This window comes from Paraburkholderia sp. J7 (genome assembly GCF_905220155.1).
Taxonomy (GTDB): Bacteria; Pseudomonadota; Gammaproteobacteria; order Burkholderiales; family Burkholderiaceae; genus Paraburkholderia.
In genome coordinates, this window is record NZ_CAJMYZ010000026.1 from 57,672 (window position 1) to 115,342 (window position 57,671).

The 57,671-nt window shown below is 62.5% G+C and carries 48 protein-coding genes and 1 pseudogene (2 of these 49 cut by a window edge); 20 read left to right on the forward strand and 29 right to left on the reverse strand.

The window, feature by feature from the left end; genetic code table 11:
• The 3 genes from U5A58_RS33320 to U5A58_RS33330 all read right to left on the reverse strand — a co-directional run.
• On the reverse strand, positions 1–233 hold the start of the coding sequence (locus U5A58_RS33320) for a TetR/AcrR family transcriptional regulator (protein WP_321964620.1). Its footprint begins 334 nt before the window's first position; the window shows 233 of its 567 coding nt (coding positions 1–233); it begins with the start codon at positions 231–233; the stop codon falls past the left edge of the window.
• 102 nt (positions 234–335) lie between these two features.
• Positions 336–971, reverse strand: a complete 636-nt coding sequence (locus U5A58_RS33325) for a LysE family translocator (RefSeq protein ID WP_321964621.1) — start codon at positions 969–971, stop codon at positions 336–338.
• A 112-nt stretch (positions 972–1,083) separates the two neighbouring features.
• Positions 1,084–1,806, reverse strand: a complete 723-nt coding sequence (locus U5A58_RS33330) for a CerR family C-terminal domain-containing protein (RefSeq protein ID WP_321964622.1) — start codon at positions 1,804–1,806, stop codon at positions 1,084–1,086.
• Between the two features lie 95 nt (positions 1,807–1,901).
• Here U5A58_RS33330 and U5A58_RS33335 point away from each other — a divergent pair, with 95 nt between their 5' ends.
• The 3 genes from U5A58_RS33335 to U5A58_RS33345 are packed head-to-tail and all read left to right on the forward strand — an operon-like array spanning position 1,902 to position 6,142.
• On the forward strand, positions 1,902–3,041 hold the full coding sequence (locus U5A58_RS33335; RefSeq protein WP_321933543.1) for an HlyD family secretion protein: 1,140 nt from the start codon (positions 1,902–1,904) through the stop codon (positions 3,039–3,041).
• Complete coding sequence (locus U5A58_RS33340) at positions 3,031–4,620, forward strand: MDR family MFS transporter (RefSeq protein ID WP_415774334.1); 1,590 nt, start codon at positions 3,031–3,033, stop codon at positions 4,618–4,620. Before U5A58_RS33335 ends, U5A58_RS33340 begins: the two co-directional genes overlap by 11 nt.
• A gap of 16 nt (positions 4,621–4,636) precedes the next feature.
• Positions 4,637–6,142 (forward strand): efflux transporter outer membrane subunit, encoded by a 1,506-nt coding sequence (locus U5A58_RS33345; protein WP_321964624.1) that lies wholly within the window; start codon positions 4,637–4,639, stop codon positions 6,140–6,142.
• Here the strand turns inward: U5A58_RS33345 and kdgR are convergent.
• The 3 genes from kdgR to kduI form a co-directional block, all read right to left on the reverse strand.
• Positions 6,139–6,960, reverse strand: coding sequence for a DNA-binding transcriptional regulator KdgR (gene kdgR, locus U5A58_RS33350; protein WP_321964625.1), 822 nt, complete (start codon positions 6,958–6,960; stop codon positions 6,139–6,141). The genes U5A58_RS33345 and kdgR overlap by 4 nt on opposite strands.
• 127 nt (positions 6,961–7,087) lie before the next feature.
• On the reverse strand, positions 7,088–7,858 hold the full coding sequence (kduD, locus tag U5A58_RS33355) for a 2-dehydro-3-deoxy-D-gluconate 5-dehydrogenase KduD (RefSeq protein ID WP_321909282.1): 771 nt from the start codon (positions 7,856–7,858) through the stop codon (positions 7,088–7,090).
• 43 nt (positions 7,859–7,901) lie between these two features.
• The gene (kduI, locus tag U5A58_RS33360) at positions 7,902–8,738 is read right to left on the reverse strand and encodes a 5-dehydro-4-deoxy-D-glucuronate isomerase (RefSeq protein ID WP_321964626.1); all 837 of its coding nucleotides are present in this window, start codon (positions 8,736–8,738) and stop codon (positions 7,902–7,904) included.
• Positions 8,739–9,027: 289 nt separating this feature from the next.
• On the opposite strand from kduI, the gene kdgT reads away from it, so the two are divergent.
• Entirely contained in the window at positions 9,028–10,044 is a 1,017-nt protein-coding gene (gene kdgT, locus U5A58_RS33365) for a 2-keto-3-deoxygluconate transporter (RefSeq protein ID WP_321946287.1), read from the forward strand.
• A gap of 51 nt (positions 10,045–10,095) precedes the next feature.
• Here kdgT and U5A58_RS33370 read toward each other — a convergent pair whose 3' ends face one another.
• Positions 10,096–10,638: a cytochrome b gene (locus tag U5A58_RS33370; RefSeq protein ID WP_321964627.1), complete on the reverse strand. Its 543-nt coding sequence runs from the start codon at positions 10,636–10,638 to the stop codon at positions 10,096–10,098.
• Positions 10,635–11,693: a catalase family peroxidase gene (locus U5A58_RS33375; protein ID WP_321964628.1), complete on the reverse strand. Its 1,059-nt coding sequence runs from the start codon at positions 11,691–11,693 to the stop codon at positions 10,635–10,637. The genes U5A58_RS33370 and U5A58_RS33375 overlap by 4 nt, the downstream gene beginning before the upstream one ends.
• A gap of 224 nt (positions 11,694–11,917) precedes the next feature.
• On the opposite strand from U5A58_RS33375, the gene U5A58_RS33380 reads away from it, so the two are divergent.
• Complete coding sequence (locus tag U5A58_RS33380; RefSeq protein WP_321964629.1) at positions 11,918–12,316, forward strand: GFA family protein; 399 nt, start codon at positions 11,918–11,920, stop codon at positions 12,314–12,316.
• A 32-nt stretch (positions 12,317–12,348) separates the two neighbouring features.
• Here U5A58_RS33380 and U5A58_RS33385 read toward each other — a convergent pair whose 3' ends face one another.
• Positions 12,349–13,791 (reverse strand): NAD-dependent succinate-semialdehyde dehydrogenase, encoded by a 1,443-nt coding sequence (locus U5A58_RS33385; protein ID WP_158760264.1) that lies wholly within the window; start codon positions 13,789–13,791, stop codon positions 12,349–12,351.
• Between the two features lie 200 nt (positions 13,792–13,991).
• A complete protein-coding gene (locus U5A58_RS33390) occupies positions 13,992–16,232 on the reverse strand; it encodes a TonB-dependent siderophore receptor (RefSeq protein WP_321964630.1) in 2,241 nt (746 codons plus the stop codon).
• An 89-nt stretch (positions 16,233–16,321) separates the two neighbouring features.
• Here U5A58_RS33390 and U5A58_RS33395 point away from each other — a divergent pair, with 89 nt between their 5' ends.
• The gene (locus U5A58_RS33395; protein ID WP_321964631.1) at positions 16,322–16,519 is read left to right on the forward strand and encodes a hypothetical protein; all 198 of its coding nucleotides are present in this window, start codon (positions 16,322–16,324) and stop codon (positions 16,517–16,519) included.
• Positions 16,520–16,539: 20 nt separating this feature from the next.
• Here U5A58_RS33395 and U5A58_RS33400 read toward each other — a convergent pair whose 3' ends face one another.
• The 3 genes from U5A58_RS33400 to U5A58_RS33410 all read right to left on the reverse strand — a co-directional run bounded on the left by U5A58_RS33400 (position 16,540) and on the right by U5A58_RS33410 (position 19,727).
• Entirely contained in the window at positions 16,540–18,669 is a 2,130-nt protein-coding gene (locus U5A58_RS33400) for a phosphocholine-specific phospholipase C (RefSeq protein WP_321964632.1), read from the reverse strand.
• A 79-nt stretch (positions 18,670–18,748) separates the two neighbouring features.
• The gene (locus tag U5A58_RS33405; RefSeq protein WP_321964633.1) at positions 18,749–19,222 is read right to left on the reverse strand and encodes a hypothetical protein; all 474 of its coding nucleotides are present in this window, start codon (positions 19,220–19,222) and stop codon (positions 18,749–18,751) included.
• A gap of 157 nt (positions 19,223–19,379) precedes the next feature.
• On the reverse strand, positions 19,380–19,727 hold the full coding sequence (locus U5A58_RS33410; RefSeq protein WP_321909264.1) for a DUF1330 domain-containing protein: 348 nt from the start codon (positions 19,725–19,727) through the stop codon (positions 19,380–19,382).
• Between the two features lie 164 nt (positions 19,728–19,891).
• On the opposite strand from U5A58_RS33410, the gene U5A58_RS33415 reads away from it, so the two are divergent.
• Positions 19,892–20,110, forward strand: a complete 219-nt coding sequence (locus U5A58_RS33415; protein WP_321909262.1) for a hypothetical protein — start codon at positions 19,892–19,894, stop codon at positions 20,108–20,110.
• A gap of 67 nt (positions 20,111–20,177) precedes the next feature.
• On the opposite strand, the gene U5A58_RS33420 is transcribed toward U5A58_RS33415, so the two are convergent.
• Together U5A58_RS33420 and U5A58_RS33425 are read right to left on the reverse strand one after the other, a co-directional pair.
• Positions 20,178–22,298: a tetratricopeptide repeat protein gene (locus tag U5A58_RS33420; RefSeq protein ID WP_321964634.1), complete on the reverse strand. Its 2,121-nt coding sequence runs from the start codon at positions 22,296–22,298 to the stop codon at positions 20,178–20,180.
• A gap of 70 nt (positions 22,299–22,368) precedes the next feature.
• Positions 22,369–22,617 carry a hypothetical protein gene (locus U5A58_RS33425; protein WP_321964635.1) on the reverse strand — a complete coding sequence of 83 codons (249 nt, stop codon included), beginning with the start codon at positions 22,615–22,617 and terminating at the stop codon, positions 22,369–22,371.
• On the opposite strand from U5A58_RS33425, the gene U5A58_RS33430 reads away from it, so the two are divergent.
• Positions 22,616–23,992, forward strand: a complete 1,377-nt coding sequence (locus U5A58_RS33430) for an LLM class flavin-dependent oxidoreductase (RefSeq protein WP_321964636.1) — start codon at positions 22,616–22,618, stop codon at positions 23,990–23,992. The genes U5A58_RS33425 and U5A58_RS33430 overlap by 2 nt on opposite strands.
• A gap of 123 nt (positions 23,993–24,115) precedes the next feature.
• Here the strand turns inward: U5A58_RS33430 and U5A58_RS33435 are convergent, their stop codons facing one another.
• Positions 24,116–25,180 (reverse strand): alcohol dehydrogenase, encoded by a 1,065-nt coding sequence (locus U5A58_RS33435; protein WP_321964664.1) that lies wholly within the window; start codon positions 25,178–25,180, stop codon positions 24,116–24,118.
• A 182-nt stretch (positions 25,181–25,362) separates the two neighbouring features.
• Between U5A58_RS33435 and U5A58_RS33440 the strand changes: the two genes are divergently transcribed.
• Positions 25,363–25,779 carry a MarR family winged helix-turn-helix transcriptional regulator gene (locus U5A58_RS33440; protein ID WP_321909255.1) on the forward strand — a complete coding sequence of 139 codons (417 nt, stop codon included), beginning with the start codon at positions 25,363–25,365 and terminating at the stop codon, positions 25,777–25,779.
• A 65-nt stretch (positions 25,780–25,844) separates the two neighbouring features.
• Positions 25,845–25,994, forward strand: coding sequence for a hypothetical protein (locus tag U5A58_RS33445; RefSeq protein ID WP_321964637.1), 150 nt, complete (start codon positions 25,845–25,847; stop codon positions 25,992–25,994).
• Between the two features lie 50 nt (positions 25,995–26,044).
• Here the strand turns inward: U5A58_RS33445 and zwf are convergent, their stop codons facing one another.
• Both zwf and U5A58_RS33455 read right to left on the reverse strand, forming a co-directional pair.
• Positions 26,045–27,520 carry a glucose-6-phosphate dehydrogenase gene (zwf, locus tag U5A58_RS33450; protein ID WP_321909251.1) on the reverse strand — a complete coding sequence of 492 codons (1,476 nt, stop codon included), beginning with the start codon at positions 27,518–27,520 and terminating at the stop codon, positions 26,045–26,047.
• Positions 27,521–27,755: 235 nt separating this feature from the next.
• A complete protein-coding gene (locus tag U5A58_RS33455; RefSeq protein ID WP_321964638.1) occupies positions 27,756–29,099 on the reverse strand; it encodes an Nramp family divalent metal transporter in 1,344 nt (447 codons plus the stop codon).
• Positions 29,100–29,357: 258 nt separating this feature from the next.
• Here U5A58_RS33455 and U5A58_RS33460 point away from each other — a divergent pair, with 258 nt between their 5' ends.
• From U5A58_RS33460 to U5A58_RS33470, 3 genes are all read left to right on the forward strand, one after another.
• Positions 29,358–30,344 carry a beta-propeller fold lactonase family protein gene (locus tag U5A58_RS33460; RefSeq protein WP_415774335.1) on the forward strand — a complete coding sequence of 329 codons (987 nt, stop codon included), beginning with the start codon at positions 29,358–29,360 and terminating at the stop codon, positions 30,342–30,344.
• Positions 30,345–30,357: 13 nt separating this feature from the next.
• Positions 30,358–31,365 (forward strand): sterol desaturase family protein, encoded by a 1,008-nt coding sequence (locus U5A58_RS33465; RefSeq protein ID WP_321964639.1) that lies wholly within the window; start codon positions 30,358–30,360, stop codon positions 31,363–31,365.
• Positions 31,366–31,532: 167 nt separating this feature from the next.
• Complete coding sequence (locus U5A58_RS33470; protein ID WP_321964640.1) at positions 31,533–32,654, forward strand: 3-deoxy-7-phosphoheptulonate synthase; 1,122 nt, start codon at positions 31,533–31,535, stop codon at positions 32,652–32,654.
• 14 nt (positions 32,655–32,668) lie between these two features.
• Here the strand turns inward: U5A58_RS33470 and U5A58_RS33475 are convergent, their stop codons facing one another.
• The 6 genes from U5A58_RS33475 to dbpA all read right to left on the reverse strand — a co-directional run bounded on the left by U5A58_RS33475 (position 32,669) and on the right by dbpA (position 39,851).
• Positions 32,669–33,301 (reverse strand): DUF2894 domain-containing protein, encoded by a 633-nt coding sequence (locus U5A58_RS33475; RefSeq protein WP_321964641.1) that lies wholly within the window; start codon positions 33,299–33,301, stop codon positions 32,669–32,671.
• Positions 33,291–33,938, reverse strand: a complete 648-nt coding sequence (locus U5A58_RS33480; protein WP_321964642.1) for an OmpA family protein — start codon at positions 33,936–33,938, stop codon at positions 33,291–33,293. The genes U5A58_RS33475 and U5A58_RS33480 overlap by 11 nt, the downstream gene beginning before the upstream one ends.
• Positions 33,935–36,814 (reverse strand): DUF802 domain-containing protein, encoded by a 2,880-nt coding sequence (locus tag U5A58_RS33485; protein ID WP_321964643.1) that lies wholly within the window; start codon positions 36,812–36,814, stop codon positions 33,935–33,937. The genes U5A58_RS33480 and U5A58_RS33485 overlap by 4 nt, the downstream gene beginning before the upstream one ends.
• Before the next feature lie 22 nt (positions 36,815–36,836).
• Positions 36,837–37,550 (reverse strand): DUF3348 domain-containing protein, encoded by a 714-nt coding sequence (locus U5A58_RS33490; protein ID WP_321964644.1) that lies wholly within the window; start codon positions 37,548–37,550, stop codon positions 36,837–36,839.
• Positions 37,551–37,695: 145 nt separating this feature from the next.
• Positions 37,696–38,346: a DsbA family oxidoreductase gene (locus U5A58_RS33495; protein ID WP_321964645.1), complete on the reverse strand. Its 651-nt coding sequence runs from the start codon at positions 38,344–38,346 to the stop codon at positions 37,696–37,698.
• A gap of 107 nt (positions 38,347–38,453) precedes the next feature.
• Positions 38,454–39,851, reverse strand: coding sequence for an ATP-dependent RNA helicase DbpA (gene dbpA / locus U5A58_RS33500; RefSeq protein WP_321909235.1), 1,398 nt, complete (start codon positions 39,849–39,851; stop codon positions 38,454–38,456).
• A 596-nt stretch (positions 39,852–40,447) separates the two neighbouring features.
• On the opposite strand from dbpA, the gene U5A58_RS33505 reads away from it, so the two are divergent.
• Positions 40,448–41,605, forward strand: coding sequence for a porin (locus tag U5A58_RS33505; protein WP_321964646.1), 1,158 nt, complete (start codon positions 40,448–40,450; stop codon positions 41,603–41,605).
• A 192-nt stretch (positions 41,606–41,797) separates the two neighbouring features.
• On the opposite strand, the pseudogene U5A58_RS33510 reads toward U5A58_RS33505, so the two are convergent.
• Positions 41,798–42,994, reverse strand: a pseudogene (locus U5A58_RS33510) (MFS transporter); the annotation flags it as partial.
• Positions 42,995–43,690: 696 nt separating this feature from the next.
• Here U5A58_RS33510 and U5A58_RS33515 point away from each other — a divergent pair.
• The 5 genes from U5A58_RS33515 to U5A58_RS33535 all read left to right on the forward strand — a co-directional run bounded on the left by U5A58_RS33515 (position 43,691) and on the right by U5A58_RS33535 (position 48,931).
• Positions 43,691–44,782: a site-specific integrase gene (locus U5A58_RS33515; RefSeq protein WP_321964647.1), complete on the forward strand. Its 1,092-nt coding sequence runs from the start codon at positions 43,691–43,693 to the stop codon at positions 44,780–44,782.
• Positions 44,783–44,785: 3 nt separating this feature from the next.
• Entirely contained in the window at positions 44,786–46,456 is a 1,671-nt protein-coding gene (locus U5A58_RS33520; protein ID WP_321964648.1) for a hypothetical protein, read from the forward strand.
• Positions 46,457–46,458: 2 nt separating this feature from the next.
• Complete coding sequence (locus U5A58_RS33525; protein ID WP_321964649.1) at positions 46,459–48,216, forward strand: hypothetical protein; 1,758 nt, start codon at positions 46,459–46,461, stop codon at positions 48,214–48,216.
• Entirely contained in the window at positions 48,213–48,581 is a 369-nt protein-coding gene (locus U5A58_RS33530) for a hypothetical protein (RefSeq protein ID WP_321964650.1), read from the forward strand. Before U5A58_RS33525 ends, U5A58_RS33530 begins: the two co-directional genes overlap by 4 nt.
• A 71-nt stretch (positions 48,582–48,652) precedes the next feature.
• Entirely contained in the window at positions 48,653–48,931 is a 279-nt protein-coding gene (locus tag U5A58_RS33535; RefSeq protein ID WP_321964651.1) for a cryptic plasmid protein A, read from the forward strand.
• A gap of 818 nt (positions 48,932–49,749) precedes the next feature.
• On the opposite strand, the gene U5A58_RS33540 is transcribed toward U5A58_RS33535, so the two are convergent.
• A complete protein-coding gene (locus U5A58_RS33540) occupies positions 49,750–51,111 on the reverse strand; it encodes an MFS transporter (protein WP_321964652.1) in 1,362 nt (453 codons plus the stop codon).
• A gap of 57 nt (positions 51,112–51,168) precedes the next feature.
• Positions 51,169–52,632: an aldehyde dehydrogenase family protein gene (locus U5A58_RS33545; protein WP_321964653.1), complete on the reverse strand. Its 1,464-nt coding sequence runs from the start codon at positions 52,630–52,632 to the stop codon at positions 51,169–51,171.
• A 233-nt stretch (positions 52,633–52,865) separates the two neighbouring features.
• Here U5A58_RS33545 and U5A58_RS33550 point away from each other — a divergent pair, with 233 nt between their 5' ends.
• Positions 52,866–54,035: a helix-turn-helix domain-containing protein gene (locus U5A58_RS33550; protein ID WP_321964654.1), complete on the forward strand. Its 1,170-nt coding sequence runs from the start codon at positions 52,866–52,868 to the stop codon at positions 54,033–54,035.
• Between the two features lie 213 nt (positions 54,036–54,248).
• Here the strand turns inward: U5A58_RS33550 and U5A58_RS33555 are convergent, their stop codons facing one another.
• Positions 54,249–55,319 carry a Glu/Leu/Phe/Val dehydrogenase dimerization domain-containing protein gene (locus U5A58_RS33555; protein WP_321964655.1) on the reverse strand — a complete coding sequence of 357 codons (1,071 nt, stop codon included), beginning with the start codon at positions 55,317–55,319 and terminating at the stop codon, positions 54,249–54,251.
• Between the two features lie 1,135 nt (positions 55,320–56,454).
• A protein-coding gene (locus U5A58_RS33560) for an acetolactate synthase large subunit (protein WP_321964656.1) crosses the window boundary here: on the reverse strand, positions 56,455–57,671 show its 3' portion. 319 nt of this gene lie beyond the right edge of the window; the window shows 1,217 of its 1,536 coding nt (coding positions 320–1,536); its start codon lies beyond the right edge, outside the window; its stop codon occupies positions 56,455–56,457.

Sequence of the window (57,671 nt, forward strand, 5' to 3'; positions counted from 1 at the left end):
GCCGGGAGCGCTGCGTCGATCGACTGCAATCCCGCCATGACTTCGCCGCTGTATTGGCTTACCGCCTCCAGCACCAGGTCGTCTTTCGACGGGAAGTAATAGTGGATGCTCGACGTTTTCACGCCCACCAGCTCAGACAGGTCGCGGTAGCTGAACCCGTTGTACCCCCGCAGCATCATGAGTGTGATGGCGTGGTCCAGAACCTGCTCCCGCACTGTCAACTTCGTATCCATGGCTTCTAATTTATCTACTGGAAGATAGATTGTCAAGCGCCTCATGCAAAAAAGTTTTGGGGCGCCGGGCGCGACCGCTGGGCCGCGTCCGGCAGGGCAGTGTCAGATACCGCGATGTCCGGCGCTGAAAACAAGGCGCAGGCCCAGCGCCGCGATGGCGCCAGCGGCAATGCGGTCGATCCAGCCTTTGGCGCGCAGGTAGAGATCGCGCGGACGCTGGCTCGAAAAGCACAGCGCGACGACCGTATACCAGCCGGTTTCGATCGCGAACACGAGCGGCGGCAACGCGAAGTAGCACCACAGCGGCGGGTTATGCGGCAGGAGCGCAACGAAGATGCCGCCATAGGCAATGGCCGTTTTCGGGTTGCTCAACTGGGTGGTGAGGCCGCTCCAGTACGACTTGCCGGGGCGCTCGTCCGGTGCGGCCGTCTTGCTTACCGTGACCGGCGTGCCGGCGCCGCGCCAGATGCGCGAAGCGATGTAGAGCAGATAGGCGCCGCCCGCAATCTTGAGCGCAGCGTACAGCCAGGCCACGGTGGCGAGCAGGGTGTAGAGCCCGGCGAGCGCGATGCCCGCGAAGCAGATCGCACCCGTGCCCATGCCGAGCGCAGTGGCGACGCCGTCACGGCGCGATAAACCGATCGAGTTGCGCGCGACGAGTACGAAGCTCGGGCCAGGGCTCATGGCCCCGAGTAGAACGGCGAGGAGAATGCTGGCAACGGCGGCGAGAGGAGACATGCTGGCGGCTCCATGCGAGAGGGAATCCCGAACACTAACATGCGCAGCAACGCGCCGCGAGGGCTCCCCGCTGGCGCCGCAGGAGTGTGCCGGCCGCCTGAATAATGCTTAGTTATTCTGAGCGATTGTGCTTGTCGCGCTCGCGATTCCAGTGGTGCAGCAGCACACGCGTTTGTTCCGCGATGCTCGCCTTCAGGAAGTCGGCCTTCGCGCGGTCGATATCGTCCCAGCCGAGCATCGTGAGCGTGGAGCGGCGTGCGATGAAGAACAGCAGAAACTGCCCGTACAAACTGAACATGCGCACCACGGTGAGCGGATCGTCGGCCGGCATGCCGGTAATGCGCTCGAGCAGTTGCACGTTGATGGTGTTCAGCGGCGTGCGCACGCGCTCACGCAGGATTTCCGAGCCGATCTCCGGCTCGCCGCCGCCCTGTTCGCGCGCGAAGAAGAGGCGCTGGTCCGGCCCGTGCTGCTTGACGAAGGAACGGTCGGCCACGGCCGACTGGATGTCGATGAACGCGTCGATCAGCGCTTCGATGTCCGCGTTGCGTTCGAGCGCAACGCGTGCGCGCTGCACGGCCGGCGCAAACGACTGCCACGACTCGTCGGCGATCCACTCCGCGCAGGCGCGGTAGAGGCCTTCCTTGTTCTCGAAGTAATACTGCAACGCCGGCGCGTTCACACCCGCGCGCGCGGCGATGTCGCGCGTGGAGGCGCCGTCGAAGCCGTGCTGTCCAAACAGGCTGATCGCCGCCTCGATGATCTTGCGGCGTGTCTCGTCGCCACGCGCATAGCCTCCTTCGGACGAACGTCGCAGTTTCTTACCTTCGCTCATGCATTTCCTTTCGTATCCCTGCGAAATATAACACTTGACACAGTTTTTCCAAGTGGAATAATTTTGCCGACTGGAATAAATTGAGAAACAACAATATGTCTACGACTGCAGGCGCGCCCGGACGCGATGTTCCGGACGCCGCCACTGCGCCCGCGCGAAGCGGCGCGAAACGAACCCTTCTGATCCTGCTGGGACTCGCGGCGCTCGTCGCCGCGGCGGTGTGGCTTGGCCACTGGTGGGTCGTCGGGCGCTTCATCGAATCCACTGACGACGCCTATCTGCAGGCCGACAGCGTGACGATTGCGCCGAAGGTGAGCGGCTACGTCACCGACGTCTACGTGGCCGACAACCAGGCCGTGAAGGTGGGCGATCCGCTCGTGAAACTCGACGCGCGCCAGTATCAGGTCGCGCTCGACCAGGCGCAGGCCACTGTCGATGCGCGCACGGCTGACATCGAGCATGCACAGGCGCAGATCGAGCAGCAGCGGGCGAACGTCGTTCAGGCACAGGCGCAGCAGGAAGTCGCCCAGGTGAGCCTGCGCCACGCGAACGACGAAGTGGCGCGCTACGCACCGCTCGCGGCGACCGGTGCGGAAACGACCGAGCGGCTGGCCGAACTCAAGAGCGAACGCGACAAGGCACAGGCCACGCTCGCCGCCGACGCTGCCGCCGTCACGTCCGCCCGCTCGCAGATCTCGGCGGTGAACGCCCAACTTTCGCAGGCGCGCGCGCAGCTCGAAGCGGCGCGTGCGAGTGCCGCGCAGTCGCAACTCGACCTCGACAACACAGTGGTGAAGAGCGCGCTTGCGGGCCGCGTGGGCGACCGCAGCGTGCGCGTGGGCCAGTACGTGCAGCCGGGCACGCGCATGCTGACTGTCGTGCCGGTGCAAAGCACTTACCTCACGGCGAACTTCAAGGAAACGCAGATTGGCCGCATGCGAGCGGGCCAGCCCGTGGAACTGCATGTCGACGCGCTGCCTGGCCACACGCTGCACGGCGTGGTGGACAGCTTCTCGCCGGGCACGGGTGCGCAGTTCGCGCTCTTGCCGCCGGAGAACGCCACCGGCAACTTCACGAAGATCGTGCAGCGCGTGCCGGTGCGCATCCGCCTCGAAACCGGGCCGGAAACGCGCAGCGTATTGCTGCCGGGCATGTCGGTGACGGTCGATGTCGACACGCGCTCCGCGCGCGAGGACGACCGCCGTATCGATCAAGAGAACCACCGTGGCGAATAAGGCTGCGGCAGCAGTGCCGCATCCGCATGGCGAGCGCGCGAGTGTCGCCGACTGGATCGCCGTGGCGGCGGGCGCGCTCGGCGCGTTGATGGCGACGCTCGACATCTCGATCACGAACTCGGCGCTGCCGCAGATCCAGGGGCAAATTGGCGCGACGGGCACCGAAGGCACGTGGATCTCCACGGGCTATCTGATGTCCGAGATCGTGATGATTCCGCTCGCCGCGTGGCTCACGCGTGTATTCGGTCTGCGAAATTTCCTGCTGGCGAACTCGGCGCTGTTCATCGCTTTTTCGATGATGTGCGGCTGGTCGAACACGCTTGGCATGATGATCGCCGGGCGCATTGGCCAGGGCTTCACTGGGGGCGCGATGATCCCGACCGGCCAGACCATCATCCGCACGCGCCTGCCGCTTTCGCAGCTGCCCGTGGGCATGACGGTGTTCGGCCTGATCGTGCTGCTCGGGCCGCTGCTCGGGCCAGTCGTGGGCGGCTGGCTCGCGGAGAACATCAGCTGGAGCTGGTGCTTCTTCATCAACCTGCCGGTGTGTCTCGCGCTCATCACGCTGCTGATCGTCGGGCTCGAACCCGACCGGCCGCACTGGGAATCCTTTCTCAAGGCGGACTGGCTCGGCATTATCGGCTTGGCGGTGGGGCTTAGCTCGCTGACCGTCGTGCTCGAAGAGGGGCAGCGCGAACGCTGGTTCGAGTCGCATTTCATCGTCACGCTCACGTGGGTCACGCTCGCGGGCATGGCGCTCATCGCGCTTTCGCAGTTCACCGCGAAAAAGCCCATTCTGCGCCTCTCGCTCATGCGCAATCCGCGTTATGCGAGCGTGATCATCATCGTGTTCGCGGTGGGGGCCGGGCTTTACGGCATTTCGTACCTGCTGCCGCAGTTTTTGAGCCTCGTGGCCGGCTACAACGCCCAGCAGTCCGGCGCGATCATGCTGCTTTCGGGGCTGCCCGCGTTCCTCGTGATGCCGATCTTGCCGCGCTTGCTGGGCAAGGTGGATTTCCGCATCCTCGTGGTGTCCGGGCTGCTGCTCTTCACGCTGAGCTGCATGCTCGATATTTCGCTCACGGCGCAGAGTGTGGGCCACGATTTCGTGTGGTCGCAGCTCGTGCGCGGCGTGGCGCAGATGCTCGCGATGATGCCGCTCAACCAGGCTTCGATGGCGGCGGTGTCGCGCGAAGATTCCGGCGACGCGGCCGGGCTCTACAACATGGCGCGCAACCTGGGCGGCTCGGTCGGCCTTGCGATCATCGGCACGCTCATCGACCGGCGCGAGGCTTTCCATAGCGCCGTGCTGCGCGAATCGCTGAGCGCCAATTCGATCATCGGCCAGGAGCGTGTGGCTTCGAGCGCGGCCAGCTGGTTCACGCAGACAGGCGACATGGCGCACTCGCAAATGCAGGCGCTCGGCCAGATTGCGGCGCAGATCTCGCAGCAATCGATGGTCATCACGTACTCCGAAACATTCTGGGTGCTCGGCATCGCACTGGCGGCATGCGTGCCGCTCGCGCTCCTGCTCAAGAAGCCGCAGCCCGGCGCGCAAGCGCCGTCCGGCGGCCACTGAAGATTATCTCTGACTCATGACGGCAACCCGTTACTCCCGTTTTCCTTATACCGCGTTGAGCGTGCTCGCTGCCGCCTGCGCGCTGGCCGCTTGCACCGTGGGTCCCGACTATCGCGGCGCACCGGCCGTAGCGCCCGAAGCGGCGAATTCCGCGTCGTTCATGCGCACACCGGCGCAAGGCGTGACACCCGCGCGTGCGCCGAGCCAATGGTGGCTCGCACTGAACGACCCGCAACTGAATACGCTGATCGAAGCGGCGCTCGTCCACAATCCCGATGTGCGCGCGGCGCAGGCGCGTTTGCGCGCCTCACGCGCGCAACTGCAGCAGCAACGCGCCGCCGAACTGCCGAAGGTCGGCGCAAGCGCGGCGGCGATCCGCATGCGCGAGCCGAACCTGAGCGCATTGACGTCGGGCAGCAGCTCGGGGCAGAGCGGTTCTTCGGGCGGCGGCCCGATCACGTTCTACACGGCGGGTTTCGACGCGTCGTGGGAGATCGACCTGTTCGGCGGCACGCGCCGCGCCGTGGAAGCGGCGAGCGACGAGGCCGATGCCGTGAACGCCGATCTTGCGGACACCCAGGTATCGCTTGCCGCCGAAGTCGCACAAGCCTACATCGACCTGCGCGACGAGCAGCAGCGCCTCGCCATCGCGCAGCACACGGCGCAACTGCAGCAGGAGATGCTCACGCTCACCGAGCAGCGACGCGCAGGCGGCACCGCCGCCGAAGTCGACGTGGAGCGGCTCACCACGCAGGTGGAAAACACGCGCTCCACCCTTACGCCGCTCGCGGCGCAAGTGGAAATATCGCTGGATCAGCTGGCGGTGCTCACGGGCAAGGCGCCTGGCGCGCTGGACGCGGAGCTTGCCACGGCGCAGCCGCTGCCCATGCTGCCCGCAAGCGTGCCGGTGAGCGATCCCACCACGATGCTTGCGCAACGTCCTGACATTCGCGCGGCGGAGCGTCGTCTCGCCTCGAGCAACGCGCAGATCGGCGAGCACGTAGCGGACTTCCTGCCCAAGCTCACGCTGTTCGGCGACCTCGGCTTTTCGGCGGCGGAGCCGGGCCACCTGTTCCGCAAGAACAATTTCAGCTGGGTAGGGGCGCCGTATCTGCAGTGGAACCTGTTCGACTTCGGGCGCACGTTGGGCGCGGTGCGGGGCGCAGAAGCGTCGCGCGACGAAGCCGAGGCGCGCTACGAAAAGGCCGTGCTGGCGGCGCTGCAGGACGCAAACGCTTCGCTCTCGCGCTATGGCTATCAGCGCGAGCATCTCGTGACCTTGCAGAAAGTGCAGGTTTCCGCCGAGCGTTCCGCGACGCTCATGCGCCAGCGCTATCGCGCCGGGGCGTCGAGCCTTGTCGATCTGCTCGACACGCAGCGCACGGAATTCACCGCGCAGCAGAACGTGGTGTCAGGCCAGGCTGATCTGCTCAAGGACTTCGTGTCGCTGCAGAAGAGCCTGGGTCTCGGCTGGCAGACCACGACGACGGCCACGGCCGCTGCAGGGGCAACGCCGGGCTAACCGGGTTCGGCGCTCGCATGCTCGTGCGCGGCCGGCTCGCAATAGCCGAGCCGCGCCGAGATCGCCGCGCCCGCGCGCTTGAGCAGGGCGACATAGTGCGCTTTCGTGTCCGCGCCGCAGCGCATGGTCGGAAACGAGATCGAGAGGCCGGCGATCACATGCCCGAAGCGGTCGAACACCGGCACGGCCAGGCACTGCAAACCCTCTTCCTGTTCCTCGTTGTCTTCGCCATAGCCTTGTTCGCGCACGTGCGGGAGTATGTTCAGCACCGCGTCGGCGGATGTGAGCGTCTTTTGCGTGGACTTTCTGAATTCCACGTGCGAGAGCGTTTCCTGCGCGTTGGCGGGCGGCATGAACGCGAGCAGCACCTTGCCGATGGCGGTGCTATGCAGCGGATTGCGCCTGCCGATGCGCGACTGCATGCGCAGGCCGTAATCGCAGTCGATCTTGTGGATGTAGATGATCGCGTCTTCGTCGAATGCGCCCAGGTGCACCGCTTCGCGCGTGGCCTGCGCGATGCGCCGCATTTCGATGTCGGCCTCGCGCACGAGGTCGACGCTTTCGAGCGCCTTCGCGCCCAGTTCGAACAGCCGGATCGTCAGACGATAGCGGTCAGTCTCGACTTCCTGCGCGACATAGCCTAGCGCCTTCAGCGTTTGCAGCACGCGGTGCACGGTGGTTTTGGAAAGCGCGAGGCGCTGCGAAAGCTCGCTGATGCCGATCGGCCCCTTCTCGCCGAGCGCGCCGAGGATCGCGAACACGCGGCCGATCGACGAGACCGATTCGCCTTTTTCCGTGCTGCTGTCCGTTTCGTTCATTGCGTGCTCCTGTGCGCCGCGCTGCCCCATACCCGAATTTGCTGCTTTTTCTACGCTTGCCGCCATTGTTGCTGGTCCCTGTGACTCTCTGACGGGAGCATACCGCGTCCCACGCGCGCCGCGCGGACTAGCGCGCAAGCCAGCCGCCGTCCACGGCGAGCGTGTGGCCGTGCACGTAATCCGACGCCGCCGAGGCGAGAAACACCACGGGCCCCGCGAGATCGTCCGGTGCGCCCCAGCGGGCGGCGGGAATGCGGTTGAGGATCTCGCCGTTGCGTTGGGCGTCGTCGCGCAACGCGGCGGTGTTCGCGGTCGCCATATAACCGGGCGCGATCGCGTTCACGTTGATGCCGTGCGCGGCCCATTCGTTCGCGAGCAGGCGCGTGAGGCCCAGCACGCCGCTTTTCGAGGCCGTATAGGAAGCGACGCGAATGCCGCCCTGAAACGACAGCATCGACGCGATATTGATGATCTTGCCGCCGCTGCCCTGCGCGACGAACTGGCGCGCCGCCGCCTGGGCGAGAAAGAACACGCTCTTGAGATTGACGTCCATGACGGCGTCCCAGTCGTCCTCGCCGAAGGTGAGGGCGTCATCCCGGCGAATCACGCCGGCATTGTTCACGAGGATGTCGACCCGTCCACAGGCTTCGACCGCTGCGTGCACGATGTCCTCCACCGGCGCGATCGAACCGAGGTCGGCACGCACGTCGACGAAGCGGCGTCCCAGGGCCTCGACGCGTGCAGGCGTGTCGCCGGGCCCGGCGCGGCAAACGCCGACGACGTCGCAACCGGCCTGTGCGAGTGCGAGCGCCATGCCGGCGCCGAGCCCCGTGTTGCTGCCGGTGACGATGGCGATCTTGCCGCTGAGATCGAATGGATTGAACGTGCTGGATGCCATGAGTGCGCGGGCCTCGTATCGTGGATCTATGCCAGAGCGTGGTTCAGCGCAGGTCGCGTACCGCAAGATGGTCCATGTCGCCGAACACCTGGTTCTCCCCGACCATGCCCCAGATGAACGTATAGGCGCGCGTGCCGACACCCGAGTGAATCGACCAGCTCGGCGAGATCACCGCCTGCTCGTTGTGCACGAGGATGTGCCGCGTTTCATGCGGCTCGCCCATCATGTGGAAGACCGCGGCGTCGTCGGCCACGTTGAAATAGAAGTACACCTCCATGCGCCGCTCGTGCGTGTGGCACGGCATGGTGTTCCAGAGGCTGCCGGGTTCGAGTTGGGTCATGCCCATCGAAAGCTGGCAGGTGGGCAGCACCTCGGGCACGATGAACTTGTAGATCGTGCGGCGGTTGCTCGTGGTGGCTTCGCCGAGCGTTTGCGGAGACGCTTCGGATAACGAAATGGTGCGTGTGGGATATGCGGTATGCGCGGGCGCGCAATTGAGGTAGAACTTCGCGGGCCGCGCCGGATCGTCGCTGCCGAATGCGACCGCCTGTGCGCCCTTGCCGATATAGATCGCCTCCTCGTTGCGCACCGTGTGGCGCACGCCATCCACGTCGACCCAGCCGTCGCCGCCAATATTGATCGCGCCCAGTTCGCGCCGCTCCAGCAGATAGCTCACGCCGATCGACTTGCCGAGCGCGGCGCTCACCTCGACCGCGCGCGTGGCGGGAAACGCGCCGCCCACGATGATGCGGTCCACGTGGCTGTAGGTGAGTTTCAGCGCATCGGGTTCGAATACCTGTTCGATCAGGAACTCGCGACGCAATCCCGCCGTGTCGAGCGTCTTCGCGTAGTCGCTGTTGAGGCTTTGTCTGACTTCCATGCCATGTCTCCGTTGGATGGGCGGCGCGCCGTCTCTCGTGGACTATAGTGCAGATTCACATTTTCGGAACGTCGGTCCGGAAATGTTGCGACGCCGTAGCATGCTTGGCAAGCGGTCTGCCCAGATAGTGAATCATTCGCGGGTAAACGTTGATGATTTTCGGCTCAAAAATCGGAACAGCGTTCCTTTCACGCTGCTATCCTGTTTCCGGAAAGGGAGCACCGCGAGAAAAAGCCGGACGCACCAACGTGCCGATCCGGCAACCGGATGCAAGGTCCACGGAGGAGACATGAAGCTGAAGAAGGCGATAGACCGCATACCCGGCGGCCTGATGCTGGTGCCGCTGCTGCTCGGCGCCTGTGTTCACACGTTCGCGCCAGGCGCTGGCAAGTACTTTGGTTCGTTCACCAATGGATTGATCACCGGCACCGTGCCGATTCTCGCGGTGTGGTTCTTCTGCATGGGCGCGACCATCGACCTGCGCGCCACCGGCACCGTGCTGCGCAAGTCCGGCACGCTGCTCGTCACGAAGATGATCGTGGCCTGGGTCGCCACGCTGGTCGCCGCGCGTTTCATCCCGATTGACGGTGTGAAGACCGGGCTCTTCGCCGGGCTCTCGGTGCTCGCCATCACGACGTCGATGGACATGACCAACGGCGGTCTCTATGCGGCCGTGATGCAGCAATACGGCACGAAAGAAGAGGCGGGTGCGTTCGTGCTGATGTCCGTCGAGTCGGGGCCGCTCGTGAGCATGCTCATTCTCGGCGCGACCGGCGTGGCCTTTTTCGAGCCGCGGCTTTTCGTGGGCGCCGTGCTGCCGTTTCTGGTCGGGTTTGCGTTAGGCAATCTCGACAGCGATCTGCGTGAACTGTTCGGCCGCTGCGTGCATCCGCTCATTCCGTTCTTTGGCTTTGCGCTTGGCAACGGCATCGATCTCAATGTGATCGTCACGAGCGGGATTCCGGGCGTGATGCTCGGGCTTGGCGTGATCGTCGTGACCGGTATTCCGCTGATTCTCGCCGACCGGCTGATTGCGGGCGGCAACGGCGCGGCGGGGCTCGCGGCTTCGTCCACGGCGGGCGCGGCGGTCGCGAATCCGGCCATCATCGGAGAGATGATTCCGAGTTTCAAGCCGCTCGTGCCGGCGGCAACCGCAATGGTCGCCACGGCCTGTCTCGTGACGGCGATCCTCGTGCCGATGCTCACGGCGCTGTGGGTGCGTCGCCGAAGCGCGCGCGATGCGCTGCTTCAGGAACTCATGGAACCGCCCGTGCCGCCAGTGGCCGGACGCGACGCTCATATTTGATGTAAAGGCGAGGTTCCCGCGCGCGGGAACCTCGCTTCGTCCACGTAGCGCTCAGCGCACTTCGCCACGCGCCATGCTGGCGAGCACGCCGTCGCGGCGAATGAGCGCGTGAAAGAGCGCAGCCCCCAGATGTAGCAAAACGGTCGCGTAGAGCGCCATGGCAAGCCATGTATGCGCGGCGCGCAGCCAGGCGTAGAGCGTGACATCGTGCGGCACGATGGGCGGCAGGTGCACGCCGCCGAACATGACGATGGGATAGCCGCCTGCGGACAGCATCGACCAGCCGATCAGCGGCATTGCGATCATCAACGCATAGAGCGCGAGATGCGAAGTGTGCGCGCCAAGGCGCTGCCAGATCGGCAGATCGGCGGGCAATGCCGGCGCACCGCGCGTGAGCCGGACGTAGAGGCGCAGCAGCACGAGCGCAAGCAGTGCGATGCCTAGCGGCCGGTGGAGCGCGAGCAGGGTGTCATGCAGCCGCGAGACCGTCGCGACCATCCCCACGCCCACGAACAGCATCGTGACGATCAGGACTGCCATCGACCAATGCAGAAGGCGCTGGAGTGCGCTGAAGTGTTGGCCCGGTTGCTTCATGGCTGCGCGCCTCCATGCGATTGCGCGAGGTTGGCTTCCTCATGCGTGCGTCGATTGAACGAAACGGAATACGCTGCCGAGCGGGCGGCGAGCAGGGGATCGTCGGAAGGCTTCAGGCCGTTGGGCAGGATGGTCGGATCGTAGTTCACGTCGCGGCACATGCCATTTGCCTGCGGTTCGGCGCGCTGCAATACCAGTGTGCCGGCGTCGATCTGCTGGCGGTCAGCCGGCCATCCCTGCGTGGCGTCGTTCGTGGGGTCGCCGGGTGCGGCGACCGTGAGCACCAGACGCCAACGTAGCGGGCCCCCTGCGAAACGCGTGCTGAAGTCGTCGGCCAGGAAATTCGGGTCGGCTTTTTCTGCGGCCGTTTGCGGTGCATAAGCCACTTCGGGCACGGTCTGCCAGCGCACGGCGTGCTGATTGCCTGCGGCATCGGTTGCGATGAACGCGTTGACGCTGTAGAACGCCGTGTTCGCGAAACTGGAGGAGGGCGGGTTCGCTTTTAGCCAGTTGCGGAACGGCAGCGTTTCCGGGTTCGCCTGGAAGAAGGCGTCGAGTTTCGCGGGGTCGGGCTTGCCCGTTGCCGGGTCCGGTTTCGAGGCGACGAGCTGGCTATAGAACTGCTGCGGAGTGCGAACGACAAAGACAGGCACGGAATTCATGCCGGTGCGCCACTGTTCGCCGTTCTGCAGCTGGAAGAGCAGCGCCATGCTGCGCACGGGCGTGCTCGCATCGGGCGCGGAGGGGTTGCTGCCGGGAATGGCGAAACGCCCGATTACGGGCGTGCGTCCCGGCGCGAACACGGCCGCTCGCGAGACTTGTGCGCCGTTGCCGTTGCTCTCGAACCAGCCTTCCACGCAGAGCCCCTTGGCGTGATTGCGCCGATAGCCCGCATGGATGCCGTAGTTCGACTCGAATGTATTGATGATATGCGGCGCGGTGAGGCGTTCCGGCGTGAGCCAGCCGGCCGTCCATGCAAATGCCGCGCCAGCGCAACCAACCACAGCCGCAATGGCCGCGAGCCGGCATGGCACGCAGATCGGGGCGCGGTTCACGGGCGTGCTCCCGTGCGCGCGTGCCGCAACGCGATCGAAAGCGAAAAGTGTGCGAGTGTGTGCATGATGGATCCAGTCGATGGCGTGAAGGCCGTTACTGGCGTCAACAATACGTCATTGCGATTTATTCCGTGTGCGAAGTGAAATCGTGCAACGATGCTCGGGCGGGCTGTGATTACAGCGCTGAAAGCGGTGGTCACAATCGATGTGCAAAGGAGAGAGCGATGCTGACTGGCGGCTGTTTATGCGGCAAGGTCCGCTACCAGATCTCAGCTGCGCCGATTGGCAGCACGGTGTGCCATTGCGTGGATTGCCGGCGCGCAACGGGCGCGCCGTTCGTCGGCTGGGTCAGTGTGCCGTGGAGCGCGTTCCAGCTCGTTGCGGGCGCAACGAAAACGCATGTATCGAGTCCGGGTGTGGAGCGCGCGTTCTGTGCGGACTGCGGCACGCCGCTCACCTACCGCCATGCGGCGTTCGCGGGCGAGATCGACGTGGCGACCGGCACACTCGATCGCCCCGATGACGCGCCGCCCGAGAATCACACCTGGACCTCGCAAAAGCTGGCGTGGGTGCAACTCGCGGACGGCTTGCCACAATTTCCGCGTGCGCTTCCCGAGCCGTAAGCGGCCGGGAAGCGCGCTTCAACGAGAAGCGATCAACGATGTTCGGTAACGAACTTCGTGACGAGGTAGGCTTCCATCGCTTCGCTGCCGCCTTCCGAGCCGTAACCCGAATCCTTCACGCCGCCGAACGGCGTTTCCGGCAGGGCGAGGCCGTGGTGGTTGATCGACAGCATGCCGGTTTCCACGTCGTCGGAGAGTGCGGCCGAAGTCGCGCTCGAACGCGTGTAGGCATACGCGGCGAGACCGTACGGCAGACGGTTCGCTTCGGCGATCGCGTCCTTGTAGCTCGAGAAACGCGAGATCGGCGCGATCGGGCCGAACGGCTCTTCGTTCATGATGCGCGCCGAAAGCGGCACGTCGGTGAGCACGGTCGGGGCGAAGAAGTAGCCTTCGCGGCCCACGCGTTCGCCGCCCGTCAGCACCTTCGCGCCCTGTTCGCGCGCGTCGGCAACGAGCCGTTCCATTGCCGCGAGGCGGCGGTCGTTCGCGAGCGGGCCCATTTGCACGCCGTCTTCGAGACCGTTGCCGACCTTGATCGCGCGCGTGGTCGCAACGAAGTGCTCGACGAACTCGTCATACGCGGCGTCTTCCACCATGAAGCGCGTGGGCGAGATGCAGACCTGACCCGCATTGCGGAACTTGGCGCTCGCGAGCAGCTTGGCGGCGCGCGGCACGTCGGCGTCGGCGAACACGATGGCCGGGGCGTGGCCGCCCAGCTCCATCGTGGCGCGCTTCATATGCTCGCCGGCCTTCGAGGCGAGCAGCTTGCCCACCGGCGTCGAGCCCGTGAACGAGATTTTGCGGATAGCCGGATGCGCGATCAGGTACGACGACACTTCCGCGGGCACGCCGAACACGAGGTTCAGCACGCCGGCGGGCAGGCCCGCGTCGGCGAACACCTTCACGAGTTCGGCGCAGCTGGCCGGCGTTTCTTCCGGTCCCTTGAGCACGACGGTACAGCCCGAGGCGAGCGCGGCCGACACCTTGCGCACGGCCTGGTTAAGCGGGAAGTTCCACGGCGTGAACGCGGCGACCGGGCCCACCGGCTCGCGCGTGACGATCTGGCGAACGGCGTCCGAGCGCGACGGGATCACGCGGCCATAGGTGCGGCGGCCTTCTTCGGCGAACCAGTCGATCGTGTCGCCGCCCGCGAGCGTTTCGAGCTTCGCTTCGCCAAACGGCTTGCCCTGTTCGCGCGTCATGATCGCGGCGATGTCGTCGGCGCGGTCGCGCAGCAGTTGCGCGGCGCGGCGCATGAGCTTGCTGCGCTCGAGCGGCGAAACCTTGCGCCATTCGCGGAACGCGCGCTCGGCCGCGGTGGCCGCATCGGACAGGTCCTGCTCGCTCGCGAGGCTCAGGCGGCCGATTTCCGCTTCGGTCGCGGGGTCGATCACAGCAATCGTCTTCGCGCCGGCGCGCCATGCGCCGTCGATGTAGATCTGGGTGTTGGGATAGGGCTTCACGCTGGAACTCATGATGGGACGATCCTTTTCAACGGTTCAACGACAGGCTCCCGCCGCGCGCACGGCAATGCGCGCAGGCGGGAGCCGGAAAATGCGGAGCGCCCATTGTGCCACTGGATCGCCGATGCTGCAGGGCGTGCAAAAGGAAAGGGCCCATGTCCGGAGACATTGGCCCTTTTTAACCCACACTATGAGAAAAGCGTGTCAGCCGATCAAAATTCGAGCGTTGCGTTGGCAACGAAGGTGCGCGTGGCCGACGGCATCACGTAATAGCCCCACGCCGCGGTCCAGTAGCGGCGGTTGAACAGGTTGTTCACGCCCGCGCGCAGCGTGACGTCCTTGCCGGCCACCCGGGTTTCGTATTTCGCGCTCAGGTCCCACGTCGTATAGGCGGAGACGAACTGCGTGTTCGCGGCATCGACGGCCATATTGCCGACATATTTGCCGCCGAACGCGACCGTGAGCGCACGCAGGTACGACGGGTTGTACTCCACGCGGCCCGTGAGCGTGAAGCGCGGCGTGGCGTACACGCGCTTGCCTTCCACGCTCGGGTCGTCCACGTCCACGGCCTTTGCGTCGAGCCACATCACGCCGCCTAGCACGCGCCAGTCGTTGGCGACCTGCAGCCAGCCGCTCGCGTCCACGCCGTCGTAGCGCTTCGTGCCGCTCTGCACGAAGACGTTCGCCGTATTGGTGTACTCGTAGCCCTGATCGACGCGGAACAGCGCGAGGTTGGCGCCCCAGTCGCGATGGTCGGCCTTGAAGCCCACTTCATACTGCTTGCTCTTGAGCGGGCCGTAGGTCTGCGGATAGTTGGCATTCGTGTTGCTCGCCGCGCCGCCTTGCTGCAGGCCTTCGACATAGCTCGCGTAGAGCGTCGAATTCGGGTCGAGCTTGAACATGAGCGCGGCGGTCGGCGTAACCGGGTTCGCGCTATAGCTCGACGCCTGCGACTGGTCGGGGTTGTAGGTGGTGTCGCGGAACTGCGTATAGCGCAGACCCAGCAGCGCGGAGAGGCGCGAAGTGAGTTGCACGGTGTCGCTCGCGTAGAGCGCGGTTTGCGTGGTGATCTCGTGGCGGTACAGGTTCTCGCCGATATGCACCGCGTCGTTCGTGAGCAGCGTGCTGCCGTAGATATTGCCGACGCCGAGGAAATAGCCGTCGTTCCAGCCTTCGCTGTTGTCGTATTCGTTTTGCTGCGACTGGTAGCTCGCGCCCACCACCACGTCATGCTTGAACGGGCCGGTGTTGAATTTGCCCTGCACGTTGGCATCGACGTTCTGATAGAAGTAGCGCGTCAACGCGGCATACAGCGTGTTGTAGTAGTCGCCTTGCGTGTTGAAGACGGAGAGCAGGCTGTCCGAGTTGTAGCGGTTTTCCTTGGCGAAGCGGTACTTGATATTCGCGTGCCAGTTCTCCGAGAAGCGATAGTCGAGCCCCGTGCCGAACGAGGCGATCTCCGTTTCGTACCAGTTTTGCGGCTGCGTGAGCTGGCGCGTGACCTTGCTCGCGTCGGGAATGCCCAGCGGATTGCCGTTCTCGTCGGAGCCGAAGTAGATGCCGAACAGCGTGCCGGTGGTCTTGCGTTTCTGGTAGAACGCGTCGACGGTCCACGTGAGGTCCGGCGTGATGCGGTAGTCGAGCGCAAGCGAGGCCACCTGGCGGCGCACGTGACCATTCGCTTCGGCGGTGTTGCCGTCTTCGTTCACGAGATTGAGGCGATAGCCGAACTGCTTGTCCGGGCCGAAGCGGCCGCCCAGGTCGATCTTCTGGCTGAGCACGCCCGCCGACTGGTAGCCGATCGAAAAGCTGCGGTACGGGTCGTCGGTCGGGCGCTTGAGCACGTAGTTGACGATGCCGCCCGGGTTGGCGAAACCGTACATGAAGCCCGAAAGCCCCTTGAGCATCTCGACCTGCTCGAACTGTTCGAGCGAAAGCTCGGTGTCCCACGAGGGGAAGTTCTGTCCGTCCACCTTCACGCCGTTGAGCATGTCGACCGGCAAGCCGCGAATGCTGAACGCCGAGTTTTCGCCGGTCATGTTGTTGCCGACATCGGTCACGGCCGGGTCGTACTTGAAGAGATCGTTGGCCGTGGAGGCGAGGCGATCCTTGCCTTCCTCCGTTGTCACCACATTGGTCGAGAACGGCGTGTCCACCTGCCTGCGATTGCCGAGCGCGCCCGCGCTCACGCGATCGGGCGAGGCCGCCTGGCTGTCGCGCGCGGCGCTGACCTTGACGGTGGGCAGGGCCTGGGTGCTGCCGGTTTGCGTGCTGTCTTGCGTTTCGGCCTGGGCATTTTCCTGCGCCCAGCCAGGCGTGGAAAGCGTGATGAGCGTAACGCCGGCACTGACCAGCAGCGCGGCGCTGAGTTGGGCACGGCGGGCGCGCGGAGCGCATAAACGGAAGCGAACAGTGTCGAGGCGGGAGCAGCGTGCGGCGGCAGGATTATGCATATTCTTCTGATGAATTGATCGCGACAGATGCGGCGGAAAGGTGGTCTTGATGCGTAACCGCCTTGAAAGCGTTCGGAATATTAATGCAAATGATTCGCATCTACAATAAAAAGCATAAAGCAACCCGTAAGGTTGCAAAATCGCCGCATCTTGAAGCGCCATTCCTTGCGCTTGCCGCACTTTTATGCGTTTCGGGCGAGGTGGCCCTACCGCAATGCCTTGGGCAGACAGGAAAAAAAACGGCGCCCGAAGGCGCCGCAACAAGGGAAACAGAAAAGAAAACGTAAGGCCGTGACTTGCGCTGGGCTCAGCCCACCTTGGTGACCGGCGTGACGGCCGCGGGGTCGCTGATGCTCGGCCGGCCGTTCTCGACGTGTCCGGCGAAGCGCCAGGCGAACGCCGCATCGTCGCGGCTCGTGACCGTGAGGTCGTACCAGTGATGGCTCGAAGCGAGGATCCACGGTTCCTCGATGAAGCCGCCCGCCGGCACGACCACGTTGCGCTCGTGTGCGCCGTAGGCGTTGTCGGTCACGTTGAGGTGCGCGACGCTGGTTCCGGCGTTCGTGAACTTGAGGAAGAGGTTGCCGTTGGCCACGTCGTAGTGCGCCGTCACGGCAGGCGCCGGTGCGCGGCCGGACTTGCCCGGGCCCGATTGCGCGGCCGTGCCCGCGAAGCGGCGCACGAAGCCGTTCGGACCATGCACCTCGAACGCGTAGACGCCGTTCGTCGCGCTCAGGTCCCACGTGTCGTCGAGCGCCTTGCCGGCTTCGACCGTATAGCGCCACGGGCCGTCGCTGCGGTTCGTGCCGTACACGTAGAAGTGCGCGCCCTGGCGGCCCGTGTTCGCGAACGTGATCGAAAGCGTGTTGTTCTGCGCATTGGCCTTCGCGTTCACATGCAGCTCGTAGGGCAGTGCGCGCGCGTAACGCACGCCGGGCTCCTGCGCGTCGATCGACAGCGGCGTGGCCGGGACCGTGGGCGCCGAGTTGGCCGAGCACTGGTTGTCGGCGAGCGTCATGTAGTTGCTCGTGTCGGGCAGCGTGGGCATCGTGGCGTCGGGCGTGCGGAAGTCGAAGCACGTGGTGAGGTCGCCGCACACCGCGCGGCGCCATGCCGTGATGTTGGGCTCCTGCACGCCGAATCGCGCTTCGATGAAGCGGATCACCGAAGTATGGTCGAACACCTGCGAGCACACGAAGCCGCCCTTGGTCCACGGCGAGACGACCGTCATCGGTACGCGCGGCCCGAGGCCGTAGGGCAGGCCGTCGGCGGTGTACTTGCCGCCGCGCAGCGGGTTGACCACGTTGTGGATCTCGCCTTCCACGCTCACCGTCGACTTGCCCTGCGTGGACGTCGTGGGCGGTTGCGGCGGCACGATATGGTCGAAGAAGCCGTCGTTCTCGTCATACATGATGAAGAGCACGGTCTTGCTCCACACGTCGGGGTTCGACGTGAGCGCTTCGATGATTTGCGAGGTGTATTCCGCGCCATAGGCCGGCGTGTACTTCGGGTGCTCCGAGAACGCAGCGGGCGGCAGCAGCCACGAGACTTGCGGCAAATTATTCTGGAGTACATCGTTTTTCAGATCGGCGATCGTGCGCACCGTTTGCGCGCGCTGGTAGAGCGCCGAACCCGGCTGCGCGTTGATGAAGTTCGCGAAGTTCTGCAGGATGTTGGTGCCGTAGTTGCCGTTCAGCGGGTCGCTGCCGTTCGTGCCCTGCTGATAGATCTGCCAGGAGATGCCGGCGGCCTGCAGGCGCTCGGGGTAGGTCGTCCACGAAAGCAGCTGGTAGGTGGGCGGCACGTCGCCGTCCACGTAGTCGTTGTTGTCGAGCAGCGGGCCGCCCATCGTGCCGGTCGGATCGACCATGCCGGTCATCAGATACGAGCGGTTCGGGTGCGTCGGGCCAGGCAGCGAGCAGAAGTAGTTGTCGCACACCGTGAACGCATCGGCGAGCGCGTAGTGGAACGGAATGTCCGCGCGCAGGTAATAGCCCATCGTCATGTCGGTCTTGTACTGCGGCCACTGGTTGTACAGACCGTTGTTGATCGCGTACTGCGTGGGGTACCACGAGTGGTCGAGGTCGCCCACGCATTGCGCGCTCGTCTTGAACGTGTCGAGGTGGAACGGCAGCACGGGCTTCGTGGCATCTTCCTTCGAAGGCTGATACCACACCGGCAGGCCGCCCGGCAGCGGAATCGGCAGGCGGTCGTTATAGCCGCGCACGCCGCGCATATGGCCGAAGTAATGGTCGAACGAACGGTTCTCCTGCATGAACACGACGATGTGCTCGACATCGCGGATCGTGCCCGTGCGCGAATTGGCCGGAATGGCCAGCGCGTTGCGGATCGATTCGGGAAGAACGGTCATCGCTGCGGCTGCGGCGCCCGACTGCGCGACGGTCTGCAGGAAACGGCGACGGCTGGTTGACGTCATTGTTGTTCACCTTTCTGCTTGAGGTTGGAGTGTCGTGCCCGACGGTGTACTGGCACAGGTGCACACAGGGTGCAGTGCTTCAATGGCTGGACGTTGCTGAACTGCTGGAGTCGCTGCCGTTGCTGGCCTGGGTCTGCGCGCTGTCTCCAGGCGCATAGCTCATGACCGGCGTGACCTGGTCGCTGTCGGCGGCGAGGCTGGCCCGCGCGCCTTGCGCGGGGTCGCTCGCGGTGTTCGCAGCGGGTGCCGCGTTCGCGCCGTAGGCGGGGATGGCGCTCGGGTTAGCCGAAGCGTTCGTCGATGCATTCGCCGCCGTGTTCGCCGCCGTGTTCGCGTCGGGCGTCGGCAACGGCGTGATTCGCGCGCTATTGGCCAATGGCGATGGCGAAGGCGATGCCGTAGCGGCGCTCTGGCTTTCCGATGCATCCGGCGTCGATGAAGCTGCCGACGAGCCATAGCCCGGGCCGCATGCATCGAGCATGATGGTTGCGAGTACAACGATCGCCACGGTCGACAGGGTCGTCGACGCGCGGTTGGGACGGCGTATTCTCATGTGCGCATCCGTTCTGTGGGGATGGGTCGCGCACAGTTTCGCTGTCGATGAAGAAAGAATTGTGAAACACGCGAAAACGTTTGCGAGCGATGAATTTGCTTTGCAAACGTGGCGCGCGAAAATCATTCGCCGCCGATTGGCGGCTAACGAAATGCTTTCACTTTGCGGGGCTGTTTTCGTGAGCGGGACGCAGCACGTCGGTCGCGCGATGCGGCATCTCGACCTGATCGATCAGGAACACTTCGCCGTGCGAGTGTTCCGCGCGCAGCGGCAGGATCGCCTGATAGGCGCTGGAGCGATACCACGCGCGCGCGATTTCGCGGCTCGCGAATTCGATCATGATGAGATCGCCGGAAAACTTGCCCTCGAGCCGCTCCACGCGCCCGCCGTGAATGATGAAGCGGCCGCCGAAAGGGGCAAGCGTGGCGTCGATCTTCTCCAGGTATTCGACAATCTCGGGGCAAGGTTCGACGTCGCGCAGATGGGCAATGGCGTAGGCGGTCATGGCAGGTCTCGTGAGCGTGAAAGGGTGGGCCAACGCTTGCGAGAATAGGGCGCGCAGGGCGGGGAATCGATTACCTGGGAGGTAATGCGGCCGCTGCGGCGGGGTAAAATACATGACCATCCACAGCCCGGATCGAGACGTTTTCGCTTTTCGTCACCGCCGCCATGAACCCGTCACCCGAGAATAAACCCGCGCGCAAGCCGCCGCCCAAGTGGCTGCTGAACACCCTCACGGCGCTCGTGGGCGTGCTCACGCTCGCGCTGGGTATTGGCTGGCTCATCTACAAGTGGGTGGTCGATCTGGAGGTTCCGTACTTCGCCATTCCGCTCGTGATGTGCGTGCCGGTGATCGTCGCCGTGGCGTTCCGCAACATCTGGGATTGAGGCGCGCAAGCGCCTTGCTCGTCCCCCGAATCTTCGCGCCGCGTTTCAAACACGGTTCAAACACGGTTCAAACGCCAAAGCGCTCCGCACACGCCGCGCGCACGCGCTCCACAACGGCGCTCCATGCTTCGTTCATGCGCTGGCGGAACAGGCGCATCGTGCCTGGGTACCACGGCGAATCTTCGCGCTCGTGCATCCAGCGCCAGTCCAGATCGTATTGCGGCAGCAGCACCCAGCACGGCTTGCCGAGCGACGCCGCCAGATGCGCGGTAGACGTATCCACGCAAATCACGAGATCGAGCTGCGCGATGATCGCCGCCGTATCGACGAAGTCGCGCACGTCGCTGCCGAGGTGCAGCAGCGGCAGGCTCGCAGGCGGATTCTGCGCTTCGTCTTCGCCCTGGCCTTTTTGCAGGCTCACGAACTGCGCGCCCGGCAGGTTCCACAGCGGAGCGAGCGCGGCAAGCGATGGCAGCGAGCGATGCGCGTCGTTGAAATGCTTCGGGTTGCCCTTCCAGACGACGCCGATGCGCGGGCCCGGCGCGAGCGTGGCGAGGCGCGCGCCCCAGTGTTCGACGAGCGCGGGCTCGGGCGTACAGGCGAGCGGCGCGGGGATCGTCTGTAGCGTCGTGCCCAGAAGGTGGGGCACGCTGATCGGGCTCACCCAGCAGTCGAACTGGCCGGCCGCTGCCGCACCGGCTTCATGGTCGAGCACGGCGTCGATGCCTTCCACGCCGCGAAAGAGCCGGTGCAGCGGCGGCTGGCAGGCGAATGCGACGTGCGCCGCGCCCTGCGCCTTGAGCACGCGCGCATAGCGCCCGAACTGCAGCATGTCGCCGAGGCCGTCTTCCTGCCACAGCAGCAGCGACTTGCCAGCGAGCGGCTCGCCCTGCCAGGCCGGGCACCGCAGCAGGCGTTGCGTTGCGTAATGCACGAAACCGGGCATCGTATAGCGGCATTCGTAGCGCGCGAAGCCTTCTTCGAAGCGCCCCATGCTGATGAGCAGCGTGGCGAGGCGGAATTTCGCGTCGCCGTATTCGGGGTTCGCATCGAGCGCGCGGCGGTAGCCGGCCTCCGCTTCGTCGAGCCGGCCAAATTCCTTGTGCAGGCTCGCGATATTGAAGTGCGCCTCGGCGAAATCGGGCCGCACGGCCACCGCTTCGTTGAGCACGTCGAGTGCTTCGCCGCGCCGCCCGAGCGCCATCAGCACGCAGGCGAGATTGTTATAGGCCTCCACGCGGCCCGGCAGGCGGCGCACCGTCTCGCGATACGCCGCTTCGGCCTCGGGCAGCCGCTCGAGCGTATGCAGCGCGACGCCGAGGTTGTAGTGCGCCTCGGCGTGGTTCGGCGCGAGCGCGAGCACCTGGCGAAAGGCGGCTTCTGCTTCGGGCACGCGCTTGAGGTCGGTGAGCACACAACCGAGGTTGTTGAGCGCATCGACGAAACCGGGGCGAATCTGCAATGCAAGGCGCGCCGCGAGTTCGGCTTCCGCGAGTTTGCCGGACGCCTTCAGCAGCATCGCGAGATTATTGAGCGCTTCCGGATACTGCGGCTGGATCAGCAGGGCCTGGCGAAAGGCGTCGGCGGCTTCGTCGCCGCGCGCCGCGTCACGCAGTAGTGCGCCCAGCGCGTTGTACGCCTTTGCATGGCGCCCATTCGCGGCGATGGCGGCGCGCAACGCGCTTTCGGCTTCTGTGTGGCGGTCTTGTCCTTGCAGCAGCAGGCCGAGGTTGTAGTGGGCGTCGGCGTGAGCTGGGCGGTGCGCGAGCACGGCGCGAAAGGCAGCTTCCGCTTCGGCGTGGCGGGCCTGGCGCTGCAGTACGACGCCGAGGTTGCTGCGTGCGTCGGCGTCGGCGGGCGTAAGCATCAGCAGCCGTTCATAGAGGGCCTCGGCTTGATCGAGTCCGCCAAGCGCCGCAAAGAGCGCGGCGAGACCGCTATATGCCTGCGCGAAGTCTGGCTTTGCTGCGAGGCAGCGCTGCCACAGCGCCTGGGCGCGAGCCGCGTCGCCCGTGCCCATTGCGCTCAAGGCCGCGAGATTGAGCGCCGGCGCGAGCGTCGCGTCGTCGGGCGGCTGGCCGATGTGCGGGTCGAGCAAGGCGCGCGCATCGGCAAAGCGGTGCGTTTCGCACAGCGCATTGGCTTCGCGCAGGAGGTCGTCGAGGGCGGGCGCGAGGGGCGTCGTCATGGTCACAGTGAAAATCGTCGGGGCCGGTGTGCGACGCCTGGGCGGCACGAACAATGGGGCAGTGTCGAGCTTACGACAGCTCGGGCTCAGGCAACGGCGCGAACTGAGCGCATACGTTGCCGTTATTCAGCCGATCAAGCGTGCCGGCGGGGCAAGGCTTGCAGAGCGCTTGCAGGCGGACGCGGGCGTGGGTGCATCGTAAGGCGCGCCGTTTTGCGCGCGCAGGCATATCGATGTGGCGATTTCTTCGTGGCGACAGGCCGCCGCGCGCAAGAGAATGAGCCGGGTCCTCTTTCTCGCGCGCAACGCCTGTCATCATGAGCCAATCTGCTGGAACACGGCGCGGTCATCTGCGTCTCGGCGCTTTTCTCTATCCCACTGGCCACCATATCGCGGCATGGCGGCATCCGCATGCGAATGCCAACGCGGGCAGCGATTTTCGCCATTACGTCGAACTGGCGCGCATCGCCGAAGCCGCGAAATTCGATCTGGTCTTTCTCGCGGACGGCTCGGGCACACGTGGCGACAACACCGACTTCCTGAGCCGCACCGCGCACAGCTATGTCGCGCAGTTCGAGCCGATCACGCTGCTTTCGGCGCTCGCGGCGGTCACGGAGCGCATCGGCCTCGTCGGCACGGCATCCACGACGTTCAACGAGCCGTATCACATCGCGCGCAAGTTCGCTTCGCTCGATCACATCAGCGGCGGGCGCGCAGGGTGGAATCTCGTCACGTCGTCGAGCGAGCACGAGGCGCGCAACTTCGGCTTCGACGAGCATCTCGCGCATGCCACGCGCTATGAGCGCGCCGCCGAATTCGCGCACATCGTGGAAGGGCTGTGGGACAGCTGGGACGATGACGCTTTCCTGCACGACAAAGCCGCCGGCCGCTTCTTCGATCCCGCGAAGCGCCATGTGCTCGCGCATCGCGGCGAGTTCTTCAAGGTGCGCGGGCCGCTGAACGTGGCGCGCGCGCCGCAGGGGCGGCCCGTGGTCGTGCAGGCGGGTTCTTCCGAGGCAGGCAAGGCGCTCGCCGCGCGTACGGCTGAAGTGATTTTCACCGCGCAGCAGAGGCTGGAAGACGCCGTGGCGTTCTACGCCGACGTAAAAGGCCGCATGGCGCAATACGGACGCGACCCGGGCGATCTGAAGATCATGCCGGGCGTGATGCCGATTGTCGGGCGCACCGAGGCCGAAGCGCGCGAGAAGTTCGAAGCACTGCAGGCGTTGATCGACCCGGCGGTGGGGCTCGCCATGGTGTCCACGTTGACGGGCGGCTTCGATCTATCGGGCTACCCGCTCGACGGCCCGATTCCCGAACTGCCGGAAACCAATGCGAGCAAGAGCCGCCAGGCGCTCACGCTGACGCTTGCGCGCCGCGAAAACCTGACGTTGCGCCAGTTATACCTGCGTGTTGCAGGCGCGCGCGGGCATTGGCAACTGGTTGGGACACCAGAACAAATTGCCGATGCGCTCGAGGAGCGCTTCGTGAACTACGGCGCGGACGGCTACAACGTCATGCCCGCGCTGCTGCCCGACTCGCTGACCGATTTCGTCGAGCTCGTGTTGCCCGAATTGCGGCGGCGCGGACTCTTTCGCAGCGAGTACGAGGGGCGCACTTTGCGTGAGCATCTCGGCTTGAAGCGGCCCGGCTCGCGACATGTGCGTGAAGAGGCGCTCGAGCCGGGCGTTTGATGCCCTGGAGTCAATCCGAAGCGCGTGTCGCGGCCAAGGCCGAGATCACCTGAGACCGGCGAGCACGCAACGCGTTGGCATGCAAGCGCCCGCCGTTCACGGCGGCGCGCTTGTGCACCATCATCAGGGCACGAGCACCTGGCGCCCGACCACCTTGCCCTGCACGAGCGCTTCGAACGCCTCGTTGATTTCCGTGAGCGGCCGCGTGGTGACCGGCGAGGGCTGCATCTTGCCTTCGCGCATCAGCGTGACGAGTTCGCGCAACTCGGGCAGCGTGCCCACGTAGCTGCCTTCGATCTTTAGCGGCCGCATCGGGATGACGGGCAGCGAAAGCGTGAGGTCGCCGCCCATCAGGCCGACGATCACCACGTGGCCGCCGCGCGCGCACGAGTCGAGCGCGAGCTTGACGGTGGGCGTTGCGCCCACGAGGTCGAGCACCGCGCGTGCGCCGCCGCCCGTTGCCGCGACGATCTGCTGCACGGCGTCGTCCGCGCGCGCGTCGATGGCGGCGAGCGCGCCGGCCGCAAGCGCGGCTTCGCGCTTGGCGGGGTCCACGTCCACGACGATCGCGCCTTGCGCGCCCATCGCCTTGAGCACTTCGAGGGCCATCATGCCAAGGCCGCCCGCGCCGATCACGACCACGGGGCCTTCGTGGATACGCGCGCCGAACTTCTTCACCGCCGAATACGTGGTCACGCCCGCGCAGGCGAGCGGCGCGGCCTTCGCGGGATCGAGGCCGGCGAGGTCCACGAGATAGCGCGGGTGCGGCACGATCACGTAGTCGGCAAAGCCGCCGTCGCGCAGCACGCCGAGCGACTGCGGCTTCGCACAGATGTTCTCCTCGCCGCGTTTGCAGGCGGCACATTCGCCGCAGCCGATCCACGGATGCACGACGGCCGATGTGCCTGCTGCGAGGGCTTCCACTGCGCCCTGCGCATCGGGGCCGAGCGCCACGACTTCGCCGCAGATTTCATGGCTCGGCGTGAGCGGCAGCTTGATGCCGCGGTCGGCAAGCGAGAGCTTCTTGCCGCCGCCCAGGTCGTAATAGCCTTCCCAGATGTGTAGATCGGAATGACACAGGCCCGCGGCCTTCACGCGCAGCAAGACTTCGGTGCCCTTGGGTTCGGGCACGTCGCGCTCGACCAGTTCGAGCGGCTTGCCGTGATGGATAACGCAGTAACAGCGCATTTGCATCGATGTCTCCGTGAGTGTTGTGTACGACGGCCAAGCGATGACGATCCCTTCGCATCATAGCGGATGCGTTACATATTCGTCCGACCGTTCTATTTCCCTTTGATTGAGCGGAGACTTGTCATGCGCAATATGCGCGAATCGTTGCATAGCTAACTATATTGAGTTATCCTCTGCGCATGTTCGATCATTGCCTTTACTTCAACACCACGGCGCTTGCGCGGCGCCTCGAGCGCGAATGGGCGGAAGCCTTCGAGCGCTTCGAACTCACGCCGCCGCAGGGTTTCATGTTGCGCGCCGTGCTGGAGCGTCCCGGTTCGCTGCAGCGCGAACTGGCGGATCTGCTTTCCATCGCGCGGCCCACGGCCACGCGTGTGCTCGACGGCCTCGAGGCGCGCGGCTATGTGGAGCGCCACCGCACGGAGGGCGACGGCCGCGAAGTGGCGATCGTGCCTACGGCGCAGGCCATGGCGATTCGCGAGGCGCTCAACGCGGCGAGCGCGGCGGTCGCGAGCCGCCTGAAGCGCACGCTGGGCGGCGAGGCATTCGTGGATACGGTGTCGCGCCTGCGCACCGCGCGCGCGACGTTGGGCTGAAAGCACTGGGGCGCGCGTGATGCGCAGCCTTGAAGCAAGGGATTTAAAGAGTAGGGAGTGGCATCATGCGGCGCATCGGCGCTTTCTGTATTTCAACCTGGCTTGCGGCCGCGGTTCTTTTTCTCGGGCGCCATTCGGTGCCGATGATCGCGCTAAGCGGCGTGATCGTGTTCGCCGGCTTCGATCTTTTTCGTCCTGAATCGGGCGACCAGTAGCACAGTGCAGCGAACGCCGCGCGTTGCACGCGGCGCTCGCGTCCGTCACATCACATCTCTTCCGCCCACGACAGGTTTTCGCGCGCAAGCAGCGCCGACGACGCCGCCGGCCCGAACGTGCCCGCCGTGTAGGTGCGCGGGCGATCGTTCAGTTCCTTCCAGCCGTTGAGAATCGGCTCGACCCACGTCCATGCAGCTTCCAGTTCGTCGCGGCGCATGAAGTGCGTGAGACGGCCGCGGATCACGTCGATCAGCAAACGCTCGTACGCTTCTGCGCGGCGCTCGGGAATGGCCTGCTGCAGGTCGAGATTCAGGCTCACCGGCAGCATGTTCATGCCGCTGCCCGGTTCCTTCGCGAGCATCTGCAACTGGATCGACTCTTCCGGCTGAAGCTGGATCACCAGACGGTTGCCATAGTTGCGCGGGCCGCTCGGGAAGATCGAGAACGGCAGGTCCGCGAATTCGATCACGATTTCCGACTGGCGCTTCTGCAAGCGCTTGCCCGTGCGCAGGAAGAACGGCACGTTGGCCCAGCGCCAGTTGTTGATGTGCGCGCGCAGCGCGACGAACGTTTCTGCCTTGCTGTCGGCCGGCACGTTGTCTTCTTCCAGATAGCCCTTCACCGGCTGGCCGTCCACGGCGCCCGCCGCGTACTGGCCGCGCACGGTGTCGCGCGCGATGTCGGCAAGCGACATGGGGCGCAGCGAGCGCAGCACCTTGAGCTTTTCGTCGCGCACGGCGTCCGGGTCGAGCGAGACGGGCGGCTCCATCGCCACGATGCACAGCAGTTGCAGCAAGTGGTTCTGCACCATGTCGCGCAGCGCGCCCGTGTGATCGTAGAAGCCCGCGCGGCTGCCCACGCCCACGGTTTCCGCCACGGTGATCTGCACGCTGCGGATGTACGGCGCCTGCCACAGCGGCCCGAAGATCGGATTGCCGAAGCGCAGCACCATCAGGTTCTGCACCGTTTCCTTGCCCAGATAGTGGTCGATCCGGTAGATCTGCGACTCGGCGAAGTGCCGGCCCACCGACTCGTTGATCTCCTGCGCCGAGGCGAGGTCGTGGCCGAGCGGCTTTTCGAGCACCACGCGCGAACTGCCGTCGATCAGACCGGCCGCCGTGAGGTTGTCGCAAATCGTCGTGAACAGTTCGGGCGACGTGGAGAGATAGAACACGCGCAGCGCATGCTCGCGCGACGCCGCCTTCAGGTTCCCGTAAGAGGCGGCATCGTTCACGTCGATGATCACGTACTGGAACAGGTTCAGATAGCGGTCCCACGCTTGCGCGTCGAACGCTTTCGCGTCGATGAACGGACGCGACTGCTCTTCCATGAACTTGCGATAGTCGTCGATCGTCCAGTTCTTGCGGCCCACGGCGATGATGCGCGTTTCCGGCGGCAGGTTGCCGTGCAGGTGCGCCATGTAAAGCGCGGGCAGCAGTTTGCGCGCGGCCAGGTCGCCTCCGCCGCCGAAAATAATCATGTCGACGGGCTGTTCGGGCAAGGCTTGGGCAGGCTGATTCGTCATGGCAGGTCGGAGGTGACGCGCGCTCGGGTAACGATGTCGGGCACGACCGTTAGACCGTTGGCGCGCGGTTGCAGAACCCGCACCCGTCGCAAGAGCGGGGCGCGGCGAAAACGCTAATGGTGCATGGTTTCGCGCGAGTTTGCACGCGTGGCGCGAGCGCGGCGTTGCGCGACACCGCTTCCGTAATAAACCGACCGGCCGTTCATGCATGCATCGCGCGGCATTCAGCTGATCATTAGCCGAGCCCCGGCACCGCCACGCCGAAGGTCGCGAGCACCAACGCCACATTGAGCGCGAACACCGTGAGCGCGCCCGCCACGGCTGCCACGGCCGTGAGCGCATGATTACGATGGGGTCCCATCACGTCGCGCCGGCACGTGAGCCACACGAGCGCGGCCATTGGGAACGGCAGCGCGAGGCTCAGCACGACCTGGCTCATGACGAGCGCCTCCGTGGCGTTCACGCCGAGCGCCACCACGACGAAGCTCGGCACCATCGTCACCGCACGGCGCAGCCAGAGCGGGATGCGGAAATTCACGAAGCCTTGCATGATCATCTGTCCCGCGAGCGTGCCCACCACGGAACTCGAGATGCCCGAGGCGATCAGCGAGACGAGGAAGATGCTGGCGGCCGCCGCGCCCAGCAGCGGGGCGAGCGTGCGGTAGGCGGTCTCGATCTCGGCGACATCGGCATAGCCCTGGTGGAACGCGCCGGAGGCCATCACCACCATCGCCATGTTGATGAGCCCGGCCACCGAAAGCGCGACCACGACCTCGACGTTGGAAAACTTTACGAGCCGCTTGCGCTCGGCGTCGTTGCGCGCGAGTACGCGCGCCTGGGTGAGCCCGGAGTGCAGAAAGAGCGCATGCGGCATGACCGTTGCGCCGATGATGCCGACCGCGATCGTTACGGCTTGCGCGTCGGGCAGGCGTGGCGTGGCGAGGTGGCGCAAGAGGCTCGGCCACTCGACCGGCGCGATGAATAGCTCCAGAACATAACAAATGCCGATCACGCCCACGAGCGTGCCGATCAGGAGTTCGAGGGGCCGGAATCCCGCGCGCTGCAGGAACAGGAGCGCGTAGGTGACGACGGCCGTCACCGCCATGCCCGCGAGCAGCGGCAGATGAAACAGCAGCGCAAGGCCGATCGCGCCGCCGAGGAATTCGGCGAGATCGGTGGCCATGGCGGCGATCTCGCTCACGATCCACATGAACCACACGAGCGGCGCGGGCAGGCTGTCGCGGCACAGTTCGGCGAGATTGCGCCCCGTGGCGATGCCGAGCTTCGCGGAAAGCCCCTGAAACAGCATGGCGATCACGTTGGCGAGCAGCACGACCCACAGCAGCGCGTAGCCGTAGCGCGCGCCGGCCTGGATGTTGGTCGCGATATTGCCGGGGTCGATATAGGCGACGGAGATGACCACGGCCGGACCCGCGAGCGGCAGCAGAAGGGCGACGCCACGGCGGCGTCCTTCGAGCGCTTCGCGCACCGCGGCGGCCGTGCTGCGGGTCAGGCCGTCGGGCGCGCGCAAACCGGTGTCCGCGTTATTCGCGCGGTCGTCGCGGGCGCGATGATCCATGCAACTTCTCGCACGAGAAAGAGTCTGTTAGCGCATCCCAATGCCATGACCCTTGCACGGAGCAGACGCGAATGCGCCCGCAAATGCGGCAAATGTGTTGCAAAGGCGTCATCGGAATCGGGCCCTCATGCGTTAAGCAGGCAATCCGCGCGCCTGCCTTGGCACTATCTCAGCACAAACCGGCGCAGCGCGCCTTCGCTGCTCTCTTTCCCTTACGAAATGCCTGAATTCCCGATCTTTTCGAATGCACCGGCTCACATGAAAAAAACGCTCGCTTCCGCGCTGCTGATGAGCGGCCTCGCATGGGGCGCGCTCGCCCACGCCGACGACAAGGTCATCGTGCTCGACTCGGGCGAGGCGAAGCTTTCGCTCATCGACGAGGCGAGCCGCACCGTGGTCGGCACCGAACCCACGGGCAAGGAGCCGCATCACCTGATGATCACGCCCGATGGCAAGTCGCTCATCGTCGCCGATTCGGTGTCGAACGACCTGCTGTTCCTCGACCCGCATACGGGGCAGGTACAGCGCCGCCTGGAAGGCATTGAAGATCCGTATCAGCTCGGCTTCTCGCCCGACCGCAAATGGTTCGTGACCGCGGGCCTGCGGCTCGACCGCGTGGACGTCTACCACTACGACGGCCAGAACCTCACGATCGCCAAGCGCATTCCGCTCGCGAAAACGCCGAGCCACATCACGTTCGCTTCCGACAACAAAACGGCGTTCGTCACGCTGCAGGACACGGGCGAAGTGGCCGCGATCGATCTGCCGACGCAAACGGTGCTCTGGAAGCTGAAGGTGGGCAACACGCCCGCGGGCCTGTGGATGACGCCCGGCGACAAGTATCTGCTCGTCGGCATGACTGGCGAGGACAACGTGGCCGTGGTGGACTGGCACAACCGCACGGTCGTGAAAAAGATCCAGACCGGCCGCGGTGCGCATAACTTCCGCAATCTGGACGATGGCAAACATATCGCCGTGTCGAATCGCGTGGAGAGCACGATCAGCATTCTCGATTACACGACGCTTACCAAAGTGGCCGACATCACGGGCCTGCGCCCCGGTCCCGACGACATGGAGCTTTCGGCGGACAAGCGTTACCTTTGGGTGACGTTCCGCTTCGCGAAGCACGTGGGCGTGATCGACCTGACCACGCGCAAGCTGATCGACACGATCGCGGTGGGCCGCTCGCCGCACGGCATCTACTTCGCGAACAGCGCGCCGTTCTACGCGCCGAACCCGGACTGATTGGGGAGTCTCGATGCTCGACACGCTGCTTTCGCAGGCCGACAACCTCGTTTCGTGGCTGCAGACGCTTGTCTACGTGGACGTGGTGCAGCCGATCTTCTACAAGATTGGCCTGATGGGCTATGACGAGGACACCTACGACGCGCTCTACTGGGTGATCGTGGGCGTGCTGCAGATCTGTGCCTCGTATGTGCTGCTGCGCCCGCTCGAAGCGCTGCGCCCCGCGGAAAACTGGGGCGATCGCAAGGCGTTGCGCGCCGACGTCTGGTACACGTGGATCGCGAAGCTCGGCATTCTGAACATCGCGTTCTTCTTCTTGCTCACGCCCGTGTTCAATCACTGGCAGAGCCTGATGGCGATCCACAACGTGCCGAACATCGAAGTGGACAGCCTCTGGCCCGGCGTGACCGACAAGCCGCTCGTGTCGTTCCTGATCTATCTCGTCGTACTCGACTTCGCGGGCTACTGGTATCACCGCTGGCAGCATCGTTTCGGCGTGTGGTGGGAACTGCACGCCGTGCATCACAGCCAGCAGCAGATGTCGCTGTGGTGCGACGATCGCAATCATTTCCTCGACGATATCGTTCAGGCTGCATTCTTCGCGGGCATCTCGCTCTTTATCGGCGTGCCGCCCGCGCAGTTCGTCGTGCTCGTGGCCGTGAGCAACTTCATGCAGAGCGTGCAGCACGTGAATGCGCGGCTCGACCTTGGCTGGCTGCTCGAGCGCATCGTGGTGAGCCCGGCGTTTCATCGGCGTCATCATGCGATCGGCTACGGCCACGAAGGCACGCGCTACGGCTGCAACTTCGGCGTGCTGTTTCCGTGGTGGGACATGCTGTTCCGCACGGCGTCGTGGAACAAGCAGCAAGAGCCCACCGGCATTCGCGACCAGTTGCCCGCGCCGCAGGGCAAGGACGCAAACTATGGCGAGGGGCTGCTCGCGCAGCAGTGGTTTGCGCTCGTGCGCATCGCGCGGCGCCTTGCGGGCAAGGGCTATCCGATGGGAGACGCGGCGCGCTGACTGGAAGCGCGCAGTGTCATGGCCCTCACGCGAGGCGGTCTTCGGGCCGCCTCGTTTCGTTTCAGGATGACGTTTCGGGATGCCGCAGCCGCGCCGGATGCGATAATCGCGCATTCATCCCCCACACATGCATGATGCGCGCGTCAAAGGCGCAGTTGGAGAACATCTTGAGCCGTATCGACAATCCGCAGCACGACCAGGAAGTCGGCGTGGCCGACGCCACCCAGGACACGACCCGCATCGACGACACGCGCATCGGCGCCGTGCGTCCGCTCATTTCGCCCGCGCTGCTGCTCGACGAGCTGCCGGTGCCGCAGGACACGCAAAACCTCGTCGAAACGAGCCGCGGCGAGATCGCCGAAGTGCTCGCGCAGCGCGACGACCGGCTCGTGGTGGTGGTGGGGCCGTGCTCGATCCACGACCACGACCAGGCCATCGAATACGCGAAGCTCCTGAAGGCGAAGGCCGACACGCTCAAGGACGATCTGCTGATCGTCATGCGCGTGTACTTCGAGAAGCCGCGTACCACGGTGGGCTGGAAGGGCTATATCAACGACCCTCGTCTCGATGGCAGCTTCCGCATCAACGAGGGCTTGCGCGCGGCGCGCCAGCTGCTGCTCGACATCAATGCGCTCGGCCTGCCTACGGCCACGGAATTCCTCGATCTGCTGAGCCCGCAATTCATCGCCGACCTCGTGGCGTGGGGCGCGATCGGCGCGCGTACGACCGAAAGCCAGAGCCACCGGCAGCTGGCTTCGGGCCTCTCATGCCCGATCGGCTTCAAGAACGGAACCGACGGCGGGGTGCAGGTGGCGAGCGACGCCATCGTCGCGGCGCGCGCGAGCCACGCGTTCATGGGCATGACGAAGATGGGCATGGCCGCGATCTTCGAAACGCGCGGCAACGACGACTGCCACGTGATCCTGCGCGGCGGCAAGAGCGGGCCGAACTACGACGCGGCTTCCGTGGCGGCGTGCTGCGCGTCGCTTGCGAAGGCGGGGCTGCGCGAGCAGGTCATGATCGACTGCTCGCACGCGAATTCGAACAAGGCGCATCAGCGTCAGATCGACGTGGCGCGCGATATCGGCGAGCAACTGGCGGGTGGCGACAAGCGCATCATCGGCGTGATGATCGAGAGCCATCTCGAAGAGGGCCGCCAGGACCAGAAGCCGGGCGTGCCGCTCAAGCGCGGCGTGTCGATTACCGATGCGTGCATCAGCTGGGCGCAGACGGCGCCGGTGCTCGATGGGCTGGCGCAGGCGGTGCGGGAGCGGCGCAAGGCGGGGTGAGGGCGCTAACGCCCCTAGCGCCCCTTGCGCGCCCCTTTCTTCGCCGTCGCCCGCGGCGCCTCCTTCACCGGCGCCGCCACTCCCACACTCGCATTCAACTGCTCGAGCCACGAAAGCGCATCGGCATAGGCGAGAAATTGCTGCAGATACCCCGGCGACACCTCGCGCATGAGCGAGAGCGCGCGATGCACGAGGCTGCTCGAATTGAGCGGCCCGGCGTTTCTGGGCACCTGGTCCAGCGACTGCCGCAACTGCTTTTCGGAGCGCACGCGTGACCACGTTTGCCGGAAGTATTCGACCAGCTCCGGGTCCGGCTCGTGCCGCACCCGCGTTGCCGGTTGTGCGGGCTCCGCACGCGCGAGCGAATCGACGAGGCGGCCCAGTTCGCTCCTCGCTGTCTCGTCGCGGAGTTCATGCGTGATTTTCGATGCCTCGCGCGCGAGGTCGTCGGCAAAGGCGCCCAGCAGTTGCGCAAGCCGCGCGTCGATGAGCCGCCGCGCGTCGCCCGCATGCGCGGCGGCGCGCCGCTCCAGCGCCTCGATCAAATGAAAGCGCACCGGGTCGAGCTGGTCCGCGCCGCGGGCGCGCCAGGCGTCGAGCAGGGCGCGTGCGTCAGGGGCCGACTGCGGGCCCATGTCATTGACCATGCTTGCTCTCGCCGACGGTCGGACGCGGCACCGGCGCAATCTCCACGCGGCGGTTCTTCGCGCGGCCGGCTTCGTCGGTGTTGGCGCTCACCGGCTGCTCGGAGCCGAACGCGGCCGCGAACACCGACGACGCGGGAACCCCTTCGTCGATGAACGCGCGCGTGACCGTCAGCGCGCGTTCGGCCGAAAGCTCCCAGTTGTCGGCGAAGCGGTGGTTGCCGGCGTGCACTTGCTGGTCGTCGGCGAAACCGCTCACCATCAGGATTTCATCGCGGGTCTTCAAGTACGCCGCGAGCGGACCGGCGAGGCTCTTGAGCAGATCGCGGCCCTGCGGCGTCAACTGGTCCGAGTTCAGCGCGAACAGCACGCTGCCGCTAATGCCGATGCGGCCGTTCACGAGCGTCACGCGCCCCGCCGCGAGCGGGCCCGCGAGCGCTTCTTCGAGCGTCTTGCGGCGCTCGGTTTCGGCCTTGCGTTGTTTCACTTCGTTCGCGAGCCGGCTCGACAGTTCGAGCTGCATGCCGACCACGCCGACGAGGATCAGCAGGAACGCGCCCAGCAGCACCGACATCAGGTCGGCGAACGCGGGCCAGACCGGCGCGGCAGGGGCCGCGCCGCCGTCGATTTCGTCGTTCATGCCGCATCCGCTCCGGCGGTCGCGCGCTGGCTGGCGAGCTGCTGCAGGTTCTCGACGATCTGCTTCTGCGACAGCATGCTCAGGTCGATGACTTCACGCGCCTGCGCCACGTAGTAGGCGAGCTGGTCGTCGCTGCGCGCGAGCGACTTGTCGAGCGCGGCCTCGATGCGCTCCAGATGCGCCACGAGCTTGTCGTTCGATTCGCCGAACACGCTCACGGCCGCGCCGAACGCGTCGCCCAGGCTCGCCACTTCGACGGCGCTGCCGCTCACCTGCGCGGCGATCGCGCCCAGCTTGCCGCTTTCGGCTTCGACGTTCGCGCTGAACTGGCCGCCCACGCGTTCGAGCAGATCCGACGACGTGGAGACGAGCGCGTCGATTGCCGAGCGCTGCTCGGTGGAGGCGCGGTTCACGGCGTCGAGCAGCGTTTCGAGCGTGGCGAGCAGGCGATTGCGCTCGTCGAGCATCGCGGTGTCGCGGACCATGCTGTCCGAGAGCTTCTGGCGCAGCTCGGCGATGACTTCGGCCGCCGCTTGCGGAGCGGCCGACGCGGCCTGCACGAGGCTGCCGATTTCCGCGATCGTGCTGGCGTTATGGGCCTGCGATTGCGTGGTGATGTCGCTGGCGGTCTGGGCGAGCGCTGCGCAGATGTCCTGCTGGCGCTGCGCGGTGGCCGCGCTCGTGGCTTCCCATTGCTCGCGCAAGGCGGCGGACATCGCGGCTAGCGTTGCGGTCCATGCTGCGAGACGTTGCTCGTCGCGCGAGGAGATTTCCGTGTGCAGGCTCGCGGCGGCCTTCGGCGCTTCTGCCGCGGCTTGTACCAGGCGATCGATCTCGGCGATCGTATTCGTTGCGTGCCGCTGCGACTGCGCGGCGATCTCGTTCGCGTGTTGCGCGAGCGTCGCGCAGACTTCCTGCTGGCGTTGCGCAGTGGTTGCGCTCGTTGCTTCCCACTCCTGGCGCAATCCGGCTGCCATCGTCGCGAGCGATGCGGTCCATGCTTCGACACGCTGTTCGTCGCGCGCCGAAATTTCCGCATGCAGGTTCGCGGCGGCCTTCGGCGCTTCCGAAGCGGCATCGACGAGACGGTCGATCTCGGCAATCGTCTTGCTTGCGTGCTGCTGCGATTGGGCGGCGATCTCGTTCGCGGTTTGCGCGAGCGCCGCGCAGATTTCCTGCTGACGCTGCGCCGAAAGCGCGCTCGTCGCTTCCCACTCCGCGCGCAGCCCGGCGGCCATCGTCGCGAGCGATGCCGTCCACGTTTCGATGCGTTGCTCGTCGCGCGCCGAAATTTCCGCATGCAGGTTCGCGGCAGCCTTCGGCGCCTCCGAAGCGGCATCGACGAGACGGTCGATTTCGGCAATCGTCTTGCTCGCGTGCTGCTGAGACTGTGCGGCGATCTCGTTCGCGGTTTGTGCGAGCGTCGCGCAGATTTCCTGCTGACGTTGCGCCGAAACGGCGCTCGTCGCTTCCCACTGCGTACGCAGTTCGGCACTCATGGTCGCGAGCGCTTCTGCCCAGCTTGCGAGCCGCGCTTCGTCGCGCGCGCCAAGCTTCGTCTGCAAGTCCGCATGGGATGCATCGAGCGTGCGCAGCAGCGAGGCCGAATGCTGTTCGAACGTTGCAGCCGCTGTGGCGAGCGCCTGCTGGTTGCCCTCAGCGAGCTTTTCGCCGGTGCGCTCCTGCTGCTCGAGCGCGGCCTGCCACGCCTGCGACATCGTCCCCGAAGCGCTTTCGAAGCGCGTCGAGACGCCATCGAGCAGCCCGGCGGCACGTTGCTCGAAGCTGGCGTTGAAGCGCTCCAGCGCGCCGCCCAGGTCGGCGGCCAGCGCCTCGTTGGTCTGGCGGTGTTGCGCGAGCGCGCGGTTCCAGATGTCGGCGACGTTTGCCGTCGACGCCTCGAAGCCGCTTGCGAGCCCTTCGAGCTGCTGCTGCACCGCCTGCGTGAGCGCACCCTGCATCGACGCCGATTCGCGCGCGAGGCCCGCCATGGTCGCTTCCACCACGGGCTGCAGCGCCGCGCCCGCGGCGCGTGCGCTTTCGGCGGCGCTCGACTTGAGCGACTGGCCCACCGAAGCCGCGAGGCGGCTCCAGGCGGCTTCGGCGTTCGCGGCGAAGGCCTGTTGGGTCGCGATCTGCTGTTCGTGCTGCGTGGCGCCCTGGCGCTCGATCAGCGTCATCAGCGCGCCGAGCTTGTCGACCAGCGCGGGCATGGCGTCGGCCTGACGCTGCAGCAGCTTGAACGAGGCTTCGCGCTGATGAACCGGCGAAAAGGCGCGCAGCGTCGTCGCGATCTTCGCGTCGAGCTGCTGCGCGGCCGCAATGCGCTCGCGGCGGCACAGCGCGGAGAGCAGGCCGAGCATGGCGGAGGTGGCCACACCCGCGATGGAGGTGCCGAACGCGAAGCCGAGGCCGTTCACCGGCGCGGCGAGCGAGGCGCGGATCGCATCGAGGTCAGTGGCGCTTTCCAGCGCCGCGCCCGTGCCCTTGAGCGTGACGACCATGCCGAGCAGCGTGCCGAGCATGCCGAGCAGCACGAGCAGGCCCGTGAGGTACGGCGCGAGCGCCGGGCCCGGCAGGGCCGCGCGCTCGCCTTCGACACGCGCGCGCACCGCGTTGCGCAGGCCCGGATGCACCGTGTCGAGCCAGCCGGCCAGGCGCGCGGGCGGCGCGTTCAACTGCGCGAGCGCCTGGACGAGCGTGGTCGTGGCCTGCTGAAAGCGATAAAGCTCCCAGGCGCCCGCGACATAGCACGCGCCGATCAGCAGCGTGACGGCGCTCGCAAGCGGGTTGGTGAGCGCGTAGCCGGCGCCGATCCAGCACACGGCGGCGAGACCCACGACGAAGACAACAGGTTCAATGCGAATTCGGGACATAGCGCGGGACATAGCGTTTGGGTTAGCTGGTGCGAAGGGCGGCAAGCAGCCCTTCCACCGGTTGAAACCGAATCTCAAGTTCGGCGAGCAACACGCTCTGCATATCTTTGCGAAAGCCGGCGAGCCATGCGTGCGGCGCGGCGCTTTCCGCGTCGGTTTGCGCAGCGGCCGCCGCCGCGCGCTGCCGCTCGAAATGCGTGCCGAGCAGCGCGGGCACGCCGGCGAGCAGGCTGCGCTCGCGCGCGCCGAGCGCCTGTTCCATGACGGCATCCACGGTCGCCAGGCGCGCGAGCGCAGGCGCGCGGGCGGCCAGCGCGGCACGCAAACGGGCGCGCAGCGTGGCGATGTCAGTCTCCATCGCCTGCTGCAGGGCCAGGTAGCGCTGGCGGAAATCCGCGAAATCGGGTTCCACATCGGCCGGTTGGCTGGCGGCTTGCGTGCGGCGACCATCGCGCCGCGCGGGCGCGCCTTCGCCAGCAATGGCCTTTCTCAGCGTCGCGCGCACGCGCTCGCTCTGGCTTTGTTCGGCACTGGCGCCGACGCGCGTTGCTGGCGCACCGCCCGGCGTTTGAACGCTCAGCGCCGTCGAAAGCGCGATAGCGTCCGTCCAGCCGAGCCACTGGCTCAGCTGGTCCGAGATCGATTGCCGGGATTCGGGCACCTCGGCTTCGCCGAAGCGGGCAAGTAAGCGAACGAGCGTCGGGCCGCTCAACGCGAGGCGTTGCGGGGCTAGCACTTTTCCACCTGGGCAAAAAACCCGCTAGTTTACACGCCCGCGAGGGGGCGGCCGGCATCGGCGGTTTGCCGGGCGCCTGAACGGCGCCGCCGCGAGCGGTGAAAGCGCGGCTCTCGTGGGCGCAAGGCCACGCCGCGCGGGGGCTTCAGGCCTTGGCGCTCTCGTCCAGAATTTGCTGGATGGCTTGCTCGAAGGTTTCGACGGGCTGGCCGCCGCTGATCAAATACTGCTGGTTGAAGATGATCCCCGGCACCGACTGGATGCCCGCCGCCTGGTATTCGTGCTCTTCGGCGCGCACCTCGTCGGCGAACTGGCCGCTTTCCAGGACTTCGCGCGCGCGATCCGCGTCGAGCCCCACGGACTGCGCCGCCGCGAGGAGCACCGCGTGGTCGCTCGTGTCCTTGCCCTCGCCGTGATACGCACGCAACAGCGCGAGCTTGAGCGGCAGCTGCTTGCCTTCAATGCCGGCCCAGTGCAGCAGACGATGCGCGTCGAACGTGTTGTAGATGCGCTCGCGCGGCCCGAACGCGAAGCCGACGCTTGCGCCGCGCTCGCGGATCATGGCTTGCGTCTCGGCAATCTGCTCAGGCGTGCGGCCGTACTTCTTGCCGAGATACTCGACCACGGATTCGCCGCCCGGGCCCATCTGCGGATTCAGTTCGAACGGATGCACGACGATCTGCGCATCGACGGTGTCACGCAGACGTTCGAGCGCGAGATTCAGCGACGAGAGGCCGATTGCGCACCACGGGCACGCGATGTCGGAGACGAAATCGATTCTGAGCGTTTGTTTCATGGCTTTCCTGATCCGGTTGAGCGCGGAATAACTGGGGCGCAGTGCATGGCGGGCGCGCAAACGGCGTGCGCACCCGGCGCGGATGATTCGTCAACGTGTACGTCGGCTTATTCGTCCATCATGCGGGCCTTGACCTTCTTGCCCTTGACCTTGCCCGCGTTGAGCTTGCGCAGCGCGTCGCGCGCGATGCTGCGCTCCACGGCCACGTAGGTCGAAAAATCGGTCACGTTGATCTTGCCGATCTGCGCGCCGCTGAAGCCCGCTTCGCCGGTCAGCGCGCCCAGCACGTCGCCGGGACGGATCTTTTCCTTGCGCCCGCCGAGGATCTGCAGCGTTTCCATCGGCGGCAACAGCGGCTCGTTGCTGGCGGGCTTGAGTTCCGCGAGGGGGCTCCACTCGACTTCGCGCTTGAGCGCCTGCTCAATGCCGCCCACGCGGCCCATTTCGTCCATGCTCGCGAGGCTGAGCGCCCAGCCGTCCTGGTCGGCGCGGCCCGTGCGGCCGATGCGGTGCACGTACACCTCGGGGTCGGGCGTCACGTCCACGTTGATCACGGCTTCGAGCTGCGCGATGTCGAGGCCGCGCGCGGCCACGTCGGTGGCCACGAGCACCGAGCAGCTGCGGTTGGCGAATTGGATCAGCACCTGGTCGCGCTCGCGCTGGTCGAGCTCGCCGTGCAGCGCGAGCGCGTGAAAGCCCTGCGCGCGCAGCACGTCGAGCAGGTCGCGGCATTGCTGCTTCGTGTTGCAGAACGCAAGCGTGCTGACGGGCCGGTAGTGATTGAGCAGCATGCCCACGGCGTGCAGGCGCTCGTCTTCCGTGACTTCGTAAAAGCGCTGGCGGATCTTGCTGTCGTCGTGATGTTCTTCGAGCTTGACTTCCTTCGGATTGCGAAGGAACTGCTGGCTCAGCTTCGTAATGCCTTCGGGGTAGGTCGCCGAAAAGAGCAGCGTTTGACGCTCCTTCGGGCATTGGCGTGCCACCGTGGCGATGTCGTCGAAGAAGCCCATGTCGAGCATGCGGTCGGCTTCGTCGAGCACGAGCGTATTGAGCGCGCCGAGCGCGAGGTTGCCGCGCTCCAGATGGTCCATGATGCGGCCAGGCGTGCCCACGACGATGTGTGCGCCGTGTTCGAGGCTCGCCGCCTGCGGACGCATGGGCGTGCCGCCGCACAGCGTGAGCACCTTGATGTTTTCTTCGGCGCGCGCGAGGCGGCGGATCTCCTGTGTGACCTGGTCGGCCAGCTCGCGCGTGGGGCAGAGGATCATGGCCTGCACGTCCTGGCGGCGCGCGTCGAGACGCGAGAGCAGCGCGAGCGAAAAGGCGGCCGTCTTGCCGCTGCCGGTCTTGGCCTGGGCGATCAGGTCGTGGCCCGCGAAAGCGATGGGCAGGCTCGCGGCCTGGATCGGCGTCATGTCGACGTAGCCGAGGCGCGTGAGGTTGGCGAGCGTGGCGGGCGCGAGCGGCAGCTCGCTAAAGGGCGTTGCAGTGGCTTTGTTTGTCATGACGGGGTCTCGCGCCGGACGGGTGAGGGCGACGCGGCCGTTCGGTAGAAGTGGCGTCGATGCGGGTGGTGCGCGCGCAATGCGCGCGAGCGTTCCGGGATTTTAACGGATGCGCGCGCTCGCGCCCGCGCGCGTGCCGCGCGAGGGGAATGACGGGCGCCATAGAGGAGGCCGAAAACGTCTCGTTTGATAATCGCGATTTCACGCAATAATAATCGCCGTATATGGAAATAATGCACGCGCGCGATACGACTGGTATTGTCGTGATAAAGTTCAACTCATCGAAGAAATTTTAATCGCCCGAAATGCCCGGCAATTAAGCCGATTTCCACAATAATCGAATTCCAGTGCCGATCCGGGCGTCGCGTGATTGCCACACGGCCTATTCAGGCTGATCGGTGCATTACTCAGTATTTCCCATTTACAACAGGCACTTACGGAATTTTCTTTCGATATTTCCAGATTTAGCAAATATCTGTTACAGCGTTTGCCAAGGCGATTTAAAGCCTTTGACACGTAGACTTCGCCCGGGATTGCCGGTGTGGCTCCAATACCCGGAGCCGCTTCAGCGCGGTCTGAATGTCACAAGGAAAGTCATGAAGAATACTTTGATTATCGCGGGCGTCCTCGGCGCTTTCGCAGCCTCCGCTCACGCACAAAGCAGCGTTACTCTCTACGGCGCACTGGATGCGGGTATCGTCTATGCGAACAATGCAGGCGGCCACGCCGCATGGAACCAGGGTAGCGGCACCGTTGGCGACACGTACTTCGGCCTGAAGGGCAGCGAAGACCTGGGCGGCGGTCTGCACGCGATCTTCACGTTGGAAAACGGCTTCAACCTGAATAACGGCAAGGACACCGAGAGCGGCACGATGTTCAACCGCCAGGCGTTCGTCGGTCTGCAGAGCGACCGCTTCGGTACGCTGACGCTCGGCCGCCAGTATGACTCGATGGTCGACTACCTCGCTCCGCTGTCGGAAACCGGCTCGGGCTACGGCAACAACCTCGCCGCTCACCCGTTCGACAACGACAACCTTGACCACTCGTTCTCGATCAAGAACGCGGTCAAGTATCAGAGCGTCAACTACCAGGGCTTCAAGTTCGGCGGCATGTACGGTTTCAGCAATGACGCCGGCCAGTTCGCGAACAACCGCGCATGGAGCGCGGGCGCATCGTACGGCAACGGCCCGCTGAACTTCGCAGCTGCCTACCTGCAGATGAACAACTCGCCGACGAACACGAACGCCAACGGCGCGAATTCGGCTTCGAACGGCAACAACTTCAATCTGTCGGCACAAACGCAACGCACGTTCGGTGCAGGCGTGAACTACAACTACGGCCCGGCAACGGTCGGCTTCGTGTGGACGCACACGCAGTACGAAAACCTGATCGCTGGCGGCCAGGGCGGCAACACGTTCTCGATCCCGTCGGGCACGAACCTGCACATGGACAACTTCGAGCTGAACGGCGCCTACGCGCTCACGCCGGCTCTCGCCCTGAACGCGTCGTACACGTTCACGGACGGCAAGGTCACGGGTTCGAACGGTTCGGGCGATCCGAAGTGGCACACGGTTTCGCTGACGGCTGACTACTCGCTCTCGAAGCGCACCGACGTCTACGCTGGCGCTGTGTACCAGCACGCTTCGGGCAGCCTCGGCGACGCCGGCGCGAACGTGGCGATGATCAACACGCTGTCGCCGTCGACCTCGCAGAGCCAGGTCGCCGCAACGGTGGGTCTGCGTCACCGCTTCTAAGCATCGCTTGCTCGCTCCCTCGTGGAGCGACGAAGCGCGAGCACCCGATCGGCCGGTCGGGGCCCGCGCTTCACGCGGGCCAGACCCTTGGCCCGCTGCTTCATCCGCTTTCTACCTGAAGCACGACCGGTTCACGGTGCGTGGCGCGCTCATAAGGCGCGCCACCGCTGTGAACCGGTTTTCTTTTGTGGCTCAGGATTTCACAGCCGCCGGTGCGACGCTTGCCGCAGGCGCGGCTACGCCATTCGGCACGTCTTCCGTCGCTCCCCGCACCCGCGAAACCCATAGCACCGCCACGCATGTGAGCGCCGCGGCGATCCAGCCGTTCTGCCCAAAGCCGATGATCGCGCCGTGCGCGCCATTCGTGAGCCACTGGCCGCCCAGCCACGCGCCGATGCCCGTGCCGAGCGCCTGCACCGCGCTGTTGGCGCTCAGGAACGCGCCGCGCCGCGCGGGCTCGGGAATGGTGGTGAGCAGCGCCTGCATCGGCACCATGCGGCCCGACATCGAGATCATGAAGAGCGCGAAGAACGCCACGAGCGCGAAGAAGGGCAACGTCGGCAGATGCGTGACGAACAGCACCGGCGCGAGCGAGACGAGCGCCATCACGCGAAACACGCGGCGCTTGCCGTAGCGGTCCGCGAGACGGCCCACCGCGCGCGAGGTCATGAACGTCGCCGCGCCGCCCGCCATGTAGAGCCACGAGAGCTGCTGCGGCGCGACGCCATGATTGCCGACGAGCATCGGCGCGATGAACGGGATCACGAGCATGTGCCCGGCCATCATCGTGAAGGTGAGCGCAAAGGCCTTCAGATGGCGCGGCAACGTGAGCAGCTGCCAGAGATTCGGCAGCACTTGCGCGAGCGGCGTGCGCTGGCCGAGATGCTCGGTGAGCGAGGGCACGACGCGCGAGCCCGCGAGCCAGATTGCCACGGAGAGCGCGACGAGCAGCAGGAACGGCGCGCTCCAGCCGTAGTGCGCGCCGAGCAGCACGCCGGCTGGCACGCCCGCGATGGCCGCAATGGAGAACGCCGTCATGATGATGCCCGTGGCCGCGCCGCGCCGCGCGGCGGGAATCACGTCGCTCACGATCGCCATCACGATCGAGCCGAGTATGCCGCCGGTGAGGCCCGCGAACGCGCGCGCCGCGAGCAGCAGATGAAAGTTCGTGGCGAGTGCACAGGCGAGATTGGAGAGCGCGAAGAGTGCATAGGCCACTTGCAGCAGACGGCGGCGATCGAAGCGGTCGATATACGTCGCCGCAAGGAGCCCTGATAGACCCGAGCAGAGCGAATACGCGGAAACGGCCGTCGCGAACGCCGCGGGCGTGATCGCGAACGCATGCATGATCTGCGGGCCGAGCGGCATCATCACCATGAAATCCATGATGTTAGCCTGGGCAGAGATGTCAACTTAACGTAGGAAGACCTGGAAGAGCAGTACGCTTTTCAGACTATTTCTATTTTTTTTTTGAATTTATTCAGCTTGCCAGCAGGCAAGCTGAATTACACATAGACCGTGTCCGCAGGTTTGTTGCGGTCATTTAAAAGAGGATTTTTGATGTTTGAATTCGCAAGCTGGACTAGCTATCAATCTGCGATATCGCTCAGCGCTCTTGCCATCTTAAATGTCCGGCTAGAGCAAATTCACGACCACCGGTGCCTTCGGGCCCGACCGAAGAATTCAAATCTGTCGTCGTGAGGGGATTCCAGCAGTCAGCCGACTTATCAATTTTCCCGACAATGGACTTGCATAACGGCGGGATGTCCTCTATCTTAGGTTACTTATCTCCGGCCTTCGGGCCACCTTTCTTGCTCGCATTGGGTACGCAACAGAAGTAACAGTGACCCAACTAGGCTAGCTGGATCCTGTTTGGCTTTAGCTGATCGAGCAAGCTGAAGCGAACACTTAATGTCATACGAGGTTTTGTATGCAAGTGTTCGCTTTCGCCCAGAATTCTGGGCTCGTTCCTCCTGTTTTCCGCCACCCCAGAGTGGCGCGGATACGCTCGTCGTGCAAGCAGCCCATTAGGGCTTTTGCTCGGTCGCTGAAGCGAACCGCACGCTCGTCGGTAAGGAGCTTCCAATGAGGCTCCTATTCCACAGCGCGGGTATCCCTGGCTATGTGCCAGCTGGCTTTCAATTCCCTACACTGATCGATTCACGCGGCTTCATTCTTGAGGCAGCGTACCTATACATTCTGTATCAGGTCGCAACGAATGCGTGGTCATCTGAAGCGACAGCACGCACATTCGCTCAGCGACTCCTAGATATCTTTGCTTATTTTGAAGACAACGACATTCCATTCGAAAGCGTCTCGGTCGATCATCTTACTAACTACAGGGAATTTAAATTAGAGATTGGCGTTGACGGGAAGCGCTGCAAGCAGGCAACGGTTAATCTTGCTGTTGATGCGTTCAAATCTTATTGGGCATGGGCCTTAAAAAAGGGACTCATCGTCGAAACCAATTGCGTATCGATAGCTGAATATACGGTGCGCACTCGTGGGCTTCCGGCTTTCGCCGGCATCTGGCTTCCAACTGCTGACGACATAAAAGCGTTCATGTTGCATTTGCGCGGGCCAGAGGAGCGCATCGCGACAGGGCTCACTTTCTGTTCTGGGCTGCGACGATCTGAGGTGACTTCTCTGCCGGCGGACATCCTGCTTCCGCTGGACAAGATGCGGCGCCGATGGGGGGCCGTTCTCCTCGAATTAGACGGATATCACGCGCCGACCAAAGGGTCCAGGCGACGGAAAGTGGAAATCCCGGTTCGTCTGTACGGTGAGATGCTCAATTACAAAATGAGTGACCGCAGAGCAGGTCGCATTGAGCGCGCCAGTCAGGTTTGCGAAACGTTGTTGGTCACAAAATATGGACGATCGTGTAATCCGGATTGGTTAAATGACGCTTTTTTGCGTGCGAGCAAACTCAGCGGGATTGCGATTCATCCTCATCTTCTGAGGCATTGGTACGCGACACGATTTTTGGAATATGAAACGTCCGGGAGATTTAAGGGAAGTGAAGTTGCAGCTGTGGATGCGCTAAAGAATCTGCTTGGTCACTCCGATGTTAAAACAACGTATGGATACGTTCACCTCAGCGTACGTGAGGAATCGGAAAAAACTCGCGCGTTGACGCGGTATCAACGTGCACTCAGCGAAATTTTGGATAATTAGATCATGCGTAAATCACGACTGCATAAAGAAAACGGCAATGAAGTATCTGCGGGAGGAGTCGGTGAGGCGCCATGGCCTACGTGGATCTATCTGAATGAGCCCGGTCATATCCGGAGTTTTCGATTCGATTTCGGAATTTCGCCGGATCTCTTTCCTCTTGCCAAGGAATTCAGCGAAACACTATATCGATTGCGATTGGAGCTAAAGCCGAGATCACTTGAGCTACGATACCGTACTATTATGAACTATCTTGTCAGTTTAACGAAATGTCCGGAGATGATTCGGCCAAATTCAATTGCTGATATATCAAAGATCAACTTGGTTGAATATCAGGAGATACTTTCTCGACCCGTCAACATGCGGCCGGTAATGAAGAGGGCCAATGCTACCCATCGCGCGAGAGACCCTGTTTCTCTTCGCACCACAGTCACAGATGCGTGGCGGCTCGGAGTGGCGGCTAACGCTACTAGGCCTGATTTAGGACCGTTTGGTCTACGGAATGTGCCGAAGGATACTAGTTTAAAAAAGATTATTTATTCGCGCAAAGAATTTAAGTTGATCGTGAAGTTTCTGATTAATCGGCGCACCTTACCGCGAGGTGCGACATTAAATTCTGAGAGGGCTTATCTGGTCGCGTGCATTTGCACGCTGGCAGTTTTTTTGCCAATTAATCGATCCAGTGCTTTTATGTTAAACGAGAATTCGTTGCATCCAGGTGAACACGATCAACGATTCGACGTGGTGGTGGTTCGAAAGGACCGTCCGAAGCAGTCTGCGAATAGACTTCCAGAATTGAAGGGAGGCGGCGATGAGACAGATGCGATTGATGTGAAGATCAAGCGAAAAGGAGTTGTAAGAAAAATATTTGACGAAAATATAGAATACAACAGAGCGGCAAAGCTTGACACCTCCAATGGGTTGTTTCAGTGCAAATATGACTGCGCCGCTCAGGGCTACGACAATATATACGGAAGAATTACGGATGGTCCGTACGGCGCTGGAATGAAGGTGTTGCAAAGTGAATTAAACAAATCGGGAGCGAGGGCGGATAATGGGGGCAAGTTAATTATTTCAATGCGTAAATTACGAGATACGCTTGAGAATTATCTGCCGGAAGATACGCACATGCATGTTAAGGCGCGTGTTCTTAATCATAAAGATCCGGATACGACTGGGTCAATTTATGAAACCGTCACCGACGACGACCACTATAAATTTCAGAAGGGCCTCAATGCCATATCTGTTGTGGTCAATCGCTCCGTTACCGATGCGCAGGTGTGGGCGAGGGATGTTGGCCTCTCTCAGGATGTAATTCAACGTTTGATTGACGGAATGCTCAAGACCAAGGTTGCTTCATGTACTGATCCAATATACGGAGAGCTGGCGCCCAAGGATGGCCGGCCTTGTGCTAACACTCTTGCCTGCTTCCATTGTCACGCGCTAGCTGTCGTGGTGACCGATTTATACAGAATTGCCAGCCTAGAGAGACGAATTCGTCTGGACCTTGATGATGGTGTTATTCAGGGAGCCTATCGAAAGAGATTTGAGTTTATTTTGGAAGTTATTGATTTGGAGATATTTTCGCAATTCGAAAAGCGTTTGGTAAAAGCTGCGCGGGAGAAGGCAAAAAAAGTGCTTCATCCGCTGTGGATTGGAATTAATCTATCGAGATGACAATGACCCAACAATCCGTCGAGAAAATCGATAATACTTATCGAAGAAGGGTTTTTCATAACGTCGAGTTTCCTTTCAGAATTGGGGACGCAGCCTGGATTGTAACCGACGAGCTAAGGGGCGAGATTCCGAAAATTGGTTGGAAAAGGATTGATTTCAATCTGATTTTCGATGATGGGAGTCGTTTTTCTGATGGAAGGTATACTAATATGCTATATGTGGTGCAAAAATATCTTGAATTCAAATGGTGTTCCGGAAATTATCGAATAAATAGTTTTTGGAATAGAATTCGATTTTTTATTGCCTTTCTGGTGAATATTAGAAAGGTATGCTGCTTCTCGGAGGCATGGGGTGTCGACGAATATGTTGCGTACCGTAAAAAAATGGGGGGGCTTAAGGGTAGAGGGGCTAAAAAACCTAAAAATGACGGAAGATTAAAGGCGGACTCGCTTTTTAGATACATTGCATGCGTAAAGGAATTGTGGCATTTTAGCGAAGGGATGGAATATGGGTTGCGCGCAGAGCCGTGGGTAGGGAAAACGGCGGCGAAGGTTGCTGGCGCCAAAAGTAACAATGAGATGAATGTCGTCGAGCCATATGAGTTAGCCGTGTTTGCAGGATTCATTCGTGTCGCAAGACGTGATCTAGAGAATGTCGACGCAGTTTGTAAATTGTTGCTCTCGACCACGGACTATCGTGTTCGGATAGCCGCGGTGAACCAACTTCGTACTTCGGCAGCGCTTGCGATTTGCGCGACAGAGGGGATGCGACCTGACGAAATTTACTCCCTTGATGTGAATTGTCTTGAAAATGGGAAGCTAAATACGGAGGACGGCTTTGTTGATGTGACATGGCTAAACGGGCGCATATTTAAGGGTGAGCCACCGAGTGGTCGTCCACATCGATGGTTGGCGTCTGAAGAGACTATTCTCGCTGTTTCCGCGTTGAACAAAGTTCGACGTGCCCTAGATCTAGCTGTCAAGCACGGACGTATTCCGCCAAGTGACGCTCCAGCGATCGAGCAGTCGAAGGGACTGTTATTTCCAAAATTTAGATATCTAAACGGAAATAAGGCTTTTAATCCGCGTGCGGCGTTAATCGCCATAAAGAAGTATATTCAGCGGCCGGAATGTATGGAGTTTTTGACGGACGACACAGTTGTGACGCACCAACGCTTCCGGCCAACTATTGCGCGGGCCTTTGCGCGCCTAAAGTTGGGGGACGTTACGTATTTCAAAAGTCACTTTGGGCATACAAGTTCGAAGACCACACGCGGTTATTTTCTTACGTTTGCAGATGATGAACTGCAAGCTGATGCTGACAACTATATTAATAGTGAGTCCCAAAATATTTTGCACGAAATACTTTCGTCGCCCTTTCCTCTTGAGGGTGGGCGTGGGCGTGAACTCGAACCACTTCGCAGAGAGTATCCCGTGATGACGTTCGAAAGCAAAAAGGCACTTCTTCGAACGCTACAGCGCGGTCATCAGATTCGGATCGGACCTCAGTCGCTTTGCTTGGCCCGTAGAGGTAGAGCTCTGTGCTCGCAGGATTGCCTATACGAGCAAGAGAGTTGCCTTGATTGCGAAAATGGAGTTCTCACGAACCAACATCTACCCGTTTGGAAGGATATGCTAGAGCGCAATCAGGAAGTGCTACGCGAGCTTCCTGTTGGTTCACCAGGGAACGACGCAATTTCGGCAAATCAGATCGAAATTAAGGCAGCGGTCAAGAGACTTGGGAGGAAACCTCGGTCATGAAACGAAATCGGTTGCGTACTGATATAGAGAATCTTCTACTGCAATCTCTCTTTAGCATTGCAGCGGGGGAATCCGATGCTCGAATTCTGAGCGTGACAACGTTTGCGCGTGCCGCGGGGCTTTCCCGTCAGGCACTCTATAAAAGTCATGCTGATGTTGTGACTGTACTATCTTATCTTTCCCGCCCTCGGGGCACTGATTCGGAGGGGGCGGTGCTCCGGGAGCGTATTCAGAAATTGTGGCAGGAGAAAGAGGATTCTGACAAAAAGCTGCAGGGTGCAGTCATTCAAAACGGTGAATTGATAGTACAAGCTAATGAGCTTAGGCAGCAACTGAAGGCGCGCGGGCTGTCGATCGTTCGTTGAACCGTACCATTCGTACTAGATCTCTTGGCGAAAGACTCCAACGGTTTTGATCTTTCTGGGAAGAACGGCGTATGGATACGTACAAAGGTGCGGTGATTATCAATACGGCGCGCGATAAACGTACGCTTGAATATCTCATCTCGAAGTGTGGCAGCGAAGCAGTTGAGCAGGCATGTGCGAGTATTGCGGGGCGCCGAAAACCATACGTCTCGAACATCGCGAAGGTGTTAGGTGTAGAGATTCCTGACGAGGTTGTAATAACGCCGAGGGATGAAGCCTGCGAGCATCTATCTCGTTTAAAAGCAATCCTCAACAACGGCAAGTCAACGCGATTCAAGAATTCGCGGTAACACCGAGTTGCGCGGATCTCCATGTGGTCTGGTGGGCGATTTTCACAGTCGGAGTGGTGTCCGCACGACGGTGATCGTTGGTGGAGCCGAGCAAACGGGGCACGTGGCGAATGGGGGCATCACGCGTGCTCTGCGTGCGACGATCCGAATATGAAGCGCATCGGGCCGGCCGTCGGTCACATGGAGACGAACGGAAAACTCGATTGGTACTGGCCTAATGGCGCTCTTGCTTCTGCATGATGCGCCGCCGGGGCTCTGGAATGCCTCCCGTCTGCAGTCCGCGAATCGTACGAAGGCTTCGCTGCCGCCGCCAACGCATGTTTCCATGACAAACACTTTGAGATTCATCGTGTGCACGGATTCGAAGAATGAAGTCCGTGAGACTTTCGCCCGATGCACAACAGGACCGCGGCGGTCAGCTCCGTGGAGTTGAAAACCCTACTTCGCGAGATCAATGCCGAGAACATCGATTTCCACGATGGAGCCTTTCTATGGTGGAAAATCTCGCGAGTAGATATCCGGTCTTCAGCACGAACGTTGCCTGATGGCTCTCGGCGCCGCGCTTCGCCCAACACGCCTTCTAAGTCCTTGCCGCGCTCCAGCATCCGCGCGCCTCGCCCACCACCGACCTAATCGCCCTTGAGCATCAGTGGGCAGAGACAACGCTGGATCTCTCGAGGGTGGAAGATCGGGCGACGCCGTAGTAAGTTGGACAAGGACACCAAGCTTTACGGGCGAATATGCGCGGATAGGGAAGCGGGCGACGATGCTCGCTTTTTTTCGATCTAGCTCGCGCATGCTTTCGAGATGCCCTGAGGTTAATGGATAATATGTGGAGCTACGGTTTCGTGATCCGCTGATACGCCAGACTTCCGGAATTTCAACATTAGCATGGCCAACGCTCCTATCACAGGGACCGCACCGGCAGCCGCGAAGATTTCCACAATGCTCCATCCCAAGCCCAGCAGTTGGGCCCCCACAAGCGCGCTGGCCACCGCTCCCAGGCGTCCGATGCCATGCATCCAGCTTACCCCGGTCGCCCTGGCGTTCGTAGGGTAGTACAACGCTGCATAAGTATTCATCCCGATGTTCTGCGTGGGTAGGACAAGACCGCATACGAAGAGGGTCACATAGAGTATTGAGACGGAATGTATGGTGATCGACATGGAGAACAGCAAGCACGCACCGAGCAGCATCACAACAATCAAGGTTCGCGCGGCCCCACATCTACCCATAATCCATCCAATAATGAGTGATCCCACGGCTCCCCCCCAACTGAACAGCGCGACGGCAACGCCACTTTCGCGCACCGAATATCCCAGGACATGCATCATCGTTGGCAGCCAGTTCAGCAGCAGGTAGACCACGAACAGGCCGGTGAAATAGCAGATCCAGAGTACGACCGTTCCGAACAACATCTTGGGCGAGAGAATGGTCCGGATGGAACCTTGTTCGGCGACATCCACGTCCGCGACCCAAAACGATTCATCTGGATCAAGCGGCGTGCTGTTCATACGAAGGAGAATTCGTCGAACTTCGTCCGCTCGCGCACCTTGAGCAGCCAGAAACTTGACCGATTCTGGCATAAAAAAGATGATGCAGAGGGCCGTCACCGTGGCGATTGCACCTCCACACAGAATAAAGGCGCGCCAACCAAATGATGGAATCACCCACGCCGCGACCAATCCACTCCCCATCGCTCCGATTGGAAATCCGCTGCACATGACAGCGAGCAGGGCACTGCGCAGTCTACGAGGTACGAATTCGCCCCAAAGGCTGACTGCGGTAGGAATGGCGGCGCCAAGACCGATCCCTGCCACGAATCGTGTGGCTGCAAGCGATTCAAGGCCGTTGCTGAATGCACCGGCAAGTGTTGCAAGTGCAATCAGCGATACATTGACCAGCAGAATCCGCTTGCGTCCCCAGCGGTCAGCAGCGGGGCCGGATGTCAGTGCACCGACCATCAGGCCGAACAGCGCCGAACTCAGTACGGGCCCCAGTGCCTGCTTCGACACACCCCAGTCTCGCATCAGGTCAGGCGCAACAAACCCTATCAACACCGTGTCGAAGCCATCAATGACGACTATCCAGAAGCAGAGGACCCCGACGAGCCATTGGAATCTGCTTATGGGTTGCTGATCAATGAATGCCTCAACGTCTATGCCGCTCGTTTGAGCCATGGTAGTCTCCTTCGCGTCATGCATATACTTTTTACAATGCCTCTGACGACTCGTGATTTAGAACGGATAGGTTGGGATGACCTCGTTCGTTGTCACCCACTGAAGCGTTGTGAATTCTTCATGATTTGTAGGTGAGCCGTATCGCGATCCATTGCCGGAATTTTTGACGCCGCCAAACGGGGCATGAGCCTCGTAAACGATCGTCTGATCGTTCACGTGGACCATCCCGGCCTTGATGCCTCGCGAAATGGCCATCGCCCGGTCTAGTGACCGACTCTGAACAGCGGATGAGAGCCCGTAGTCACCCCTATTAGCAAGATCTACAGCCTGCTCGTCATCGTCGAAGACGGTGATGGACGCGACTGGGCCAAACACTTCGTAGTCGAACGTCGGCATACCCGGAAGGACGTCGGTCAGAACGGTGGGTTGATAGAACAGCTTGTCGTACTTGCCACCCGTTAGTAACCTGGCGCCTGCTGTCGCGGTGGACTTCACGAATTCGTCGATCTTTTCAATCTGTTGCTGGCTGATTATGGGACCCAGTGCGACGTTTTCGCGATATGGATCTCCGACTGGCAGGTTCTTCGCACGCGAGGCCAGCATCTCCGCATACTGGGCCGCGATCTTGCGATGGACAATATGGCGACCAACCGCGACACAAACCTGACCCTGATGCAGGAATGAGCCATACGCAGCCGCCGACGTCGCGCGCTCGAGATCGGCGTCGTCCAGGACGATCAGCGCGTTGTTGCCGCCGAGTTCCAGGGAAACCTTTTTTAGGGACTCACCGGCAATACGTGCAATCATCTTTCCGGTTGCCGTCGATCCGGTAAAGGAGATCATCGGAATATCAGGATGCCGAACGATGGCGTCACCCACTTCTGCGCCCCCAGGCAGCACGCTTAGTACACCAGCCGGCAAGCCGGCATCTTGGAATATCTGCGCGATAATGAGCCCACCAGATATCGGGGTCTTGGGGTCCGGCTTTAGGATGACCGCGTTGCCCAGTGCGACTGCGGGCGCGATCGATCGAACGGCAAGCGCGAGCGGAAGATTCCAGGGCGTGATGACGCCGACCACGCCAATGGGAACGCGGCGAGCGATGCTGAGGCGGGTGGGCGATCCGGAAGGAAGCAGCAGTCCTTCTGGTTGCGTCGTAAGCGCGGCCGCTTCATGCAGTTCCGAGATAACGCTGGCGAACTCAAACTCGGCTTTGGGCATTATCGAGCCGGACTCGCGCATGAGGATCTCGAGGATCTCTGGCTTTCTCTCTTCGAACAACGCTGCGGCGCGACGAAGGATTGCTGCCCGGGTGCCTGGGGCAGTGTCCGCCCACCGCCTCTGCACAGACACCGCGGCTTCCGCGGCCTCATAGACGTGATGTTTGGACGCGAGACCCACGATGTCAAGGAGTTCACCTGTCGCCGGCTCCATGACTTCAAGTGAGTTAACACCTTCGCTTGTCCATCGCGACGAATATATGCTGCGATGCCACTCCGAACGGTTCAATTTTGTATTCATGTTCGATGCCCTTCTTCCTCATCAAGGTGTTCTGGAAATAGCCACGCTTCAGCCATACCGTAGTTGTTCAGCGTAGGCTATTGGCGGTATCAATCTGGTTGCCAGCCGCATGCTGGATGGGGGATCATAGGGACGACATCGGACTAGCAGGAAGTTAAGTAATTTCCCTATGCCGAATTGTTCCAATATGGGACATCGTTGCCGCGAAACGCAATTCTTGAAGGTCTAGCAGCATGACTGATTCATACTCAATGCCTGTCTTTCCAGAGCCGGAGTTCCGATGGAAACGTGCGCGTGAAAAATTCTTCGGCGATCATCAACGGCCCACAGGCATGGTTCGTGACACCGTAATCCAATCGTGGGAGCGATGTCTGGGAAACGGGAGGTCGACGGAGGAATCTGTCACGCCACCCGTAGTGCCTGACAATGAACTGAAGAACGCACTTCGACGAAGTAGGCGTCTCATCGAGGCAGCAGCACCTGAACTGGACAAGCTTGAGCTAGCGCTGGCCGGTACGGGGTGCTGCGTTTCACTGCTTAATTCGGTGGGTGTCATTGTGCGTTCAAGCCCAGAACAAATGACGACGGGCCATGTCATTCGGCAGTTGGCGCGACTTGGGGTTGACATGTCGGAAGGTGCGATTGGGACCAGTGCGCCCGGCATTGCTATGAAGACCGGTCACGCGGCACTGGTCGAAGGGGGCGAGCACTTTTTCAACGGACAGGGATCGATGCGATGTGCTGCTGCACCTATCTGCGATGCACAGGGCAATCTCGCGGGCGTCCTGAACCTTGCCATTGAGTTCCATCCGTTCGGGTTCGATCCGGGTGCTATCGTCGGCATGTACGCGGGGGTTATCGAAAACAGGCTGCTCAAGGCGCAGCCCATGGATAACCTGCTTCTGGAGTTTCAAATTGCGCCCGCACTGATTGGAACTGGGCTGGAGGGACTGGCCGGGATCAGACCCGACGGGACGGTCGCATGGCTAAACGGAGTCGGGGCCCAGCTGGTGGCGCCGCAGCAGACGCGGCAACTTTCCGTAGAATCGGCTTTTGGCCTGACTATGGCAGACCTTCGCAGTCATTGTTCCGAGCGTGGAAGAATTGAAACCGCGCACAGGTTGCCCAACGGTCTTCTCGTTTTTTTCGTTGTATCGGATTGTTCCCGCGCGGAGCAATCGGGGGCGGTCAACGATTCTCGCGAGAGCCCTTTGAACGGCACTGAAATCCCGTCAATAGTCTCGTCGCTGCCTCAGTCATCCAGTGACCGACTGGCGGCGAAAGAAAGATCGCTGATCCTTGAGGCGCTTCAAGCCTCTAATGGAAACGTCTCGTGCGCTGCAAGGCGACTGGGAATCTCAAGAGGCAGGATCTATCGGGCTTTGCGCGGAACGGCTAGGTAGGCCGTCAGGTGACCCTGTCGTGCCTTCTGTGGAGAAGCGTAAGCGAGGCGCACTGGTCACGACGGCCGCTTATGCGCTTGCTGTCGAATCGCATCACGGCTCAAGCATCCGCAGCAGAGATCAGTACTTGCACAGAGAAAATGGTGATAAGCGAAGTCCTGCCACAAAAGCCGGCAGGACAAGTTCGCAGTGTTGAAGGTAAGAGGAGAGTGCTTATCTCTGGCTGACGTGCGAACTGGCTGCTTTCAGACGCGTCAGCGCGAGATCGACAGCAGCGACGTGCGTCGAGATTTTGTCGGTTTTGGAAACATCGAGGACCAGTTCGACATTTCGTTTGATTCCATCGCGCGTGTGCTTTTCGGAACCTTGTTCTGTCCGGTGATGCAGTTCAATCCCGGTCGCGTACATGACACCACCCGCGTTAGCAATGAAGTCCGGTACGTAAACAATGTCCCGCGCAAGGAGGGCATCGGCAATGTCTTCATTCGTCAACTGATTATTTGCCGCACCGCAAATGATGTGGGCAGAGAGTTGAGGCACGATCTCATGGGTCAGTACGCCACCAAGCGCGCAAGGGGCCAGGACATCGCACGATTCGAGCATTGCTTCCTCGGGCGTCACCCACTTCGCACCGATCTCTTCGGCGAGCGCCTTGCGTGATTCGTCGATATCGGCAACCGTCAGGATTGCGCCTTCCTTCGCGTAGTCTTTCGCCAAAAGCGTGCCGATCCCGCCGAGGCCGACAATACTCACCCTGAGACCCTTCATCGAGGTCTTCTGGAGCACGCTACCAACAGTGGCCCGGATCGCGGTATCCACGCCGACATACGTGCCGAACGTCGTACCGCCTGCGCCGCCCGCTTCCTTCGAATATCCTCCCGCGAATGGTGTGCGCCGACGGATGATGTCAATGTCAGCCGGGCCTGTGCCGACATCTGGTGCTACGTGATAGGTGCCGTCGAGTGAGTGAACTTGATCAGCAACGTCCAGAAGAATTGCTTCTTTTATCTGTGGGGTCAAGGTGAAGCCAGACGGCAGGGGCACAACAGTTTTACCGCCGCCGGTACCGTTATCAATCGCTGCGGCTTTAACGGTCATCGCCTGGGACAGGCGAAGTACGTCTGATATAGCTGTAGCGCTGTCGTCGTAGTGCTTTATGCGAAGTCCACCAACCGCCGGCCCCAGCACGGTTGAGTGAACACCGATCATTACAGGTAGTCCGGTTCTGTACCCCGGTTTAATCTGGAAAAGTTCGTGATCGGTCGGAATAAAGAGTTCTGCCATTTTTGTGCTCCAGTAGCTGGCGTTTGACATTGGGGATCAGATAACGCTGATTTGATTAGCTGGCCTTGGACCGGCCGAAAGTGTGCGCGCCAGCCTGTTCGGTAGATTGAGGTTACTGTCCTCGTGCATCTCTCGAAGACGGTGTGATCAGGTAGTGGCGGGCGTCAGTAGGACGTAGATTGTGATCTAACTGCCCCGCATTGCGAGTCGCACTAGCCTTGGTGGAAATATCCGCCAGGTGCCATCTGGATGACGAAAGAAGAAAATCGAAACAGGGGTTGTTGTGCCGACGATCTCCACTCGAACGTAGCACTTCTGATTCGCCCGGCTATTTCTGAACTCTGCAACCCGAATCTGCCTGTGTGGGCCAGGGGCGAGCCAGTGCTCGACCATCAGGCGCAGTGACTTTCCACCACTAGCCATCGACTTCCTCTTCGTCTCACCAGAACTGCTCTTTGTTGCGTACACTTCATTGCAACTCGTGAAACTTCGACGCTACGTCGCTTGGGTTGCTTCAGCGCTTCCCGGCTGGGATCAGGCTGCAACCACGGGTTCTCAACTCCAGCACCGGCTGCCGTCGGAAACACAAGTGATCAACAAGTCGCGCCGTCCAACTGAGGATCAAGAATATTGGATTGATCCCGACCAAGGTGAGGCCATTCTGCACGCGGTACACCCGTCCGAATAGAACGTTTTTGCTCAATTGTCCCTTCAGAGTCTGCAGCCCGAGCACGGAATGTGGCGGCTGGGAAGATTGCTACGCAAATGACCGGCACGCTCCGACGGATCTCCCATTTTTGGGAGCGAGCCCGAGCCGTCAGCACCGGGTCTGGATTCGAACCGTTGCGTCATTTCTCGCGATCGCGGGCACCGGACCCTTCGGTGCCCGTCAGCTAACTGCGTGAATTCCAGAGCGTAGGGAAAGCAAAGCGCGAGGGCGTCAATCGACGCGCCCTAATGCCATGACGACATCGATCGTGCGACGAGCGTTGCCGCTGTACCTTGTCACGGCACCTGCGCGAGGTTACGGCGCGCAAAAATGGTTGTCACAGGTGCTCCATGAGCGCGCCTTTGCGCCGCGCCCAGGGGGACCTGGATGTCGCAGCGCACATTCGGGCAATCCGCAAAACCGCGCCTACAGTACCAGTTCGATGAGGCTCGGTCCTGACCGGCCAAAGCTTTCCTGAAGTGCCTTGCGGAACTCGTCTGCTGTATCGGCGCGGACGGCCGGGACACCAAAACCGTTCGAGATGTGAACCCAATCGATCTCCGGCCTCTCGAGTCTGAGCATGTCTTTGCCGCGCTGTGAGACTTCAGCATTCATCTTCTGCATTTCATGGAACAGGATTGCGTAGGATCGGTTTGAGAGAATGACTGTTGTGATATCCAGATTCTCGCGCGCCTGCGTCCACAACGCCTGCACAGTGTACATGCCGCTTCCGTCTGCCTGTAGTGCTACTACCCGTCGATTTGGCGCAGCAATGGCCGCCCCAACTGACAGCGGTAGTCCGATGCCAATCGCACCGCCCGTAAGTTGAAGCCACGAATGGGGCGCAGCACCAGCGAGCATGTCGTAGAACAGTTCACCCAGTGAAATCGCTTCGTCTACCACGACTGCGTTCATGGGAAGCTGGTCTGCCAACACAGCAGCCGCGATGGCTGCCGAGGAATCTTGTGCCCGTGGCGCGGCGAGATCCGGCGCGACCGGTGCGCCAATACGCTCTTCAAGTGCTTTGTCGATCTCGTTCAGCGCGTATATCGCGTCTTCGTGATGATCGGCGACGACATGCAGCTTTGCGGTCGAGGGGTACGCGGCGCTGGGGCGTCCCGGATAGGCGAAGAACGCGTTCGGTGGATCAGCGTCGAACAACAGAATATGTTCGACGTTCCGAAGATCCGCAACGGCATTGTCAATATGAAAAGGCAACCGCCGTACACTTAGACCATCCGGGCTGCGATCGATTCTGGCATTGAGAAGTTCGGCGCGTATCCGTGCTCCTGATTTCGAAGCGATGCGACTTGCGCTTTCGGTAGCTCGCGCTGACAGGGCCGAACCGCCAAGGAGAATGACCGTATTCCGTCCCGAGCGCAAGATCCGCAGCGCCTCGTCCAACGCAGTCGACTCAGGCTTCACTCGCGCTCCGCGAGATTTGGCCTTGCCTGCGTTGCCGCCGTCCGACCACGCGGTGTCTGCAGGCATTAACAGCGTGGCAATCTTACCGGGATATTCCCTTGCAGTTTCAATTGCTTCTACGCAGATCGTGCCAACGCTTGCAGGTTCGTCGATCGACTTGACCCAATGGGAAAAGGGTTGTGCGATTGCAGGGACGTCGGACGACAACGGTGACTCGG

Coding starts and splice junctions, on each gene's coding strand:
- U5A58_RS33325 (WP_321964621.1), bottom strand. CDS start 971: ATGTCTCCTCTCGCCGCCGTTGCCAGCATTCTCCTCGCCGTTCTACTC.
- U5A58_RS33330 (WP_321964622.1), bottom strand. CDS start 1,806: ATGAGCGAAGGTAAGAAACTGCGACGTTCGTCCGAAGGAGGCTATGCG.
- U5A58_RS33335 (WP_321933543.1), top strand. CDS start 1,902: ATGTCTACGACTGCAGGCGCGCCCGGACGCGATGTTCCGGACGCCGCC.
- U5A58_RS33345 (WP_321964624.1), top strand. CDS start 4,637: ATGACGGCAACCCGTTACTCCCGTTTTCCTTATACCGCGTTGAGCGTG.
- kdgR (WP_321964625.1), bottom strand. CDS start 6,960: ATGAACGAAACGGACAGCAGCACGGAAAAAGGCGAATCGGTCTCGTCG.
- kduD (WP_321909282.1), bottom strand. CDS start 7,858: ATGGCATCCAGCACGTTCAATCCATTCGATCTCAGCGGCAAGATCGCC.
- kduI (WP_321964626.1), bottom strand. CDS start 8,738: ATGGAAGTCAGACAAAGCCTCAACAGCGACTACGCGAAGACGCTCGAC.
- kdgT (WP_321946287.1), top strand. CDS start 9,028: ATGAAGCTGAAGAAGGCGATAGACCGCATACCCGGCGGCCTGATGCTG.
- U5A58_RS33370 (WP_321964627.1), bottom strand. CDS start 10,638: ATGAAGCAACCGGGCCAACACTTCAGCGCACTCCAGCGCCTTCTGCAT.
- U5A58_RS33380 (WP_321964629.1), top strand. CDS start 11,918: ATGCTGACTGGCGGCTGTTTATGCGGCAAGGTCCGCTACCAGATCTCA.
- U5A58_RS33385 (WP_158760264.1), bottom strand. CDS start 13,791: ATGAGTTCCAGCGTGAAGCCCTATCCCAACACCCAGATCTACATCGAC.
- U5A58_RS33390 (WP_321964630.1), bottom strand. CDS start 16,232: ATGCATAATCCTGCCGCCGCACGCTGCTCCCGCCTCGACACTGTTCGC.
- U5A58_RS33395 (WP_321964631.1), top strand. CDS start 16,322: ATGATTCGCATCTACAATAAAAAGCATAAAGCAACCCGTAAGGTTGCA.
- U5A58_RS33400 (WP_321964632.1), bottom strand. CDS start 18,669: ATGACGTCAACCAGCCGTCGCCGTTTCCTGCAGACCGTCGCGCAGTCG.
- U5A58_RS33405 (WP_321964633.1), bottom strand. CDS start 19,222: ATGAGAATACGCCGTCCCAACCGCGCGTCGACGACCCTGTCGACCGTG.
- U5A58_RS33410 (WP_321909264.1), bottom strand. CDS start 19,727: ATGACCGCCTACGCCATTGCCCATCTGCGCGACGTCGAACCTTGCCCC.
- U5A58_RS33415 (WP_321909262.1), top strand. CDS start 19,892: ATGAACCCGTCACCCGAGAATAAACCCGCGCGCAAGCCGCCGCCCAAG.
- U5A58_RS33420 (WP_321964634.1), bottom strand. CDS start 22,298: ATGACGACGCCCCTCGCGCCCGCCCTCGACGACCTCCTGCGCGAAGCC.
- U5A58_RS33430 (WP_321964636.1), top strand. CDS start 22,616: ATGAGCCAATCTGCTGGAACACGGCGCGGTCATCTGCGTCTCGGCGCT.
- U5A58_RS33425 (WP_321964635.1), bottom strand. CDS start 22,617: ATGATGACAGGCGTTGCGCGCGAGAAAGAGGACCCGGCTCATTCTCTT.
- U5A58_RS33435 (WP_321964664.1), bottom strand. CDS start 25,180: ATGCGCTGTTACTGCGTTATCCATCACGGCAAGCCGCTCGAACTGGTC.
- U5A58_RS33440 (WP_321909255.1), top strand. CDS start 25,363: ATGTTCGATCATTGCCTTTACTTCAACACCACGGCGCTTGCGCGGCGC.
- U5A58_RS33445 (WP_321964637.1), top strand. CDS start 25,845: ATGCGGCGCATCGGCGCTTTCTGTATTTCAACCTGGCTTGCGGCCGCG.
- zwf (WP_321909251.1), bottom strand. CDS start 27,520: ATGACGAATCAGCCTGCCCAAGCCTTGCCCGAACAGCCCGTCGACATG.
- U5A58_RS33455 (WP_321964638.1), bottom strand. CDS start 29,099: ATGGATCATCGCGCCCGCGACGACCGCGCGAATAACGCGGACACCGGT.
- U5A58_RS33460 (WP_415774335.1), top strand. CDS start 29,358: ATGAAAAAAACGCTCGCTTCCGCGCTGCTGATGAGCGGCCTCGCATGG.
- U5A58_RS33465 (WP_321964639.1), top strand. CDS start 30,358: ATGCTCGACACGCTGCTTTCGCAGGCCGACAACCTCGTTTCGTGGCTG.
- U5A58_RS33475 (WP_321964641.1), bottom strand. CDS start 33,301: ATGGTCAATGACATGGGCCCGCAGTCGGCCCCTGACGCACGCGCCCTG.
- U5A58_RS33480 (WP_321964642.1), bottom strand. CDS start 33,938: ATGAACGACGAAATCGACGGCGGCGCGGCCCCTGCCGCGCCGGTCTGG.
- U5A58_RS33485 (WP_321964643.1), bottom strand. CDS start 36,814: ATGTCCCGAATTCGCATTGAACCTGTTGTCTTCGTCGTGGGTCTCGCC.
- U5A58_RS33495 (WP_321964645.1), bottom strand. CDS start 38,346: ATGAAACAAACGCTCAGAATCGATTTCGTCTCCGACATCGCGTGCCCG.
- dbpA (WP_321909235.1), bottom strand. CDS start 39,851: ATGACAAACAAAGCCACTGCAACGCCCTTTAGCGAGCTGCCGCTCGCG.
- U5A58_RS33505 (WP_321964646.1), top strand. CDS start 40,448: ATGAAGAATACTTTGATTATCGCGGGCGTCCTCGGCGCTTTCGCAGCC.
- U5A58_RS33515 (WP_321964647.1), top strand. CDS start 43,691: ATGAGGCTCCTATTCCACAGCGCGGGTATCCCTGGCTATGTGCCAGCT.
- U5A58_RS33520 (WP_321964648.1), top strand. CDS start 44,786: ATGCGTAAATCACGACTGCATAAAGAAAACGGCAATGAAGTATCTGCG.
- U5A58_RS33525 (WP_321964649.1), top strand. CDS start 46,459: ATGACCCAACAATCCGTCGAGAAAATCGATAATACTTATCGAAGAAGG.
- U5A58_RS33530 (WP_321964650.1), top strand. CDS start 48,213: ATGAAACGAAATCGGTTGCGTACTGATATAGAGAATCTTCTACTGCAA.
- U5A58_RS33535 (WP_321964651.1), top strand. CDS start 48,653: ATGGATACGTACAAAGGTGCGGTGATTATCAATACGGCGCGCGATAAA.
- U5A58_RS33540 (WP_321964652.1), bottom strand. CDS start 51,111: ATGGCTCAAACGAGCGGCATAGACGTTGAGGCATTCATTGATCAGCAA.
- U5A58_RS33545 (WP_321964653.1), bottom strand. CDS start 52,632: ATGAATACAAAATTGAACCGTTCGGAGTGGCATCGCAGCATATATTCG.
- U5A58_RS33550 (WP_321964654.1), top strand. CDS start 52,866: ATGACTGATTCATACTCAATGCCTGTCTTTCCAGAGCCGGAGTTCCGA.
- U5A58_RS33555 (WP_321964655.1), bottom strand. CDS start 55,319: ATGGCAGAACTCTTTATTCCGACCGATCACGAACTTTTCCAGATTAAA.